General features: G+C 55.6%; 59 protein-coding genes and 1 tRNA gene (2 of these 60 only partly in view). 27 read left to right on the top strand and 33 right to left on the bottom strand.

From position 1 onward, the window contains the following. The 7 genes from AUQ41_RS12605 to rfaD all read right to left on the bottom strand — a co-directional run. Positions 1 to 189, bottom strand: partial view of a 50S ribosomal protein L25/general stress protein Ctc gene (locus tag AUQ41_RS12605; RefSeq protein WP_063088723.1) — the 5' end (the start) only. Its footprint begins 441 nt before the window's first position; only the first 189 of its 630 coding nucleotides appear in the window; its start codon is at positions 187 to 189; its stop codon lies beyond the left edge, outside the window. A gap of 123 nt (positions 190 to 312) precedes the next feature. Continuing rightward, a complete protein-coding gene (locus tag AUQ41_RS12600; protein WP_063088722.1) occupies positions 313 to 1245 on the bottom strand; it encodes a ribose-phosphate pyrophosphokinase in 933 nt (310 codons plus the stop codon). A 315-nt stretch (positions 1246 to 1560) separates the two neighbouring features. After that, complete coding sequence (locus AUQ41_RS12595) at positions 1561 to 2574, bottom strand: hypothetical protein (protein WP_063088721.1); 1014 nt, start codon at positions 2572 to 2574, stop codon at positions 1561 to 1563. Between the two features lie 129 nt (positions 2575 to 2703). Further along, entirely contained in the window at positions 2704 to 3534 is an 831-nt protein-coding gene (gene pgeF / locus AUQ41_RS12590) for a peptidoglycan editing factor PgeF (protein WP_083952673.1), read from the bottom strand. Between the two features lie 43 nt (positions 3535 to 3577). After that, the gene (locus AUQ41_RS12585) at positions 3578 to 4705 is read right to left on the bottom strand and encodes a class I SAM-dependent methyltransferase (RefSeq protein WP_063088720.1); all 1128 of its coding nucleotides are present in this window, start codon (positions 4703 to 4705) and stop codon (positions 3578 to 3580) included. 2 nt (positions 4706 to 4707) lie between these two features. Then, positions 4708 to 5541, bottom strand: coding sequence for a prolipoprotein diacylglyceryl transferase (gene lgt / locus AUQ41_RS12580; protein WP_198155635.1), 834 nt, complete (start codon positions 5539 to 5541; stop codon positions 4708 to 4710). Positions 5542 to 5651: 110 nt separating this feature from the next. Next, on the bottom strand, positions 5652 to 6638 hold the full coding sequence (gene rfaD, locus AUQ41_RS12575; protein WP_063088719.1) for an ADP-glyceromanno-heptose 6-epimerase: 987 nt from the start codon (positions 6636 to 6638) through the stop codon (positions 5652 to 5654). A gap of 210 nt (positions 6639 to 6848) precedes the next feature. Between rfaD and AUQ41_RS12570 the strand changes: the two genes are divergently transcribed. After that, the gene (locus AUQ41_RS12570) at positions 6849 to 7187 is read left to right on the top strand and encodes an accessory factor UbiK family protein (RefSeq protein ID WP_064779702.1); all 339 of its coding nucleotides are present in this window, start codon (positions 6849 to 6851) and stop codon (positions 7185 to 7187) included. A 246-nt stretch (positions 7188 to 7433) separates the two neighbouring features. Next, positions 7434 to 7940, top strand: a complete 507-nt coding sequence (locus AUQ41_RS12565; protein ID WP_120224348.1) for a YbjN domain-containing protein — start codon at positions 7434 to 7436, stop codon at positions 7938 to 7940. A 34-nt stretch (positions 7941 to 7974) separates the two neighbouring features. Here the strand turns inward: AUQ41_RS12565 and AUQ41_RS20725 are convergent, their stop codons facing one another. Further along, entirely contained in the window at positions 7975 to 8226 is a 252-nt protein-coding gene (locus AUQ41_RS20725; RefSeq protein ID WP_143588661.1) for a hypothetical protein, read from the bottom strand. 55 nt (positions 8227 to 8281) lie between these two features. Between AUQ41_RS20725 and proC the strand changes: the two genes are divergently transcribed. The 4 genes from proC (at position 8282) to AUQ41_RS12545 (ending at position 11043) form a co-directional block, all read left to right on the top strand. Further along, a complete protein-coding gene (proC, locus tag AUQ41_RS12560; protein ID WP_063088718.1) occupies positions 8282 to 9097 on the top strand; it encodes a pyrroline-5-carboxylate reductase in 816 nt (271 codons plus the stop codon). A 41-nt stretch (positions 9098 to 9138) separates the two neighbouring features. Beyond that, positions 9139 to 9855, top strand: a complete 717-nt coding sequence (locus tag AUQ41_RS12555) for a TetR family transcriptional regulator (RefSeq protein ID WP_063088717.1) — start codon at positions 9139 to 9141, stop codon at positions 9853 to 9855. Between the two features lie 197 nt (positions 9856 to 10052). Further along, complete coding sequence (locus tag AUQ41_RS12550) at positions 10053 to 10505, top strand: phasin family protein (RefSeq protein WP_063088716.1); 453 nt, start codon at positions 10053 to 10055, stop codon at positions 10503 to 10505. A 190-nt stretch (positions 10506 to 10695) separates the two neighbouring features. After that, positions 10696 to 11043, top strand: a complete 348-nt coding sequence (locus AUQ41_RS12545) for a tRNA-binding protein (protein ID WP_063088715.1) — start codon at positions 10696 to 10698, stop codon at positions 11041 to 11043. Between the two features lie 89 nt (positions 11044 to 11132). Here AUQ41_RS12545 and AUQ41_RS12540 read toward each other — a convergent pair whose 3' ends face one another. From AUQ41_RS12540 to AUQ41_RS12530, 3 genes are all read right to left on the bottom strand, one after another. Further along, complete coding sequence (locus AUQ41_RS12540; RefSeq protein ID WP_063088714.1) at positions 11133 to 12485, bottom strand: PAS domain S-box protein; 1353 nt, start codon at positions 12483 to 12485, stop codon at positions 11133 to 11135. A gap of 225 nt (positions 12486 to 12710) precedes the next feature. Beyond that, positions 12711 to 14201, bottom strand: a complete 1491-nt coding sequence (locus AUQ41_RS12535; RefSeq protein ID WP_063088713.1) for a PAS domain-containing methyl-accepting chemotaxis protein — start codon at positions 14199 to 14201, stop codon at positions 12711 to 12713. A gap of 224 nt (positions 14202 to 14425) precedes the next feature. Continuing rightward, entirely contained in the window at positions 14426 to 15202 is a 777-nt protein-coding gene (locus AUQ41_RS12530) for a ferredoxin--NADP reductase (protein ID WP_063088712.1), read from the bottom strand. 433 nt (positions 15203 to 15635) lie between these two features. Between AUQ41_RS12530 and AUQ41_RS12525 the strand changes: the two genes are divergently transcribed. Continuing rightward, on the top strand, positions 15636 to 16331 hold the full coding sequence (locus AUQ41_RS12525) for a nitroreductase family protein (protein ID WP_063088711.1): 696 nt from the start codon (positions 15636 to 15638) through the stop codon (positions 16329 to 16331). 70 nt (positions 16332 to 16401) lie between these two features. Here AUQ41_RS12525 and AUQ41_RS12520 read toward each other — a convergent pair whose 3' ends face one another. The 3 genes from AUQ41_RS12520 to AUQ41_RS12510 all read right to left on the bottom strand — a co-directional run bounded on the left by AUQ41_RS12520 (position 16402) and on the right by AUQ41_RS12510 (position 19130). Beyond that, the gene (locus tag AUQ41_RS12520) at positions 16402 to 17736 is read right to left on the bottom strand and encodes an ATP-binding protein (RefSeq protein WP_231959610.1); all 1335 of its coding nucleotides are present in this window, start codon (positions 17734 to 17736) and stop codon (positions 16402 to 16404) included. A 45-nt stretch (positions 17737 to 17781) separates the two neighbouring features. After that, the gene (locus tag AUQ41_RS12515) at positions 17782 to 18510 is read right to left on the bottom strand and encodes a response regulator (RefSeq protein WP_063088710.1); all 729 of its coding nucleotides are present in this window, start codon (positions 18508 to 18510) and stop codon (positions 17782 to 17784) included. A 104-nt stretch (positions 18511 to 18614) separates the two neighbouring features. Beyond that, positions 18615 to 19130, bottom strand: a complete 516-nt coding sequence (locus AUQ41_RS12510; protein WP_008889456.1) for a MarR family winged helix-turn-helix transcriptional regulator — start codon at positions 19128 to 19130, stop codon at positions 18615 to 18617. A gap of 113 nt (positions 19131 to 19243) precedes the next feature. Between AUQ41_RS12510 and AUQ41_RS12505 the strand changes: the two genes are divergently transcribed. From AUQ41_RS12505 to AUQ41_RS12495, 3 genes are all read left to right on the top strand, one after another. Further along, a complete protein-coding gene (locus AUQ41_RS12505; RefSeq protein ID WP_008889455.1) occupies positions 19244 to 20140 on the top strand; it encodes a branched-chain amino acid aminotransferase in 897 nt (298 codons plus the stop codon). Between the two features lie 183 nt (positions 20141 to 20323). Next, positions 20324 to 21277 carry a hypothetical protein gene (locus tag AUQ41_RS12500; RefSeq protein WP_143588662.1) on the top strand — a complete coding sequence of 318 codons (954 nt, stop codon included), beginning with the start codon at positions 20324 to 20326 and terminating at the stop codon, positions 21275 to 21277. A 293-nt stretch (positions 21278 to 21570) separates the two neighbouring features. Next, a complete protein-coding gene (locus AUQ41_RS12495) occupies positions 21571 to 22131 on the top strand; it encodes a DJ-1/PfpI/YhbO family deglycase/protease (RefSeq protein WP_063088708.1) in 561 nt (186 codons plus the stop codon). Between the two features lie 100 nt (positions 22132 to 22231). Here the strand turns inward: AUQ41_RS12495 and AUQ41_RS12490 are convergent, their stop codons facing one another. Both AUQ41_RS12490 and betC read right to left on the bottom strand, forming a co-directional pair. Further along, the gene (locus tag AUQ41_RS12490; RefSeq protein ID WP_063088707.1) at positions 22232 to 23881 is read right to left on the bottom strand and encodes a BCCT family transporter; all 1650 of its coding nucleotides are present in this window, start codon (positions 23879 to 23881) and stop codon (positions 22232 to 22234) included. A 225-nt stretch (positions 23882 to 24106) separates the two neighbouring features. Then, positions 24107 to 25621, bottom strand: coding sequence for a choline-sulfatase (gene betC, locus AUQ41_RS12485; protein ID WP_063088706.1), 1515 nt, complete (start codon positions 25619 to 25621; stop codon positions 24107 to 24109). Positions 25622 to 25868: 247 nt separating this feature from the next. Between betC and AUQ41_RS12480 the strand changes: the two genes are divergently transcribed. From AUQ41_RS12480 to speB, 3 genes are all read left to right on the top strand, one after another. Beyond that, positions 25869 to 26753 carry a LysR substrate-binding domain-containing protein gene (locus AUQ41_RS12480; protein ID WP_083952676.1) on the top strand — a complete coding sequence of 295 codons (885 nt, stop codon included), beginning with the start codon at positions 25869 to 25871 and terminating at the stop codon, positions 26751 to 26753. A gap of 124 nt (positions 26754 to 26877) precedes the next feature. Continuing rightward, entirely contained in the window at positions 26878 to 28101 is a 1224-nt protein-coding gene (locus AUQ41_RS12475; RefSeq protein ID WP_063088704.1) for a HEPN/Toprim-associated domain-containing protein, read from the top strand. A 54-nt stretch (positions 28102 to 28155) separates the two neighbouring features. After that, positions 28156 to 29106 (top strand): agmatinase, encoded by a 951-nt coding sequence (gene speB / locus AUQ41_RS12470; protein WP_063088703.1) that lies wholly within the window; start codon positions 28156 to 28158, stop codon positions 29104 to 29106. A gap of 63 nt (positions 29107 to 29169) precedes the next feature. Here speB and hemF read toward each other — a convergent pair whose 3' ends face one another. Together hemF and AUQ41_RS12460 are read right to left on the bottom strand one after the other, a co-directional pair. Continuing rightward, positions 29170 to 30048 (bottom strand): oxygen-dependent coproporphyrinogen oxidase, encoded by an 879-nt coding sequence (gene hemF, locus AUQ41_RS12465; protein ID WP_063088702.1) that lies wholly within the window; start codon positions 30046 to 30048, stop codon positions 29170 to 29172. Between the two features lie 62 nt (positions 30049 to 30110). Then, positions 30111 to 30590 carry a tRNA (cytidine(34)-2'-O)-methyltransferase gene (locus tag AUQ41_RS12460; RefSeq protein WP_063088701.1) on the bottom strand — a complete coding sequence of 160 codons (480 nt, stop codon included), beginning with the start codon at positions 30588 to 30590 and terminating at the stop codon, positions 30111 to 30113. Positions 30591 to 30982: 392 nt separating this feature from the next. Between AUQ41_RS12460 and petA the strand changes: the two genes are divergently transcribed. From petA to AUQ41_RS12445, 3 genes are read left to right on the top strand one after another with little or no spacing between them, the layout of a single operon-like run. Continuing rightward, a complete protein-coding gene (petA, locus tag AUQ41_RS12455) occupies positions 30983 to 31534 on the top strand; it encodes a ubiquinol-cytochrome c reductase iron-sulfur subunit (RefSeq protein WP_008889443.1) in 552 nt (183 codons plus the stop codon). Positions 31535 to 31545: 11 nt separating this feature from the next. Then, on the top strand, positions 31546 to 32814 hold the full coding sequence (locus tag AUQ41_RS12450) for a cytochrome b N-terminal domain-containing protein (RefSeq protein WP_063088700.1): 1269 nt from the start codon (positions 31546 to 31548) through the stop codon (positions 32812 to 32814). Next, positions 32807 to 33583: a cytochrome c1 gene (locus AUQ41_RS12445; protein WP_063088699.1), complete on the top strand. Its 777-nt coding sequence runs from the start codon at positions 32807 to 32809 to the stop codon at positions 33581 to 33583. Before AUQ41_RS12450 ends, AUQ41_RS12445 begins: the two co-directional genes overlap by 8 nt. Positions 33584 to 33682: 99 nt before the next feature. On the opposite strand, the gene AUQ41_RS12440 is transcribed toward AUQ41_RS12445, so the two are convergent. Together AUQ41_RS12440 and AUQ41_RS12435 are read right to left on the bottom strand one after the other, a co-directional pair. Then, complete coding sequence (locus AUQ41_RS12440) at positions 33683 to 34522, bottom strand: ABC transporter substrate-binding protein (RefSeq protein ID WP_063088698.1); 840 nt, start codon at positions 34520 to 34522, stop codon at positions 33683 to 33685. Between the two features lie 76 nt (positions 34523 to 34598). Next, a complete protein-coding gene (locus tag AUQ41_RS12435; RefSeq protein ID WP_063088697.1) occupies positions 34599 to 35429 on the bottom strand; it encodes a class I SAM-dependent methyltransferase in 831 nt (276 codons plus the stop codon). A 113-nt stretch (positions 35430 to 35542) separates the two neighbouring features. Here AUQ41_RS12435 and gloB point away from each other — a divergent pair, with 113 nt between their 5' ends. Next, complete coding sequence (gloB, locus tag AUQ41_RS12430) at positions 35543 to 36313, top strand: hydroxyacylglutathione hydrolase (protein WP_063088696.1); 771 nt, start codon at positions 35543 to 35545, stop codon at positions 36311 to 36313. A 12-nt stretch (positions 36314 to 36325) separates the two neighbouring features. Here gloB and AUQ41_RS12425 read toward each other — a convergent pair whose 3' ends face one another. After that, positions 36326 to 37573 (bottom strand): ROK family transcriptional regulator, encoded by a 1248-nt coding sequence (locus tag AUQ41_RS12425; RefSeq protein WP_008889437.1) that lies wholly within the window; start codon positions 37571 to 37573, stop codon positions 36326 to 36328. Between the two features lie 226 nt (positions 37574 to 37799). Between AUQ41_RS12425 and AUQ41_RS12420 the strand changes: the two genes are divergently transcribed. The 4 genes from AUQ41_RS12420 to AUQ41_RS12405 all read left to right on the top strand — a co-directional run bounded on the left by AUQ41_RS12420 (position 37800) and on the right by AUQ41_RS12405 (position 41539). After that, positions 37800 to 38828 carry a sugar ABC transporter substrate-binding protein gene (locus AUQ41_RS12420; RefSeq protein WP_063088695.1) on the top strand — a complete coding sequence of 343 codons (1029 nt, stop codon included), beginning with the start codon at positions 37800 to 37802 and terminating at the stop codon, positions 38826 to 38828. A gap of 173 nt (positions 38829 to 39001) precedes the next feature. Continuing rightward, positions 39002 to 40084, top strand: coding sequence for an ABC transporter permease (locus tag AUQ41_RS12415; protein ID WP_063088694.1), 1083 nt, complete (start codon positions 39002 to 39004; stop codon positions 40082 to 40084). Continuing rightward, the gene (locus AUQ41_RS12410) at positions 40081 to 40875 is read left to right on the top strand and encodes an ATP-binding cassette domain-containing protein (RefSeq protein ID WP_063088693.1); all 795 of its coding nucleotides are present in this window, start codon (positions 40081 to 40083) and stop codon (positions 40873 to 40875) included. The genes AUQ41_RS12415 and AUQ41_RS12410 overlap by 4 nt, the downstream gene beginning before the upstream one ends. Positions 40876 to 40909: 34 nt before the next feature. Next, the gene (locus AUQ41_RS12405; RefSeq protein ID WP_063088692.1) at positions 40910 to 41539 is read left to right on the top strand and encodes a nucleoside triphosphate hydrolase; all 630 of its coding nucleotides are present in this window, start codon (positions 40910 to 40912) and stop codon (positions 41537 to 41539) included. Between the two features lie 91 nt (positions 41540 to 41630). Here AUQ41_RS12405 and phbB read toward each other — a convergent pair whose 3' ends face one another. The 6 genes from phbB to AUQ41_RS12375 all read right to left on the bottom strand — a co-directional run bounded on the left by phbB (position 41631) and on the right by AUQ41_RS12375 (position 47185). Further along, the gene (gene phbB, locus AUQ41_RS12400; RefSeq protein WP_063088691.1) at positions 41631 to 42353 is read right to left on the bottom strand and encodes an acetoacetyl-CoA reductase; all 723 of its coding nucleotides are present in this window, start codon (positions 42351 to 42353) and stop codon (positions 41631 to 41633) included. Between the two features lie 247 nt (positions 42354 to 42600). Beyond that, entirely contained in the window at positions 42601 to 43773 is a 1173-nt protein-coding gene (locus AUQ41_RS12395; protein WP_063088690.1) for an acetyl-CoA C-acetyltransferase, read from the bottom strand. Between the two features lie 312 nt (positions 43774 to 44085). Then, positions 44086 to 44526 (bottom strand): DUF411 domain-containing protein, encoded by a 441-nt coding sequence (locus AUQ41_RS12390; protein WP_063088689.1) that lies wholly within the window; start codon positions 44524 to 44526, stop codon positions 44086 to 44088. A 41-nt stretch (positions 44527 to 44567) separates the two neighbouring features. Beyond that, complete coding sequence (locus tag AUQ41_RS12385) at positions 44568 to 46079, bottom strand: multicopper oxidase family protein (RefSeq protein ID WP_063088688.1); 1512 nt, start codon at positions 46077 to 46079, stop codon at positions 44568 to 44570. 131 nt (positions 46080 to 46210) lie between these two features. Then, entirely contained in the window at positions 46211 to 46441 is a 231-nt protein-coding gene (locus AUQ41_RS12380) for a hypothetical protein (RefSeq protein ID WP_143588663.1), read from the bottom strand. Between the two features lie 186 nt (positions 46442 to 46627). Next, positions 46628 to 47185, bottom strand: a complete 558-nt coding sequence (locus tag AUQ41_RS12375; RefSeq protein WP_232308385.1) for an Lrp/AsnC family transcriptional regulator — start codon at positions 47183 to 47185, stop codon at positions 46628 to 46630. A gap of 77 nt (positions 47186 to 47262) precedes the next feature. On the opposite strand from AUQ41_RS12375, the gene AUQ41_RS12370 reads away from it, so the two are divergent. Continuing rightward, positions 47263 to 48234, top strand: a complete 972-nt coding sequence (locus tag AUQ41_RS12370; protein WP_063088686.1) for a nucleoside recognition domain-containing protein — start codon at positions 47263 to 47265, stop codon at positions 48232 to 48234. 15 nt (positions 48235 to 48249) lie between these two features. Here the strand turns inward: AUQ41_RS12370 and AUQ41_RS12365 are convergent, their stop codons facing one another. Both AUQ41_RS12365 and AUQ41_RS12360 read right to left on the bottom strand, forming a co-directional pair. Beyond that, positions 48250 to 49437 carry an alpha/beta fold hydrolase gene (locus tag AUQ41_RS12365; protein WP_081579273.1) on the bottom strand — a complete coding sequence of 396 codons (1188 nt, stop codon included), beginning with the start codon at positions 49435 to 49437 and terminating at the stop codon, positions 48250 to 48252. Next, positions 49334 to 50158: a hypothetical protein gene (locus tag AUQ41_RS12360; RefSeq protein ID WP_063088685.1), complete on the bottom strand. Its 825-nt coding sequence runs from the start codon at positions 50156 to 50158 to the stop codon at positions 49334 to 49336. Before AUQ41_RS12360 ends, AUQ41_RS12365 begins: the two co-directional genes overlap by 104 nt. 339 nt (positions 50159 to 50497) lie before the next feature. Between AUQ41_RS12360 and phaR the strand changes: the two genes are divergently transcribed. From phaR to AUQ41_RS12345, 3 genes are all read left to right on the top strand, one after another. Continuing rightward, positions 50498 to 51115, top strand: a complete 618-nt coding sequence (gene phaR, locus AUQ41_RS12355) for a polyhydroxyalkanoate synthesis repressor PhaR (RefSeq protein WP_008889414.1) — start codon at positions 50498 to 50500, stop codon at positions 51113 to 51115. A 282-nt stretch (positions 51116 to 51397) separates the two neighbouring features. Then, a complete protein-coding gene (locus tag AUQ41_RS12350; protein ID WP_008889413.1) occupies positions 51398 to 51754 on the top strand; it encodes a hypothetical protein in 357 nt (118 codons plus the stop codon). Between the two features lie 168 nt (positions 51755 to 51922). Continuing rightward, complete coding sequence (locus AUQ41_RS12345) at positions 51923 to 52318, top strand: helix-turn-helix domain-containing protein (RefSeq protein WP_062956477.1); 396 nt, start codon at positions 51923 to 51925, stop codon at positions 52316 to 52318. Between the two features lie 147 nt (positions 52319 to 52465). On the opposite strand, the gene proB is transcribed toward AUQ41_RS12345, so the two are convergent. The 4 genes from proB to rplU form a co-directional block, all read right to left on the bottom strand. Beyond that, a complete protein-coding gene (gene proB, locus AUQ41_RS12340) occupies positions 52466 to 53590 on the bottom strand; it encodes a glutamate 5-kinase (protein WP_063088684.1) in 1125 nt (374 codons plus the stop codon). Then, the gene (gene obgE, locus AUQ41_RS12335) at positions 53587 to 54624 is read right to left on the bottom strand and encodes a GTPase ObgE (RefSeq protein ID WP_063088683.1); all 1038 of its coding nucleotides are present in this window, start codon (positions 54622 to 54624) and stop codon (positions 53587 to 53589) included. Before obgE ends, proB begins: the two co-directional genes overlap by 4 nt. A gap of 167 nt (positions 54625 to 54791) precedes the next feature. Beyond that, positions 54792 to 55052, bottom strand: coding sequence for a 50S ribosomal protein L27 (rpmA, locus tag AUQ41_RS12330; RefSeq protein ID WP_008889409.1), 261 nt, complete (start codon positions 55050 to 55052; stop codon positions 54792 to 54794). 35 nt (positions 55053 to 55087) lie between these two features. Then, entirely contained in the window at positions 55088 to 55399 is a 312-nt protein-coding gene (gene rplU / locus AUQ41_RS12325) for a 50S ribosomal protein L21 (protein ID WP_008889408.1), read from the bottom strand. A 315-nt stretch (positions 55400 to 55714) separates the two neighbouring features. On the opposite strand from rplU, the gene AUQ41_RS12320 reads away from it, so the two are divergent. Continuing rightward, a tRNA-Ser gene (locus AUQ41_RS12320) sits at positions 55715 to 55804 on the top strand. Between the two features lie 170 nt (positions 55805 to 55974). Further along, a protein-coding gene (locus AUQ41_RS12315; RefSeq protein ID WP_063088682.1) for a 3-deoxy-manno-octulosonate cytidylyltransferase crosses the window boundary here: on the top strand, positions 55975 to 56427 show its 5' portion. The gene runs 318 nt beyond the window's last position; only the first 453 of its 771 coding nucleotides appear in the window; it begins with the start codon at positions 55975 to 55977; its stop codon lies off the right edge, out of view.

The following is a 56427-nucleotide window of genomic DNA, read 5'->3' as shown; positions in this document are numbered from 1 at the left end:
CAGAACGTGGGAATAGAAGCCCGGCGCATGCAGAAGTTTCCAAAGCGGACGCGGGTCAACCTGGAACAGAACAGCTTCCTGTTTTGCACCATAGATAACACCAGGGACCATACCGGCACGACGCACGGCACGGGCGGCCCCCTTTCCGGCCCGTTCACGGATTTCCGCATTGATAACAGAATTTGCCATCGGAAAATCTCCTTGAACTAAAAGTAGTTTGTCCCCGCAGGTTGGTGAGAATCACCGCTGAAAGCCTGCGAAAACAAGTGCGGTGGCCTCCAGGGGTGCCACCGCAGCGAGGGCCTTATACCCTCAATCGAAAAGAACGGAAACAGATTTTTCTTCCGAAATGCGGCGGATGGCTTCTGCCATCAGCGGTGCAATCGGAAGCTGTCTGATTTTTCCACAATCACGCACCGCATCGGATGCCTTGATCGAGTCACTGGTCACAACTTCGGTCATCGGGGAGTTGGCAATACGCTCAACCGCCGGACCCGACAGAACACCATGCGAAACATAGGCCGCAACCGACGATGCACCGCGTTCTTTCAGCGCACCGGCTGCATTGCAAAGCGTGCCAGCAGAATCAACGATGTCATCGACCAGGATGCATGCCGCGTCCTTGACGTCACCAATGACGTTCATGACTTCGGAAACACCGGCCTGCGGACGACGTTTGTCGATGATGGCAAGTTCCGCATCCAGACGTTTTGCAACCGAACGCGCACGGGCCACACCGCCAACGTCCGGGCTGACGATGACCAGTTTCTGGCCGTCAAACTTGTTGCGGATGTCGCTGGTCAGAACCGGCGATGCAAACAGGTTATCAAGCGGAATATCAAAGAAGCCCTGAATCTGACCGGCATGGAGATCCATGGTCAGAACGCGGTCTGCACCGGCAACCGTGATCAGGTTGGCAACCAGTTTCGCCGAAATCGGGGTACGGGGGCCCGATTTACGGTCCTGACGGGCATAGCCGAAATACGGCATCACAGCCGTGATACGACGTGCCGAACCGCGGCGCAGCGCATCAAGCATCACCAGCAGTTCCATCAGGTTGTCGTTTGCGGGATAAGAGGTGCTCTGAATGACAAAAACGTCCTCACCGCGGACGTTTTCCTGTATTTCGCACCAGATTTCCTCATCAGAGAAACGCTTAACATCTGCACGGGTAAGCGGCAGATTAAGATGGTCAGCAATTGCCTCAGCCAACGGGCGGTTACTGTTACCAGCGAGGATCTTCATATCGGGGCCTCGGTTAATGGGTGCCGGGAAAGCGAATAACTAAATCTTTTGCGACTCCGACCCGAACAGATAGCCGTCCCTAGCCTTTTGTTGCCCTTGCCGCCCAACAGCCCGGAAACTGGGAATTTCCCGACCAATCAACGACGCCTTCACGACACTCAAAGACCAAATCCTGACACTTCTGCATACCGGCAGATCGCGGCGGCTTTATAACCAGCCGTTAACAGTCTGTAAATGGGCCCAATGCCGAATAACGACAAGGCAGTCATGCATGTCCGGCCCATCGGCCTCTGGCATCACCGATCACAACGGCAATCAACGCGCCAAAGCTGTCCTGTTATCGGGACGCAGTTGAAGCTTCTTGCTGGTTGCGATCTGTCCCAGAACACCTTCAAGGGTTTCGACCGCCGCCTGCGCAGCAAGGGACGCCACCGACCCCCATCTTTCATCAAGCTGGCCGCGCGGCACGACATTGTTCTGGTTCATCTGGCCCAGTTCCGTGCCATCGACTTCCATGATGATCCATTCAATCGATACACGATCCAGCGGTGTGGTGGTTTCTTCCCTAACCGGGCTGACATCAATGGTGGCAGACAGGATGACACTGTTTTCATCCATCTCGCGGTTATCCACCGTGATTCCGCGCGCCTTCAACAACGCGCCTGCGGACCGTGCCAGGGCTGTATTGCCATCGCCCGGCGCACCGGCAAAATCAATCAGGGCGACCTTCATAAGCGGCGCTGCCCGTAACGAAGACCGATCACCGGTAATCATGAAGGCAATCTGATCGGCGGGTTGGGCGACCAGCCCTTCATAGGTTTTTGCCACCGGGTCCTCGGCCTTGCCTTCAAGTTCGCGGACTTTATCAACCAACTCCTTCGGGATGGCGAGGTTGCTTTCCTCGGGCCCGATGGGTTGATCGGCAAACCACTGATCGGCGGCCAGTTCGCCGGTCGACCGGGTGGTATCAATCGCAAGCCCGTCCGGGCGCATCAGAACCCAGGTGATATCAAGATCGGCACCGGTATCACTCAGGCTGGCCTGAACATTCGGGCGCAGGATGTAATCGCCGCCCGTCTCAGATTCGCTATAGGCCGGAATATCACGCAGACGAAGGGCACGCGCCATCGCACGCGCCAGATGGGCAGATGCCCCTTCGGGCAGGTCTTCGGTATTTTCCACGCGCACAGTGCCGGTATCACGCAGTTCAAGCAATGCCGGATCCCCGGCCCGACCTGCCCCCTCGAACGGGCGCGGCAAATCGCCACAGGCCGCAAGCAACCCAGCCAGACCAATAAACAAAACAACAGAACGCAGGAAAGACTTCATAGGGGCACTTCTAAAACGGGATTTACGCCATCACATGATGACGCAACCAACCATGGTCGCGATGATCATAAAGAAAAAAAGCATTATCAGATGTGGCATGGCATATCCCCCGGGGTCCGCATAAGCACCCTACGCCTCTGTCAACATGATCGCCGAAAGCTGCCGACCGTAATCGGGCTCCTTGCGAAGCGTCGTGCGGCGATAGCTGTAAAAAAGATCTTCTTCGGCCAACGTATCGCGCGCCACAAGCTCGACCGAGGCAACCCCGGTGGCAATCGTCCGCCGCCGGACATATTCTGGCAAATCAAACATGAAATGCCCGTCGCGCGACGACGGATCAAACAGGTCTTCCTGGCCTTCCGGTCCGGCAAGGATGGTATCGCGAAACGTGCCATCAACCTCATAGGATTTGCGCGCAATGCACGGCCCAACAGCGGCGTGAATGTTTTCGCGCTTGGCCCCCAGTTTTTCCATCGCATCGACCGTGCTGGCCGACACCCCGCAATGCGACCCGCGCCAGCCGGAATGACAGGCCCCGATCACACCGGCCACCGGATCATGAAACAGAACCGGCGTGCAATCAGCAGTCAGGATACCCAACATGATGTTCGGGCGATCTGTGACCATCGCGTCGGCCTTTGGCGCCTCGTCGCGCGAAAGCGGCTTGTCCAGAACGGCCACATCAATGCCATGCACCTGATACACCGTCGTCAGACGATCCGGGCTGGTGTCAAACGCGGATGCGGCACGGGCCCGGTTTTCAGCGACGCGGTCTTTGTCGTCATCGGATCCGAAACCGACATTCAGCCCGCCGTGGATACCATCACTGACCCCGCCCTTGCGGCTCAGGAACCCGTGGCGCAGGCCGTCCTTGTCCGACAGGTTCCCGGCTTCAAACCAGGTCAGCCCGTTGGTGCTGCGTTCGATCCCGTTGGTAACCTGGCTGATCGGATGTGTCATGCTGGCCTGCTCCGTTCCCAAAACCGTTCCGGTCGCAATCAATTTAGCCCGCCACGCCACTGACGCAAGGCGGCGGGGTGGTATCGCAACCATACGCGATCAGAACTTTAAAAAGCGTTCCCATCTGATCGGCATCGATCAACCGCGACAACGCCTGATCAATTGCGGTTTTCTGGGCGTCATCGGCACTGGTTTTCAAATGCTCGGCCCGCTGTTCAATGCCCAGCATCCGCAAAAACGTCCCTTGGGTTAGAACCGCACCGGTACGCGCACCCGCCTCGTTCATCGCCCGCCCGATGGCGGCAAAATCAACATGCGCGGTCAGATCGGCATCGCCCGGATCGCTCAAAACCGGATGATATTCATGGCCCTTGAGCGCCTGGAAAGTATCGCCAAACGCGCTGCCGGGATGGCCGTAATCAATAAACAGCGCCCCGCCACCCGTCTCGTTCAGACGCCGGGCGATTTGATCGGCAATGGCAATTGCGGGCGCACAGCTTTCAAAGATATCACCCTTTTTTGCGGCCCCGCGCATGGTGACCGGGATCAGCGCATCCGTGATCGGCGTTTCAGCACCTCGGACAAAGCCAAGTTCGCCGGTTTTGGCATCAAGCCCGACCAAACGCTCGGCCCAGCCTTTCTCGCCGCGCTCGAACTGACGGATTGGCAGTGCGTCAAAGAACTCGTTGCCAATCACAATCGCCGGGACGTTGGCGCGGGTCGGAATGTCATCAAACGTTTCATGCCAAGTGGCGGGAATACCGTACGCCATGATCGATGTTTGTTGATGGGTGCGCAAAACCGGGCTGGTTTCAACAAACCGCACGGTCAGGGCATCGCCAATGCCCGGCACATAGCGCACGGCACGCAGCGCGTCCGACATCAATGTTCCACGACCCGGCCCCAATTCGATCAGATCGATTTTCGGCGGGCTGCCCATCTGTTGCCAGGTGACCGCCGCCCAAAGGCCGATCAGTTCGCCAAACATCTGACTGACTTCCGGTGCGGTGATGAAATCACCAGCGCGCCCGAACGGGTCCTGCTTGCGGTAATAGCCGTGCTCAGGATGGGCCAGTGCCTCGGTCATGAAATCGGCAATGGTGATCGGTCCCGATACATTGATCCGGCGTTTGATATGGGCCAAAAGCGGGCTGTCGGTCGCAGAAGTCATAATTACGCGTTTTCGGCTTCTTTGGGGTGAATGCGGGTTTCAATCGGTTTGGATTTCAACGCATAGATAATGCAACCAATCCCGGCCAGCACCATCGGGATCGACAGGACCTGCCCCATGGTAATGCCCCCAGCAAGGTAACCAAGCTGCGCATCAGGCTGGCGGAAGAATTCGACGATGATGCGCGAAATGCCATAGCCCGCGACAAACGTCCCGCCAAGGATCCCCGGACGATGGCGCACGAACGCCTTACGCGACAGGATAAACAGCACAACAAACAGGATCAGGCCTTCAAGGGCTGCTTCATAAAGCTGGCTTGGATGGCGCGGCTCCGGACCGCCATTGGGGAATACGAAGCCCCACGCAACGTCAGTGGTGCGGCCATACAATTCGCCATTGATGAAATTGGCGATTCGGCCAAAGAACAAACCAATCGGGGTCGCCACCGCGGCGGCATCCAGCACGGCAAGAATGGAAATATTGCGCTTTCTGGCAAACAGAATGATCGCAACAATTACGCCCATGAACCCGCCATGGAACGCCATTCCGCCCTGCCAGACCTTCAGGATATTGGCCGGGTTATCCAGATAATAATCCAGATTGTAAAACAGGATGTAACCCAACCGCCCGCCAAGGATCACGCCAAGTGTTGCCCAGAACAGCAAATCATCAACATCGCGTTTGCTCATGATGTTGGGCGTTTTGGTGCAGTAATAAACCACATATTTCCAACCCAGCAGCAGACCGGCAATATAAGCCAGCGCATACCAGCGAATGGCAATCGGGCCGATGGAAATCGCAATCGGGTCTATCGCCGGAAAGGCAAGGCTCAGCATCTGGAATACTCCGGATCAGCAGATTGGGTTTGATGATAAGACTGCTTTGAGGTCGCAAAGGAGTTGGGCAGCATCATGGCAAACCCCACCCCGAACCATGCAGGCGACACTCAGCGGAACGGATCCTCGGTCGCAAGATAATCCTGCACATAGGACCGCACGCCTTCTTCAAGCGATGTCATTTCCTTGCCATACCCCGCTTCGCGCAGCTTGGTCATATTGGCTTCGGTGAAATACTGGTACTTGTCGCGGATCGCCTCAGGCGTCGGCACGAACTTGATATCGGGCTCCTTGCCCATGGCGCTAAACACTGCCAGTGCCAGATCCTTGAAACTGCGCGCCTTGCCTGTGCCGATATTGAAAAGATCGCTGACCTGCGGGTTGTCATAAAGCCACATGATGATATCGACGACATCACCGACCCAGACGAAGTCACGCAACTGACCTCCATCTTCGTAATCGGGGTGATGCGATTTAAACAGGGTTGCGGTCTCGCCCTTTGAAAGCTTGTCAAACAGTTGCGACACCACGGACCGCATGCCGCCCTTATGGTATTCGTTCGGGCCATAGACGTTAAAGAACTTAAGCCCCGCCCATTGTTTGGGCCGGAAACCGTTCTGATCGAGAATACGGCGGAACCGGCGATCGGTGGCATGCTTGGACCAGCCATAGGCATTGAGCGGTGCCAGCTTTGCCAGATCGGCTTCATCAAAGCTGTCATCAAAGCCCTGCTTGCCATCGCCGTACGTTGCCGCCGACGATGCATAAATCAGGCGCGATGAGTGGCGCGAACACCATTCCCACAGCCAGGCCGTCAGTTTCAGGTTGTTGACGACGATCTTGTCGGCATCGGTTTCCGTGGTCGCGGAAATCGCGCCCATATGGAAAATCGCCTCGACATTGCCGGCATGCTCTTCAAGGAAATGCGGCAGTTCATCGGGATGAACAATGTCACGCAGGTTCCGCTTGGCGATGTTTTTCCATTTGATGCCATCGCGCAGGCGATCAACGACAACAATGTCGGTTTCGCCACGCTCTTCAAGGGCAGCAACAATATTGGAACCGATAAACCCGGCACCACCAGTGACGATAAGCATTACATTCTCCTGACGGGGCCGCCCTGCCCCGATGGGCCAAGGCGACTGATCACGTTTGTCGACACTTTATAAGACCGCCCCTGATCTGGAGCAAGAAAAGCCATGCAAAATAACGCTATCGTCACGTCCACTTCATGACGTGCGGCTTGCCCTGAGCCGATGATGCGCCATATTATGCCCAACAACAGTTTAAAAAAGCCGGAGACCACTATGCAGATCAACAACCGCATTCTCGATGACCTGACCCGTGTCACCAATTCCGCATTGGGCACCATGACCGGTGTCAAAGGCGAAGTAGATGCCATGATCCGCCAGCAGTTTGAAAAGATCCTGCTCAACATGGATCTGGTCACCCGCGAGGAATATGACGTCGTGCACGATGTTGCTGTGCGTGCCGCCGAACGCATCGATGCGCTCGAAGCCAAGATTGCCGATCTTGAAAAGCGTCTTGATGCTGCCGAGCCGGCCAAGAAACCGGCCGCCAAACGCAGCACCACCAAGGCTGCCCCAAAAGCCGCCCCCAAAACGGCGGCAAAAAAAGACGCCTGATCGGGGCAACTATCCCCATATAATTCCCATATATGCGAAATGACGCGGGCGTTTTATGCGCCTGCGCCAACATTTGCTGTCACAAGCAGGGCCGCTTGACGGTCGATCAGATGGACCGGGCAAACAGGCCGGGTGACAATGATCCGAATATTCATTGCTGTCCTGCGCGCAGCAGCGGTTGAAACAAAGCGTTCACCGGCATATAGTGCGCGCCCTTTCGCACATGCTTGAACAGGCTGGGTATTAATGAACGACCAAATGGAAGATATCGGCGACATCGGCGATGAAAACCCGCTGATCCTGGTCGAGGATATCGCCCGCACCAACCAGTGGCATCTGGAACGCCGCAGCTCGGATGAGATTGTGGTCGAAATTCCGGCCCACTGGTGCACCTATCTGGTCTATTTCACCTGGCGTGAAGATGCCGAGGCGCTTCATATCGCCTGCTGCTTTGATCTGTTCGTGCCCGAACCGCTGCGCCCGCGCATCTACGAACTGGTTGCGAAATGTAACGAACAACTCTGGATCGGGCATTTCGGTTTGTGGCTGGAAGAAAACATGCCGCTGTTCCGCCATACCCTGCTGTTTGGCGGCGATGTCCCGCCGATGGTCGAACAGTTTGAAGAACTGATCGATATCGCGCTTTCGGAATGCGAACGTTTCTTCCCGGCGTTTAACTTTGTCCTTGGCCAGGGGAAAACCCCGGACGAAGCCTTGATGCACGCGATGCTCGAACCTGCTGGTCAGGCCTGATCACATCAACCCATCCAACCTGCCAAGGACGGCCTCATCGCCGTCCTTTGTCTTTTTCGGCTGATTTTTTTTTGGTCTTTGCCGCCAGACGCCAACTCAACACAAATCCTGCAAACCAGCTTTCCCGGCCGCCTTTCACAACAGAAAATTCCGCAAAGCCGCCGCTGGCCCGCCATAACATCCTAATCAAGGCTAACAGCCTGCAAACACGGACTGTTTGCACGCCCCTCTTGCCCTCTGCGCTGACTTGACCCACCTTGAGAAGATCGCTACGGCATTGCATCATGTGCGTTGATCCCCCACGATCAACCAAACCCGATGGATAAAGCGGAGCAGAATTTATGAATACGCGTCTTTTGCTGGTTGGCTGTGGCAAGATGGGCAGTGCCATGCTGGAAGGCTGGCTGGCCCGCGGGCTTCAGGCATCGAACGTCTTTATCGTTGAACAGACCGAAACGGCTGAAAAGCTTGAAGCGCAATACGGCATCAATGGCGTTCCCGACATTGACCACATACGCGAAGACTTCATTCCGCAGGTTGTGCTGTTTGCCGTCAAGCCACAGGTCCTGCCCGATCTGATTGACGCCTATAAACCGCTGGTGCGCGCCGAAACGGTCTTTTTGTCCGTCGCAGCAGGCAAAACCATCGACTTCTTCACAAGCCACCTTGGCGAACATGCCCGCATCGTGCGCGCCATGCCCAACACACCGGCTGCCGTCTCGCGCGGTATGACCGTGATGTGCCCGACCGAAAATGTCAGCATCGCCCAACGGGATATGTGTCAGACCCTGCTTGAAGCCGTCGGCATGGTGTCCTGGATCGAGGATGAAAGCCTGATGGATGCCGTCACTGGCCTGTCGGGCAGCGGGCCTGCCTATATCTTCCATCTGGTCGAAGCCATGGCGCAGGCGGGCGAGGCCGCCGGCCTTCCGGCCGATCAGGCAATGACCCTTGCCCGTCAAACTGTGGTCGGTGCGGGCTTCCTGCTTGATGCCAGCGAAGAAAGTGCCGCAACGCTTCGCGAAAATGTCACAAGCCCCGGCGGTACGACGGCGGCCGCACTCAACGTTCTGATGGATCCGAAAACCGGCCTGCCCGATTTGATGACACGCGCGGTCGCCGCCGCCCGTGATCGGTCCAAGGAACTGGCGGGCTAACACCGCCCGTCACGCAAGACACCCAACCCAAGGAGAACGTCATGCCACCCAAAAAGGATATCCCCAATCTCCTGATCGATGCGGCCCTGAAAACGGCCGCAGAAAAGGACTGGCATGATGTCACCCTGATTGATATCGCCACCGAAGCCGGCGTTTCGGTTGCCGAATGTTACGACCATTGCAGCAGCAAGGGCGATCTTCTGCGTCGCTTTGTCAAACGCGTTGACCGCGAAGTCTTGGCCGACATCGACTCTGAGGATTTCAACGAACCCGGTCATGACCGCCTGATTGCGGTGATCATGGCACGGTTTGATATCCTCTCTGATTACCGCCCGGCACTGCGATCGATCATCAATGCCGGCGGGGACCTTGGCCCGGCCGACGGGCTGCGGGCATTCAAGACCCATTTTGGCGCCATGCGCTGGATGCTGGAGGCCGCCGGTTTTCAGACAGCCGGCCTGCATGGCAGCATGCGGGTTGCCGGCCTGACCGCCGTTTACGCCAAGACCTTCAAACACTGGCTTGATGATGACAGCACCGATTTTGGCCCGACCATGGCCTATCTTGATCGCGAACTTTCCAAGGCCGCCAATTGGGACCGTCAGGTTGAAAAGGGTCTTGGCAAAGCATCATCGATTTGTGGTAAAATCAGGAAGCGGTGCCGGAATTTTTCGATCAAAAAATCACCGTCTAAGGGTGACAACAGCCCTGCCGATGCACCATCAGATCAGGCGACGTCAACCACGGCCAATACCTAATTCCCTGATCTGAAACGCAAAAACCGGCTATACACTCAAGGTTATGATTTTGACATAAAACAATAACCTATAAGTTTTTGTGCAGTGCAAAATAATCCTTGACGACAGGCGATCATTCCGGCATATTGCAGTTGAATTTGTGCGGCGCACAATAGCGCCTCATTGCATATCTGTCGCAAACTAATGGAGTGCAAACCATGACCGCCGCAAAAAAGGCAACCAATCCGTTCTTTGATCTCGACTTCACCAAATACACTGCGGATTTCAAAGTTCCGGGTGTAGACGTGAACGAAATGATGGCTTTCCAGCGTAAAAACGTGGAAGCCCTCACCAAAGCCAACAAGGTGGCCTTCGACGGTTTCCAGGCTGTCGCTCAGCGCCAGAGCGAGATCTTCAAAACGCTGCTGGATAAAGTTCAGACCCAGGGCAAAGATTTCGCTGCTACTTCCGCTGACGACCCGATGGCTTCGGCTGCAAAACAGACCGAAGCTGCAAAAACGGCTTACGAAGAAGCCCTTGCAAATGCCAAGGAACTGTCAGGTCTGGTAACCAAGTCCCAGGAAGAAGCGCTTGCTCTTCTGCAGACTCGCTTTACCGAATCCCTTGACGAATTCAAAGCTGCTATCGAAAAGACCGCAGCTTCGAAATAACAGCTTTGGCTGTTAAATTCCCGTAATCTACTTGATGGCAGGGCCTTATGGTCCTGCCATTTTTCTTTTGTGGCCCCTGTCCCCAATCACGCGTTTTTGCTCAAACTCCGGAATTCATATCGGGTTGATGGTTTGGGCTTACCAGAAACATTCGATCTTACTAAGCTGACTCCAAATTAAGGAGACAGCCATGAGTACTGAAATCAGTTTTGATGATTTCCTGAAAGTCGATATCCGGGTCGGCACCGTGATCGACGCACAGGAATTTCCCGAGGCCCGCCGCCCAGCGTTGAAGCTCTGGGTCGATTTCGGGCCCGAGATCGGGACAAAGAAAACATCTGCCCAGATCACCAAACACTACACACCCGAAAAGCTGATCGGCCGTCAGGTCGCCGGTGTGGTCAATTTCCCCAAAAAGCAGGTCGGCCCCTTCATGTCGGAATTCCTCTGCCTTGGTTTTCCCGACGGGGATGACGACAAGGGGATTGTCCTGATCCGCCCGGATCAGGATGTGCCAAACGGGTCGCGCCTGTTTTAGAGCACGTCGCGTTAGGCACAAAAGAAAAGGACGGATATCGTCATTGCGATACCCGCCCTTTTCCCGCTCGTGTCACGCTCCCGGCAGGGTTAGCGTGCCAAAATTCCCGATGCTTCACGCGTTCGGCCAACGATCAGGGGAATGCCTTCTGATGCCTTGATCATGTCGTTGAACGAATGCTGGGATGCCTCAAGGGAAGTCTGTACGCCGCGCATCTCGCTGCTGACCTGATGGGTGATTTCAGCTTGCTGTGAAACAGCCAGCGACACCACCGCCACCCGACTGAGCATCGCCTTAAGATCCCCCCGGACAGCTGTCGAAACACGTGCGGTTTCACCGACGCATTTTTCCAAAACTTCGATCTGCTCAATAATGGCGGGATCATCGCGTGCGCAGTCGCGCAATACATCAAGTGCCTTTTCAATCGATGCAATCGCCCCGTCACTTTCGATTGCATGATCGAATGCGTGATCGGCAACCGATCGCAGCTCGGTCATGCGTTGGGCTGTTTCATCCACACTGCTGACAAGCCGTCCGGTAACCATCGCACTGACTTCCAGATGCGCATGCGCCTGACGCCATGACGCCGCAACATCCTCGTAAAGCTGGTCAAGCTTGCCAACGGTCTGATCAATTTCGTCGAAACCGGCTTCAAGTGTCGATTTCAAATTAGCCAGTGACGTGACCTGTTCGGTAATATCGCTAGCAAGTTTGACGATCTTGCACACTTTCCCGTCGGCCCCGTAAACCGGGCTATAGCTTGCTTCAAACCAGACCTCGCGACCGTCCTTGCCAAAACGCTTGAACTGGCAGGCCCTGTTTTTGCCCTTTGCCAGCGACCGCCAGAATGTACGGTACTCGGCACTCGCGGCATAATCGGGATCAACAAACATGCTGTGATGTTTGCCTGCCACTTCCGACAGGCTGTAACCCATGGCGACGAGGAAATTGTAATTGGCTGTGAGGATGTTGCCCTTGGTGTCGAACTCAATCACGGCCTGACTATGTTCAACCGCGTCCACTTTGCCTTGCAGGTCGGCCAAACTGTCATGACGCTTGGTAACATCAACGCCAAGCCGGACGATGCGGATTACCTTGCCATTGCGGCCTCTCACCGGACCGACAGTTTCTTCAACCCACTTGCGCTCCCCGGTCTTTGTGATCCACGGCAATATGACACTTTTGGATTTACCGGCCCGCAAATCAACCCAACACAGACCGTACTCGGCCGCCTCAACCACATCGTCCGACAAAAACATCGAATGATGTCGGCCGAGAACCTCTTCTTCGTCATATCCGGTCAATGCAAGGAAATTGTCATTTACACTGATGACATTGCCCGTCAGGTCCAGCTCCGCAACAGAAAACGATGCGTCAATCAAGCCGAAAACGTCATCGAACTCATCGGCGGTTTCAACAGTTATGGATGTCAGTGAATTCATGGACAACTCCGGCATATCGCAACTACGCTAAACGGGTTCATTTGATGTGCCGACTATCGCCCGGCCATGACCGATACGACATCCCCATTTGGGGAGGGTGAATATACTTATGTATATATTTTGGTATAAATTTCATAGCAATGCACACACAAACAAAAAGAGGCAGAATGCAAAAGCATCCTGCCTCTTCTGTTCAAAATGGTCTGAGCTTTGGTCTGGAAGCCCTTAGCGCGCAAGCACCAGTGCTGCCTCTCGGGTCCGCCCGACACTGCCCGATACGATCGAGGACGCATCGCGGATAAAGTTCACGCTGCTTGCGAACTGCTCAACAGAGTTCGCCATGCTCTGCATGTTGCTTGAAACCTGCTGGGTCACAGCGCTCTGTTCCTCGACGGCCGAGGAAATCGTGGTGACATTGTTCAGCACATCTTCAACTTCAGTCCGGATGGAACCCAGCACGCCAGCAACTTCGCCAGCAATGTTCTGGACACCTTCGATCTCGCCAGTAATCTGCTCGGTGGCCTTGGCAACCTGATTGGCCAGGTTTTTGACTTCATTGGCGACAACCGCAAAGCCTTTGCCTGCTTCGCCAGCACGGGCGGATTCAATCGTCGCGTTGAGTGCCAGCAAATTGATCTGCCCTGCGATACCCTGAATGACATCAATGATGCTGCTCATGGCGGTGACGACTTCGCTCATTTTCTCAGTTGATGCGCCTGCGGCAATGGATTTTTCAAACACCTGATCGGTTGATGCGCGTGCCTCTGCCATACTGCGAGAAATCTCGGCAATAGATGCAGCAAGCTCTTCAGCCGCCGCAGCAACTGTTTGCACATTCGAAGATGTTTCTTCACAGCTCGAATGCGCAACCGTGGAACGCTGTTCCAGCTCACCCAGGCTCTGGTCAATGTCGCCAAAGTTGCTGTCGATCATCTGCTTCAGGTCGGTCAGAAGTTTGACCTGTTCTGTGATGTCGCTGGCATATTTCACCACCTTGTACGGCACGCCGTCGGCATCAAAGATCGGGTTATAGGATGCCTCGATCCAGATTTCCTTGCCCCCCTTGGCAAATCGTTTGAATTGCTGCGAGGTAAAGTTGCCTTTGGCGAGTTCGCGCCAGAAATCGACGTAGTCACGGCTATTTGCATAATCAGGATCAACAAACATGCGATGGTGTTTACCGACAATTTCCGAAAGCTGATAGCCCATCACGGACAGGAAGTTGTCATTCGCATCAAGGATATTACCGTTCAGGTCAAACTCAATCACAGCCTGACTGCGATTAATCGCATTCACCTTGCCTTCGAAATCGGCCATGGTTTCCTGACGCTTGGTGATGTCCGAGGCAAATTTCACAATCTTGGTAACATTGCCCTTGCTGTCGCGCACCGGGTTATAGGTTGCCTCGATCCAGACACGTCCGCCGGTCTTGGTGATGCGCGGGAATGCGGCACTTTTGAAGAAACCCTTGCGCAAATCAGACCAAAAGGCGTCGTAATCCGGACTCTTGCGAATTTCCTCGGGCACGAACATTGCGTGATGCTTTCCGACGATCTCGGAAAGCTCATAACCCATAACATCAAGGAAATTCTTGTTCGCGCGCAGGATCTTGCCCTGCAGATCAAATTCAATGACCGCAAGTGATTGCTCAAGCGCATCCAAAGTCATGGCAGCACTCTGGGAACCGGAACGTTTGAAAATATTGAGAAAGCCCATTTTTGTCTCCATTGACACCGCACCAGGACATTGAACAAGTTTCCAAACCTGACGCTTCATGAGCTCAAATTACGCGACTGCGAAAATTCCAAACATCCCCATTTGGGGAGGCATATATACCTACGCATACAACCTGGTATAATTCCCGGATCTCATCCAAACAAAAAAGGCAGCACCCGACGGATGCTGCCTTCTGATCTCTCGGCCAAAATGTGGCTGGATGCTTATTTCTCGACGAACGCCTTTTCGATGACGAAGTGGCCCGGTTCGTTCATGTTGCCTTCCTTGCCACCCCACTCAAGAAGCATCTTGCGGGTATCGGCAATCATCTGCGGGTTGCCGCACAGCATGAAACGATCGTTTTCAAGTGTCGGCTTTTCCAGACCAAGGTCGTCATAAAGCTTGCCCGATTCCATCAGTTCGGTGATACGGCCCTGATGCTTGAACTCTTCGCGGGTGACGGTCGGATAATACAGAAGCTTGTTCTGAACATCTTCGCCGAAGAATTCGTTGTTCGGCAGTTCGCTGTGAATGAATTCCTGATAGGCCAGCTCGCGCACTTCGCGGCAACCATGCACCAGGATCACCTTCTCATAGCGCTCATAGGTCTCGTAATCGCGGATTACGCTCATGAACGGTGCGAGGCCCGTACCGGTCGACAGCAGCCACAGGTTCTTGCCCGGCAAAAGGTTGTCGTGGATCAGGGTTCCGGTCGGCTTGCGCCCGACCAGGATCTTGTCGCCAACCTTGATGTGCTGCAAACGTGATGTCAGCGGACCGTTCGGCACCTTGATCGAGAAGAATTCAAGTTCTTCATCATAATTCGCACTGACCATCGAATAGGCGCGCAAAAGCGGCTTGCCATCAACTTCGAGGCCGATCATGGCGAACTGACCATTGATGAATCGGAAGCCCGGATCACGGGTGGTCTTGAACGTGAAGAGTGTGTCAGTCCAGTGGTGGACATAGGTGACGGTTTCTTCGTTTAAATTGCTGGCCATAACGCTACATCAATCCGTTTCGTCTGTCTGAGTGTGGAACCGTGGCGGGAAACACGGAGTATATATCCCGGCACGCATTCCATGCCAAGTTGCCGCGATTTAACATCAATCAAGCGTATATCGCAAGCAAACAATCAAAATTTATTGTCATTTTGTGTGAATTACATAATTTTATGTATATTTAGTGTGAAATACCCTTTTGCGAACCACCCGCCCCTGAAACGAATTGGTCCCACGCCAACCAATCTCTGTGCGGTTTGATAAGCCCGCCTGCCGCTTGATGCAATGACACATCGCAATGAATGCGGGCGATGTTGGTGGGTAATGGCTCGTCTCTCACGTCTCTGTGTGCACCGGCGTTTGGCCTTGTCGCACAGATCAACGCTTCATAAGATCAGGCTTTACCCATAAACAAAAACAATCAGGAAGCGCCATGTCGTCGAAAAAGCCTCTGACCACAGACTTCATTCCAATTCCGCTGCCCGACTATCGCGAATATGACGTGGAAGAAATGCGCGCACGCGCCAAAGGTTTTTACGACGACATCAAAACCCGCCATACCGTGCGCGATTTCTCTGACCGCCCCGTGCCACGCGACATTATTGAAACCTGCATCCGTGCTGCGGGCACCGCACCAAACGGGGCAAACCATCAACCATGGCACTTCTCGGTGATTGGCGATCCGGCGATGAAACGCAAAATCCGTCTGGCGGCAGAGGAAGAAGAACGCGCTTTTTATGAAGGACGCGCTGGCGAAGAATGGCTCGATGCCCTCAAACCGCTGGGCACAGATGACGCCAAACCGTTTCTGGAAACGGCCCCGTGGCTGATCTGCATTTTTGGTGAACGCAAAAGCACATCAGCCGACGGCAAACTTCGCAAAAACTATTACGTGCCGGAATCCGTCTCGATCGCGACGGGCTTCCTGATTGCTGCCCTGCACCGCGCCGGCCTTGCCACCCTGACCCACACGCCAAACCCGATGAGCTTCCTGACCGATATCTGCGGCCGCCCGGATCACAACAAGCCATATATCCTGCTGGTCACCGGCTATCCGGCGGCGGATGCCACCATCCCGGCCCACGCCACCGAGAAAAAGGACCTCTCGGAAATCGCGACCTTCTTTTGATCACCCGCACCGCTCAAACAAAAAGCCCCGCCGTTCAATGGCGGGGCTTTTGCAATTTAATGTGTAGACCTTAATGCCCGATTGGCAGAACCAGCCGCACACGAAGCCCACCGCCCGGCGCATCTTCAAGCAAGACCTCGCCGCCGTGACCACGTGCGGAATCACGTGCGATGGTCATACCAAGCCCGACGCCGCCGGTCGCCTGATTGCGCGACTCTTCAAGACGGTAAAACGGCTTGAAGACCTCTTCACGTTTGTCGGCCGGAATGCCCGGTCCGTCATCGTCAAAGACAATCTCGTAATCCTGCCCCCGACGCCCGGCACGCACCGACAGGTTTGTCGCATACCGCCCGGCATTGGACATGATGTTTGCGATACAGCGCTTCATCGATTGCGGGCGCAGCTCCATCTCTAGGCTATCTTCAATATGAAGATCAATCTGCTGACCATCGCGCAACGCCTCGCCAACCTGATCGGTCAGAAGCTTGCCAATATCGGTCAGAACCGCCTTTTCACCCTCTTCGCCGCGCGCAAATGCCAGATAGGCATCGACCATGCGCTCCATGTCGATGACATCCTGTTTCAGGGCATCAACACCGGGCGAGCTTTGCTGCATGGCAAGTTCAAGCTTCATGCGGGTCAAGGGCGTGCGCAAATCATGCGACACCCCGGCAAGCAAGGCTGTTCGTTGCGACAAATGCCGCCCGATGCGATCACGCATCGACATAAACGATGTCGCCGCCATCCGCACCTCGGCCGCGCCTTCGGGCTTGAAGTTATCCACATCAACCCCGCGCCCGAACTGATCAGCCGCCTTTGCCAGACGTCGGATCGGACGCACCTGATTGCGCATGAAGATCACCGCCACCCCATACAGGATCAATGCCGATCCCGCGATCCACATAAAGAAGATATAGGTGGTCGAGTTATACAGGCGCTTGCGCGGGGCAATGATCGACATCACCCCGTCTTTCAACTGGACGCGGATTTCAAGTTTGCGGTCATCAAGGTCAAGATCAAAGAAGAACGGCCGCTGCAGGCGTTCATCCAGGGCGACATACAGTTCCTCGGACACCAAACCAAACGGCGGCTCAGTAATCTGACGCTCAAGGATCGCGTCACGCTCGAAAAACAGGTCGAGTTCCATGCGAGCGCGTGCCGTGTTCTGAATCCACTCGTAATGGTCCGGATCAGGATACTGGCCCAGATAGTCGATCACGAAAACCACATCACCGGCAAGCCCCCGACTTAGTTGGCGGGCAACCGTATCCCAGTGCCGTTCAAAGAAGATCAGCACCGTAACGATCTGCAACAGCAGCATCGGCGTCATCAGGATCAGAAGCGACCGGCCCAAAAGCCCCGTCGGCATCAATGACTTGATCCGTCCGTTCTGTTCGCTACCCACGCTGCTTATCCCTGTCCGTTTTCATGGTCGCTCATCTTGCGTTCCTCAATCCGTATACAGGACATAGCCCTGACCACGTACTGTCTGCAAGTATCTTGGTTGCTTGGGGTCTTCTTCGAATTTGCGCCTAAGGCGGGTAACCTGCACATCAATGCTGCGCGACGCGCTAGGATCAATGGCATTGCCGCTGATCATGCCCTGAAGTTGCTCGCGTGATGTAGTTTGACCGCGGCGTTTGACAAGCGCTGCCAGCAAGGCCTGCTCTGCCGTCGTCAGATAGATATGCTCATCGCCGCGTTGCAGGATCATGCGTGTCATATCAAACCGGAATGCGCCAAAGGATGCCGAATTGTCAGATGCGTCCGGCGATCCTGAGTTTTCCGGTTCGGGCAACTCGCCATAGCGACGCAGGATTGCCTCAATGCGAAGCACCAGTTCGCGCGGCTCAAACGGCTTGGCCAAATAGTCATCCACCCCTGCTTCAAGACCTGCGATACGGTCCTCGGTCTCGGACAGTGCGGTAAGCAGCAGGATCGGAACCTTTGATCCGCTTTCACGCAGGCTGCGCGCCAGATCAACGCCCTTTTCGCCGGGCATCAGAACGTCAAGAACGATCAGATCAAACTGCAATCCCGCAAGGCTGGCACGCGCAGTAGCAGCATCTCGTGCGGCAGATACGTTAAAGCCGTTCTCGCCCAGATAGCGGGTAAGAAGGTCACGCAAACGGTCATCATCATCGACCACAAGAACATGTGGCTGATCAGCACCGGTCATCGGATTTCCCTGGGTTCAGGATCGCTGGAGAACAATTTGGCTGCAAAGTCTTTCAAAAGCGTAAGCATGACGACGTCAAAATTATGACAGATCCGACACCCGCCTCATCCGGCACGGCGGCGCAGGCCACCGGGGCCATCATCCTCGAACCGTTTACGGTCCTTTTCATCCATCATGCCCATCATGACCTTGCGGAACCCCTCGACCGATTCTGCACCTGCCTCGCGATAGGCCGCCGCAATCAGGGCTCTTTGCTGTTCGGTCAGCTCGCGTTCAAGCGCCTCGCCCTTTTCAGTCAGGGTTAGCAAACGCTGACGGCGGTCCTGCACACCGGTCTTTTGTTCGATGAAACCTTCGCGCACCAATTGACCCAGCACGCGCGACAAGGACTGCTTGGTGATCTTGAGAATCGACAACAGGTCACTGACCGTAATTCCGGGGTTGCGGCTCACGAAATAGATGACCCGATGGTGGGCGCGACCAAAATTATATTGCGCAAGCATCTGGTCCGCGACTTCGGTGAAATCACGGTAGGCATAGAACAGCAATTCAATGCCTTGCCTAAGCTCTTCTTCCCGCAGGAAAAGAGGGTTGACCTTGCGTGTAGAGATATCTGCCATGCTTATCCGTTATGTCAGTTATATTGACACATTAATCTATGAATGTTACCCCGACCAGACAAATAAGGACATAAAGTTACGTCCAGGAACGTTCTTGAAATGGAATTTGGCAAATGACAGCTCCGACCTTTGATAACCGTGATGGTTATATCTGGTATAATGGTGAACTTAAACCATGGCGTGAAAGCACTTTGCATGTGCTGAGCCACGCTGTCCATTACGGGAGTGCGGTTTTTGAGGGCGAACGTTCCTATAACGGCAAGGTCTTCAAGCTGGCCGAGCATGGCGAACGCCTGATCAAGTCCGGCGAAATCCTGGACATGAAAATCCCCTATAGCGCCGCAGAACTCGATGATGCCGTCATCGAAACGCTGGCAGCAAACGACATTACCGATGGCTATATTCGTCGTATTGCCTGGCGCGGCAGTGAAATGATGGGCGTTTCGGCCCAGACCACGCGCATCAATGTCGCCATCGCCTGCTGGGAATGGCCAAGCTACTTCAAGCCCGAAGAACGCCTGAAAGGCATTCGTCTGGATCTGTCGAAATGGGCACGCCCGGCACCGAATACCGCACCGACCAATGCAAAGGCCGCAGGTCTTTACATGATCTGCACCCTGTCCAAGCACGAGGCAGAGCGCAAAGGCTATGCCGATGCCCTTATGCTCGACTACCGTGGTCAGGTTGCCGAGGCCACCGGTGCCAACGTGTTCTTTATCAAGGACGGTCAGATCCATACGCCGAAGCCTGATTGCTTCCTGGATGGCATTACCCGCCGTACCGTGATTGGCCTTGCCAAGGCGCGCGGCTATGAGGTGATTGAACGCGCGATCATGCCTGAGGAAATGGAAGGCTTTGAAGAATGCTTCCTGACCGGCACCGCGGCCGAGGTCACGCCGGTGGCGGAAATCGGGCAATATACCTTCACCCCGGGTCAGGTCTGCAAGACCATGATGGAAGACTATATGGCGCTGGTGCGCGGTGAAAATACGGCTGTCGCCGCTGAATGATTTTTTTGAATAATCAGATCGATTATTCACATTTTTTGAAAAACACCCCGGATGTTTCACACCGGGGTGTTTTTTATTGAATTTTGTCGCATGACAAAATTTTACCCGGCAAAGGATGTAATCGGGTGTGCGCGTCCTCACATTGTGGCAATCACCACCAAAATCATCGTGACCGGACACCGCATGAGCCCCCAGACTGGTGCCAACAGGCCAGCAGACACAACCAGAACCGGCATTCTCGTTGCCCTGATTGCTGCGCTTTGCACGTTTGCTGATTTTGGCAGCAACAGCGCAGACGCCACAGAAACCATCGACATCCGCTTTCCGGTGCGCGAAAGCGAGTTTGATACGGTTTTTTCCTGCCAGAATGACAGCAATCCGGACTGCCGGTCCTGCCTTGCCGATCGCCCCGACAGTGCGTCGCTGGTGATGTATTCCATCTTGCAGGAAGCGCTGAATGCCGGGGGGCTTGCCGCCCGGGTACAGATCGTGCCATCGCCCAATTCCGAACGCAGCCGCAAGATGGTCAGCGAAGGCTTTGCCGATATCAAATCGGACTGGGACTTTAATATCGATGCGGATCCTGAAGTCTTGAAATCACTGCCTATCCTGCGCCGGGGCGAGGTGGAGAAAGGTATTTACGTCAGTCAGGATACCTTCGTGCTCGGCAGTGATACACCTGTTTCCGATGTGCATCACATGAGTGCGGTGTCCATTCGCACCTGGCGACTGGATTGGGAAGTGCTTGAAAGTCTGGCCCCTGCAAGCCTGACCAGTGCCGCCACCAAGGAGCAGATCTATGCGCTGATCAATGCCGGTCGGGCCGACTTTACCTTGCTGGAATTTTCCAGCGGGCCCGGCATGGTGCGCAGCAGTGACGGGATACGGTTATACCCGATGCCCGGCGTCAAGGTGATCCTGCCCGCCAGCCAGCATTTCATGATTTCGCGTCATCTGCCGGATGCCGAAAAGATCGTTGCGGCGCTCAATACCGGGATCGACGCACTGCACGCCAACGGGTTCATTCATCAGTGCCTGACAAATAGCGGCATCATCAATGAACAGGTCCGCGATTGGCGCATCCTGAACCCGACAGAAGACCAGGTCGCGCACCATAAAACCGTCCCGTCAAACTGAGCTTCCCCCGCCCGGTAGCAAACACGCCGTATTCCTTAAAGTATGAGGATTAAAAGTCGCCTGTTTTTCAGACGGATTAGCGGGATTGCCGCCCGTTGCCCGGCCGCCAGACAGACCACTGAAAAGGCGGAATATAAATCCTCATACAATTAAAAAGTGCGTCAGAGGCAATTCGGTGTTTCACAGCACTTTTGCGCCCGTGCCACAAAATGATCACATTGAAATCCGGAACGAAAAAACATCGCAGCCGTTGGTAAGGTGTAATGCCCGACACCAATGAAAGGAGCGACATTATGCCTGCGATTGATACCGCAAAGATCTTGATTCTTGCCACCGATGGCTATGAACGGTCTGAACTGCGTGTTCCGCTTGAAAAATTGTCAAACCACGGGGCGGACGTCAAAATCGCATCGCCCAAATCTGATCCGATCAAAAGCTGGGATAAAAGCGATTGGGGCGACACGGTCGATGTCGATGTCGAAGTCAAAGATGTCGATATCAAAGACTATGACGCGCTGGTCATCCCCGGCGGGCAGATCAACCCGGACCTGCTGCGCAATGACGAAGCGTCTGTCAGTCTGGTGCGCGAGTTTGTCGCATCGGGCAAACCGGTTGCCGCCATTTGCCACGGCCCGTGGCTTCTGATCGAGGCCGGAGCACTGCGTGATCGCCACGCAACGTCATTTGCATCAATCAAGACCGATATGCTCAATGCCGGTGCGCTTTGGCGCGACGAGGCTGTGGTCTGCGAGGACGGCATTGTGACGTCGCGTTCGCCACAGGATCTTGATGCCTTTGTCAGCAAAATCGTCGAGGAAGTCAGCGAAGGCACGCACCACCAGCGTGCGGCATAACACCGACCAAGACGGTCTAAACACACTCAAAGCAACGGACGGATGGCACAGGCCATCCGTCCGTTTTGTGTTTGTATCTTACCTTACCAATTTGGCGTTGTTATTCAGCGTGCCGTGGTGCGGTGATCGACGGCCCCGGGTGAACATCGGGGAGTTCGGTTTCGTCGACATAGGCATTGGGCAGGTTGTGTTCTGCCTCGTGCTCGGTCTCGTACCATTGCTTGTAGCGATAGAGCACAAGTGAGTCGCGCCCAAGGCCACGCAGCAAGCCATACATCATCACGAGGATCACGGCGGCAAACGGGAAGCCTGCCACGACGGCCGCGGCTTGCAGGGCGGAAAGCCCGCCTGCGATCAGGAGTACCGCGGCAATCACGCCTTCGGTCGTGGCCCAGAACAGGCGCTGAATACGGGGCGGATCGGCATCACCACCGGCGGTCAGCATGTCGATGACAAACGACCCACTGTCAGACGAGGTCACAAACCAGATGACGATCATGACGATGACAACGGTGGTAACAAATTTGGTCAGCGGCATGAATTCAAGCAGCTTGAAGATCGCACTGCCGTAACTGGCCTTGGTGGCCTCGATCAAACCTGGATCACCAATCATTTCCATATGGATCGCAGCCCCGCCAAAGGCGGTAAACCAGAAGAACAGGATAACGACCGGAATGAACAACACGCCAAGGGTGAATTCACGCACCGTGCGGCCGCGCGAAATACGGGCGATAAAGATGCCGACAAACGGTGACCACGACACCCACCAGGCCCAATAGAAGATCGTCCAGCCAGCCTGCCAGTTGCTGTCGGTGTAGGCTTCGCTCCAGAAACTGATGACAACCAGATTGCTGATATAGTTGCCAACGTTTTCAACAAAGCTGTCGAAGACGAAAAGCGTCGGGCCGAAGATCAGCACAAAACCGAGCAACACAAAGCTGAGCTGAATGTTGAGGTTACTGATGCGTTTGATGCCGCCATCAAGACCTGCCATGACCGAAATGGTCGCAAACACGGTGATGATGGCAATCAATACGATCTGAACCGGCAGCGTATCGGGAATGCCAAACAGCGAATTCAGACCGGAACTGATTTGCATGACGCCAAGACCAAGGGTCGTGACAATGCCAAACATGGTGCCAAACACGGCCAGAATATCGACCACGTGGCCCCAGGTGCCATAAATCCGTTCGCCAATGATCGGATAAAGGGCGGAGCGGATCGAAAGCGGCAGGCCCTTGCGGTAATGGAAATAGGCCAGCGACAGGCCGACAATGCAATAAAGCGCCCAGCCATGGATGCCCCAATGCAGGAAAGAAATCATCATTGCCTGTTCGGCGGCCTCGATGGTTTCGGGTTCGGCCATGGGTGGTGCGAAATAGTGATAAAGCGGTTCGGCCACGCCCCAATAGAGCAATCCGATGCCGATACCGGCACTAAACAGCATCGCCGTCCATGAAAACAGACCATATTCGGGCTTGTCAGTCTGACGTCCCAAACGCACTCGCCCATATGGGCCGATGGCAAGATAAAGACTGACGATCACAGCCAGATTGGCAACGATGATCAGGAACCAGCCAAAATAGTTTGCGATGGCGGCCTGTGCGGCGGCAAACAGCGCGCCTGCGGTTTCCGTAAACACCGCCCCGAATATGATGAACCCGACGATCAGGATTGCCGAGACGGAAAAGACCGGCTTGCTGACCCGCGGGAAGGGCCCGAGTGGCCCCACCTTCATTTTGTCGTCCATGATTACCTCACTGTTTCGGGTACCCAACTTTTCGTTGTTTATGCCCCCCGATCAGCGCCGGGGGTCTCCCGGACGACAAACTGATCAAATATGCTGTCCGTACCCGAGCCGGACAGCAAGGCGGCTTTGATTAGGCACTTCAGGTCTTCCTTTCTTCAGCTCTTGCTACACAAGAGTTGAGGCAGCGCCGGCCCGCCGTCCCACATGGCTGGCCGCCGCTGCTTCTTACTCCCCTCGCGGGAAGCGCTGTTTGTCTTCGAGTTCGTTCAGATCCATGTGATTGCGCATGTAGCGTTCGGACGCCTTTTGCAGCGGCTGGTAATCCCACGGGAAGTAGGAGCCGTTGCGCAGCGCCTCATAGACGATCCAGCGACGTGCCTGACTTTCGCGGACAGCAGAATCAAATGCCTCCAGATTCCAGCGCGCGGCACGCTGAGCACGAAACGCTTCAAGCTGGTCGGCGCACGCCGGATCGGTTGCAAGGTTGGTGAGTTCCTTGGGATCGGCTTCAAGGTCAAACAGCTGTTCGGGATCAAGCGTGCAATAGGTGTATTTCCATTTGCCTTCGCGAATACAGACCAGCGGTGCATAGGACCCCTCGGCGGCATATTCCATCAGGACAGGCTCGGTGCGTGCCTTGCCCGCCAGCATGCCACACAGCGACATGCCATCGGTCCAAGGGGCTACTTCATCCATCGAAATCCCGGCAAGATCGGCCACGGTCGGGGTGACATCAAGGCTTGAAACCGGATCGGTATAAAGGCCTGGCGTGATGTTTGGCCCGGCCATCATCAGCGGCACACGCGCCGAGCCTTCAAAGAAGCTCATTTTGAACCACAGGCCGCGTTCGCCCAGCATATCGCCATGGTCAGAGACAAAGATGATGATGGTGTTATCAAGCTGACGGGTGGTTTCAAGCACCTCCATGATCTGCCCGACCTTGTCATCGATATAGGAGATGTTGGCGAAATAGGCCTGACGGGACCGTCTGACATCTTCCTTTTTGATGTCAAACGCAGTGTAGTCACTGGCCTTCATCAGACGCTGGGAATGCGGGTCCTGACCCTCGAAATCAAACGGTGCGACTTCGGGTTCGAGTTCCGGGCAATCTTCATACAGATCCCAGAATTTCTTGCGCGCGACATAGGGGTCATGCGGATGGGTGAAGCTGACCGTCAGGCACCACGGGCGTTCATCATGACCGCGCGACAGATCATAGATCTTATGCGTCGCGTTATAGGCAACCTCGTCATCATATTCCATCTGGTTGGAAATCTCGGCGACACCGGCACCGGTGACAGAGCCAAGGTTATGATACCACCAGTCAATCCGTTCGCCCGGTTTGCGATAATCCGGCGTCCAGCCGAAATCGGCCGGATAGATATCGGTGGTCAGGCGTTGTTCAAAACCATGCAACTGATCGGGGCCGACGAAATGCATCTTGCCCGACAGGCAGGTGTAATATCCTGCGCGGCGCAAGTGATGGGCATAGGTCGGAATGTCTGACGAGAATTCCGCGGCGTTGTCATAGACCCGTGTGCGATTGGGCAACTGACCGGCCATAAAGGATGCACGTCCCGGCGCACAAAGCGGGGAGCCCGTATAACAATTGCGGAAACGCGCCGAACGTTCAGCGAGCTTGCGCAAATGCGGCGTGTGAAGGAAATCCGCGGGACCATCGGGAAACAGGGTCCCATTTAACTGGTCGGCCATCAGGATCAGGATATTCGGGGACGTCATTTATTATGCACTCCTTCACAGGGTGCAATCCGCCGATCACCGAGATGGCAGCATTGACGACAAAAGCACCCCTGGGTCGTTTGTTTCGAGCCAGCGCAAGCCGTAGACCCTGCCCCTTTTCGGGTGCGTTTGATCGGGTGTTCTTGTTATTCCGCTTGACGCCAACTTCGTTAAGAACATTAAATCCATAAATCAACACTCAAAGAAACCCGGTGTTTTTTAATCACTTCCATAAAGAATTTTTATAATGCAAAGACCCCTCGACATTGGCTGGCTGAGAATTTTTGAAGCGGTCGGGCGGCTTGGCAGCCTGACACGGGCCGCCAATGAGCTGGGCTTGAGCCAGCCTGCCGTGACCTATCAGATCAAGCGGGTCGAGGATCAGCTGGGTGTGTCGCTGCTGCACCGGTCGCAAGGCGGCAGTCGATTGACCGATGCGGGTGAAATCCTGTTTGAGGCGGTGAAAACCAGTGTCGAGAGCATCGACAAGGCTGCGCGCGACACCCGGCGCACCACACAGGATCATGCGGTGCGGATCTTTACCGATTTCGGCTTTGCCGCCTTCTGGCTGATGCCACGCGTGACCGATTTCCGCCGCCTGCATCCCGAGGCCGAAGTCCATATCATCGCATCCCAGGGCCTTGATGATGCGATGGCGCGCGAAACCGATGCCGCCATGCTGTTCGGGGCGGCGGACGATTTCCCCGATACCGCACAGCTTCTGATCCCGGAAAGGGTGGTGCCGGTTTGTACGCCGGGCTTTCTTGAACGCTATGGTCCGTTTGACGATCCGGCCAAGTTCGCCCGTGCCCCGCTTTTGCATCTGGAAGTCGCTGGCAAGTCACGCTGGCTGACGTGGGAAAGCTGGCTTGCCGATCACGGGATTACCCGCAAACCGGCCCAGGGCGATCTTGGGCTTAATACCTATGGCTTTGTTATTCAGGCGGCCCTTGCCGAACAGGGGGTGGCACTTGGCTGGCGCGGATTGGTGGATCATCACCTTGAACAGGGAAGCCTCGTTGCCATCGGTCGCGAAGTGGCGCGCGCCGATCGCGGATACTGGGTGGTGCCGGGTGCATCTGTCAGCACTACCACCACCACGCTGCTTGATTGGCTGATCAACGAGACTTAGGTCGGCAACCGCGAACGCCGATTTATGAAATTGGTTTACTCACAGGCTATAAAACAAGAACCTTATTCTTGGCACGTAGAAGAGCAAAAATTTTTATCGTGCCACAAGTGGATGAGGTAAGCACGTGAGCGAAGAACACGACATCTATTTTGATAACGAGTACCAAAGCGACGTGTCCTATATGTGGGCCGCTGCCTGCGCTCTGCTTTTTGCAAACGATGACTTTTATCGAAGAAGAATCAAGGATGCCCATCCAATCGTTAGGAAGACAGTTCTTGGATGGTATGACGACGAGAATCAAGAAATAGCCTACCTCTTAGCACCTGCTGAGAAAGCAAGAAGTAGAATGCACATTCAAGGTTACACCGCTGATCGCTGCAAAGCGCTTTGGGAGCACGGTTTTCCTAAACATATCGCAACACTAAAGAACATGCGCGACCACCATGGAATCGATCTAGAGGAAACAATTTCCTCACAAGAAGATCTGACTTTCGAACAATGGCTGAGACGCGTCAACGATATGGAACTCAGCAAATTACTCCGATTTCCTGGCACCGAATTCGAATTGACTGATCCGTTTGCAAGCATGGCTGTGGAAATCGACGTACTGAAACCAAAGGAAGTTTGGATTGAACTCGGTTCGTACATTGATGAACTCGACCCCAAGTACACTCTCCACGAAAACCTACGCAAACTGGAAACCTTTCAGGACCCAGATCAAGAATTCATCCAGCCGACCGGAACAATCCTAATTCTTACTGAAGGAAAATCAGATACCCGGATACTATCTACAGCGATTCTAAAGATGTACCCAGAATACTCAGATCTGTATCAGTTCATTGATTTTGAGGAATTTAGCATTTCTGGAGGAGCCTCAATGCTCACCAGAATGGTCAAAACGTTTGCAAGCGTCAGAATGGACCAACCTGTTTTGGCGCTGTTTGATAATGACGCAGCAGGATTGGCAGAAAAACACCATTTGGACAGCATTGGAACACTACCATCAAACATAAAGACGATGGCACTTCCAGAGATTGAACTGGCCAAAAGCTATCCGACTATTGGCCCAGAAGGAAACCGGCACATGGATGTGAACGGTACGGCAAGCTCCATAGAACTCTTTCTAGGAAAAGAGGCACTAACCGACAAAAGTGGCGAACTTCATCCTATTCGTTGGACGGAATGGAACAAGCAAATTAAGCGCTATCAGGGCTCATTAGAATATAAGGATGCCGTTACAACACGATTTCTCTACCGCATGAATAGTTGTGGTGAACCGCCCCAGCTTCGAGCGGAATTTCCCGAACTGGACCAATTGCTAAACTGCATATTCCATGCTTTCCATTGATTCACCAGCAACCTTATGACGGTTCGCGCACACCACTTTCGACAGGGGATTTTCATGTCTGAGCATGGCTATAACAGCGGGCGGTTGAACCTGCCTTTCGTTGGCATTTCGACTTTTTCCAAAAGCCCCTATGTCGAAAACTGGGATGCGATTGATGCCGATGTGGCCATTCTTGGCGCGCCGTTTGATTTCGGCACCCAGTGGCGGTCGGGTGCGCGGTTTGGGCCGCGCGGCATTCGCGAGGCGTCGACACTTTTCGCCTTTGGCCATGCCGGGGCCTATGACCATGAAGATGACGTGACCTATCTTGAAGGGGTTCGGATGGTCGATATTGGCGATGCCGATATCATTCACACCGACACGATCAACAGCCACGCCAATATCGAGTTTGGCGTGCGCAAGATATTGGCCGCCGGTGCCCTGCCCGTGGTTCTGGGCGGCGATCATTCGATCAACATTCCCTGTATCAATGCCTTTTCCGATCAGGAGCCGGTGCATGTGGTGCAGTTTGACGCCCATCTCGATTTCGTTGATGAGCGCCACGGGGTGCGCAATGGCCATGGCAACCCGATGCGCCGCGCAATTGAAAAGCCGTGGGTATCAGGCATGACCCAACTTGGCATTCGCAATGTGTCCTCGACCGCCAAGGAGGGCTATGACTATGCCCGCGCGCAGGGATCAGACATCCTGTCTGTGCGGCAAGTGCGCAAGCTTGGTGTCGAGGGTGTGCTGGAACGCATTCCGGCCGGGAAACGGTACTACCTGACGATTGATATTGACGGGTTTGATCCGTCGATTGCGCCGGGCACCGGCACGCCAAGCCATGGCGGGTTCCTGTATTATGACGTGCTGGAAATCATCGCAGGCCTTGCCAAGCGCGGCGATATCGTTGGCATTGATCTGGTCGAAGTCGCGCCGGATTACGATCACACCGGGACAACAGCCATTCTGGCTGCCCAGATTTTGCTTAATACCATCGGGCGGATTTTTGCGGCGCGGAAGTAGTGGTTCGCCCGAAGAGCCTGCTGGGCGAGATCCCCGCCTTCGCTGGGATGACGGTGTAAGGCGTTACGGCCAGTTTGCTTCCGGCGGGAGGGACATCAGGATGGCTTCGGTGTTGCCGCCGGTCATCAGGCCAAAGCGCGTGCCGCGGTCATGGAGAAGGTTGAACTCGACATAGCGACCGCGCTTGATCAGCTGGGCGCGGCGTTCGTCATCGGTCCAGGTTTTGTTGTAGTGGCGTTTGACCAGTTCCGGATAGATATCGCGAAACGCCCGCCCGACATCCTGGGTGAACGCGAAATCGGCATCCCAGTCGGCATCCAGATAATCATAGAAAATCCCGCCAACCCCGCGTGGTTCGTTACGGTGTGGCAGCCAGAAATATTCATCGCACCACTTTTTGAAGCGGTCGTAATAGTCATCACCATGGGCATCGCAGGCAGATTTAAGCGCGCCATGGAAATCAGCGGTGTCTTTTTCCTGCGGGAAAACCGGCGTCAGATCGGCCCCACCGCCAAACCATGCCTTGGTGGTGACGATGTGGCGCGTGTTCATATGCACGGCCGGAACATGGGGCGAGCATGGATGGGCGACCAGTGAAATGCCCGCCGCCCAGAAGTTGGGGTTTTCATCGGCGCCGGGGATTTCCTTGCGGAATTTTTCGGAAAATTCGCCATGCACGAACGAGATATTGACCCCGACCTTTTCAAACACCCGGCCCTTCATGACCGACATCTCGCCGCCGCCCTCGTTTTCGCCGCGTTCCCATACGGTGCGTTCGAACCGCCCCGGGGCGCGATCGGAAAGCGGTCCTTCGTAGCTGTCCTCGAGCGCCTCGTAACTGGCGCAAATGTCATCACGCAATTGGCGGAACCAGTCCCGGGCGATCTGTTTGCGTTTGGCAATCACGGCATCGTCGACCTTGTGGTCGGTACTCGTCTTCATTGCCTGTTTTGCAGAACTCTTAGCGTCCGGCTTTGCGTCCGTCATTGCGTTACTCACTTGGTTCATTCACTCGGTCGGCTTGCAGGAAAGCCATCGGTTTGTCGGAGCGCCTCGCCCAATGTCATTGCGGTTGCCATGGCGACATTCAGCGAGCGCATGTGCGGCTTCATCGGAATGACGACGCGGGCATCGACATAATCATGGACGCTGTCGGGTACCCCTTTGCTTTCGGAGCCCAGCATCAGGATATCATCAGCGCGAAATTCAAAATCGCAATAGGGTTCGGCCCCCTTGGTCGTCAGCAACACCAGACGACCCGGCACCGTTCCGTCCTGGCGGGCCTCAACAAAGGCGCGCCAGTCGGCATGGCGTATATAATCGGCCTTTTCGAGATAATCCATCCCGGCGCGCTTAAGCGCACCGGACGTCAGAAGAAATCCGCACGGTTCGATGATATCGACCGGCAGACCAAAACAGGCCGCCATGCGCAGGATGGTGCCGGTGTTTTGCGGGATGTCGGGTTCGAATAAACAAATTCTCATGGCTTCTTTTAGAATCGTTGGTGAACAAATGTCGAATCAGTTCATCAGCGACATATAATTACCCGTTAACGCCGCTATTAGACTTTTTTGGAATATGAAGAACTAAAGCCACAAGTCCTTGGCGCACAAAGGGCGCGATACCCGCAATTACGCTATGTTTTACCGAATTGTGCAGCGCAAAACCCAATGATCTTGTTGAATGCAAACAATTTGCAACTCCAAGTTCTCCTTAACAAACCGAATTTTTGTTAGTATACGGACCGTCAAACAGGCCTAAGGGCTTTGAGCGGCAAGATTGTTTGATTTTCATCAATGGAATGTAAACATGAATGCCCTAAGTCTTGGTTTGGCATTCCGCATGCCTGTTTTGGGGGCAGAAAGAGGGATTAATTATGTCGCAAACGGTGCATTCCTCCGGCGAACACCAGCCGGACGAGAACCGCAGGGATTTCCTGACCTTGGCGACCACAGCAGTTGGCGCCGTTGGCGTTGGTTGCGCGTTGTTGCCGTTCGTGGACAGCATGAACCCGTCCAAGGACGTTCTCGCACTTGCCTCGGTTGAGGTTAATCTGGCCAACATCCCGGTTGGTCAGGCAATTAAGGTCATGTGGCGAGGCAAACCTGTCTTCATCCGCCATCGTACCGAACGCGAAATCAATGAGGCTGAAGACGTCGCATTGAACGAACTCGTCGATCCGCAGACCGACGATGCGCGTGTCGAAAAGAAAGAGTGGCTGGTCGTCGTCGGCGTCTGCACCCATCTGGGCTGCATTCCGATGGGCACAGCCACAGGCGAAACCCGTGGTGATTATGATGGCTGGTACTGCCCATGCCATGGCTCGCACTATGATACGTCGGGCCGTATCCGCCGCGGCCCCGCGCCGTTGAACCTTGTCGTTCCGGAATATGAATTCCTGACCGACACGTCGGTCCGGATCGGGTAAGGAGCAGGTTTATGAGCGCACCTCAGTGGAACAACAAAGTGGTCAAGTGGGTTGACGACCGTCTTCCGGTCATCTCCATGTTGCACCACTCTGCATACGAATATCCGACCCCGAAAAACCTGTCCTATATGTGGAACTTCGGTTCCCTGGCCGGTTTTGTTCTGGTGACGATGATCCTCACCGGTATTTTCCTGGTGATGAACTACACCCCCCATACCGATATGGCCTTTGAGTCGGTCGAGCGCATCATGCGTGATGTGAACTATGGCTGGCTGATCCGCTATATCCATATGAACGGCGCTTCGATGTTCTTCATCGTTGTGTTCATTCACATTTTCCGTGGCCTGTATTACGGGTCATACAAAGCACCGCGCGAGATGCTGTGGTGGATCGGTATCCTGATCCTGCTTGCGATGATGGCAACCGCGTTCATGGGCTATGTCCTGCCGTGGGGCCAGATGTCCTTCTGGGGTGCAACGGTTATTACCAACCTGTTCTCTGCCTTCCCGATCATCGGTGATCCGCTGGTGACCTGGCTGTGGGGTGGTTTCTCGGTTGATAACCCGACGCTGAACCGGTTCTTCTCGCTGCACTATCTGATGCCGTTCGTCATTCTGGGCCTTGTTGTCCTGCATGTCTGGGCACTGCATACCGTGCGCTCGAACAACCCGACCGGTGTTGAGATCAAGACCCCGGCGGATGCCATTCCGTTCCATCCGTACTACACGATCAAGGATCTGTACGGCATGGGCGTGTTCCTGATCTTCTTCTCGGTGTTTGTGTTCTTTGCACCTGACTTCCTGGGCCACCCGGATAACTACATCCCGGCGAACCCGCTGGTCACACCGCCGCACATCGTGCCGGAATGGTACTTCCTGCCGTTCTACGCGATCCTGCGGTCGATCGATTTCACCATCTTTGGCATTCCGGCAAAACTGCTTGGCGTGCTGGCGATGTTTGCCTCGATCGTGATCCTGTTCGTTATTCCGTGGCTTGATACCTCCAAGGTGCGCAGCTCGAAATTCCGTCCTGTTTACAAATGGTTCTTCTGGCTGTTTGTGATCGACACCTTCATCCTCGGCTATTGCGGGGCGAAGGCACCGGATGACTACTTCCTGGGTATTCCGGGTCTGAAAGTCATCGTGATGGGTCAGCTTTCGACGCTGTATTACTTCGCACACTTCCTTGTGGTTATGCCGTTGGTTGGAAAAATGGAACGAACCAAGCCGCTTCCTGCAAGCATCAGCGAATCTGTTTTGAAGGAGGGTGCAAATGCGTAAGTTCGCACTGACCGCAATTGCTGCCGCCTTCGCGGTAACCGCATTCACTGGTGGTGCAGCCAAGGCTGCCGGCGATCAGCCGGTGCCCGAGGCACAGGATTGGAGCTGGCAGGGTCTGTTTGGCACTTATGACCGTGCCCAGCTGCAGCGTGGCTTCCAGGTCTACAAGAACATCTGTGCCGGCTGTCACAGCCTGCGCTTCATTGCCTTCCGTAACCTTGAAGGCATTGGGTTCAACGAAGACCAGATCAAGGCGATTGCAGCCGAGTATGACATCGAAGACGGTCCGAATGACGATGGTGACATGTTCACCCGTCCGGGTCTTGCTTCGGATTACTTCCCGTCTCCGTTCCCCAACGAAAAGGCAGCTGCGGCTGCCAATGGCGGCGCCATTCCGCCGGACCTTTCGTTGATGAACAAGGCACGTGTGGGTGGCCCGGACTATGTGTTCGGCCTTCTGACCGGCTATGAGGAAGAAGCACCAGAGGGCTTCGACCTTGCGGATGGGAAGTATTACAACCACTACTTCCCGGGTCATCAGATCTCCATGGCACCGCCGCTTTATGATGAAGCGGTCGAGTACACGGATGGCACCCCGATGACCCTGGAACAGCATGCACGTGATGTGACCGCCTTCCTGAACTGGACGGCACAGCCGGAGCTTGAAGCCCGCAAGGCGCTTGGCATGAAAGTGATCCTGTTCCTGCTGGTTCTGACGGCAATGCTGTATGCGGTCAAACGCAAGATCTGGCGCGACGTCGAACACTAAGACGTCCTGATCTGCCCGATATTGAAACAGGCCACCGACATTCGGTGGCCTGTTTTTTTGTGCGCCGGTCAGACGCCCCGCAGGATATGGCGGGCGATATCAATAAGAGAAATAGGAAACAACCAGCCGGTCGATATCGCCGCTTGCGAGCATGTCACTGAGCACGCGATCAAGGGCGCCGGCAAACTGGTCGCGATAGGGCCATTTGCCCTCCGGGTCCGGGCCATAGGCAACATAGCCAAATTCGTACCCGATGATCGCGGCCTCGTCAAACAGACGCGCGACTGCCTTGTCGACGGCCAGTTCGCGCATCCCGGCCAGAATGGCCATGCGTTCATTGACATAACAATCGACACGACCGGCCATCAGGAAACGCAGGTTGCTGGCGGTGGTGTTGGCTTCTTCAAGGGTAATCTCCCCCGCCTCGACCATGTCAAAGAATTCCGGTCCGGCCAGACGATATCCGGCGTTGTTGGCAAAACGCGCCCCTTTGAAATCATCGGGGAAGCGCTTCAGATCGTTGCTTTGCGCGTAATCCTTGCTGCAGATTGCCACGACGGTTTCGCGCAGAATCGGGATGGAATAGCGTTCGATCCAGTCGCGATCCCCGCGCGCGTAAGGCGGAAAGAACCCCATGATCTTGCCATCCTTGAGCAGCTCCATCCCGCGGCGGAACGGCACATTGACAATATCGAGCTGATAGCCCGGCAGGCGATCAAATGCTTCCTGCAAGATGCGGACATAAATGCCTTCGGGGCTCACCCCATCGAGAAACGCGTATGGTGCGTTGCTGTCTTCGGCGTACAGCGTGATGGTGCGGGGCATGTTGCTGTCTTGCACCGGCTCTGCGACGGCGTGCAATGGCAGTAACAGCGCACCGCCAAACAGCGCGCGTCCGGTAAACCTGACTGTGTTTCGCAAAACAGATTTCAATGACATGACGTTATTATGCAGACAATCATGGCGTGCCTGTCAATTATCATCATGTAACAAAACCTGCCGTGATTTTGCAGACTTACTGGTCTGATGCCGAAGCCTGTGCTGGTTTGTCTTCGTCCGATGGGCTGTCTTGACGCTCATCGGTCTGGTCGTGCGACACACGGTGCTGTTGATTGCCATCGGCCGGGCGCAGTGGCGGGACCGTCACCGGGATATGGACCAGACGGCGTTTGCGCTGTGGCGTGCCGGAGCTGGCGTAAAGCTGCTTACCGGCTTCGACAATCGAGACACCGGCAAAGGCCTTGAACAGGCGCGATCCGATATTTTCAAATACCTGCGACCAGCGCAGCAAAAGGCGCATATTGGTCGGCGGCATGAAAAGGGCGCGGCTGTGCTGGATCGGCAGGAACATGTTTTCGCGCAGCAGGTTTTGCAGCTGTGAAACGCTATGAGGATGGCCATAGCCAAAGGGCGTTTTTTCCGACCATGACCAGAGCGAGCTTCGGTTCGGTGTCACCACGACAATCCGGCCATTAGGCGTCAGTACCCGCCAGCATTCGCGCATCAGGCGACGCATCGAGTCCGTATGTTCGACCAGATGCACGACCAGAATGCGATCCACCGAACTATCAGGCAGCGGCAACATGGTTTCTTCGGTCAGCGCCACTCGGTTGTCTTCGCCCGCAGGCCAATGAACGCAGCCCTGCTGGGCGGGCATGAAGGCCATGACACGCTCCGCCTCGCCAATAAACGGGCGCAAGTACGGCGTGGCATAGCCAAAACCAAGGACGCGCATGCCACGGACATCCGACCACATGACGCGCAAACGCCTGCGGATCAGACGCCGTGCGGCTTGTCCGATACTGCTGGCATAAAAACGGTGAAGATCAACGACATCCTGACGCATGCGATCAGCCTATCATTCCCGGTCCGGCACGGGAATGTTTTTGCGTGATTGTTTCAAGACACAACATCCTGATAGTCTTGCCCCAACATAGAAATTACATTTTGAGGTACGCCATGGCTGCCGGTGAAGTCATCGTCATTCCCTGTCTTTCAGACAATTACACCTATCTTGTGCGCTGCCACCGCAGCGAAGTCACCGCCATCATTGATCCGGGCGAAGCGGCCCCTGTGATTGCCGCCCTTGAAGAGCGTGACTGGAACCTTGATCTGGTGATCAACACCCATCACCACCATGACCATATCGGCGGCAATGCCGAATTGATCGAGAAATACGGTGCGAAATTGCTGGGCCCGACGGCCGAAACCGCGCGCATCCCCAACATGGATGAAACGTGCGGCGAGGGCGATCAGGTTCTGATCGGTGATCTGGAAGGACGGGTGTTTGATGTGCCGGGCCACACCAGCGGGCATATCGCGTTTTATTTCCCGGCCATCACCGCGCTGTTTTCCGGCGACAGCCTGTTTGCGCTGGGCTGCGGGCGTTTGTTTGAGGGCACGCCCGAACAGATGTGGCATTCCTTGCAGAAGTTTCGCAATCTTCCGCCCAGCACGCAGATCTATTGCGGCCATGAATATACCCAGGCCAATGCGAAATTCGCCAAAACGATTGAGCCCGACAACGCCATCCTGATCGCACGGTGCCAGGATATTGACGGGCTTCGCGCACGCAACCTGCCGACCATTCCATCGCGTCTGGATGTCGAGCTCGCAACCAATCCGTTCCTGCGCGCTGATGAGCCATCGGTTGCCGCGGCACTGGGGATGAGTGGCGAAAGCCCGGTTGCGATCTTTACCGAGATTCGCAAACGCAAAGACAATTTCTAAGTTGATGTTGGATCAGGCCATCTGTTTGAACAAAACGTTCTGATCCAGCAGATAGCGCGAGAACAAGGGCAGACTTGCCGCACCGATGGCGCGTGCGGCACTGCCGACCCGCCCCTGTTCGATGCGGGGGCGTTCGATGCCTTGCAGATCGAGCTCGGAAATCGCGGCGCGGGTTGCGGCCACCACCCGTTCGCAGACATCGGCCGGGAAGCCGCCATCGACAATGACGGCTTCGAAATCAATCACCGAGCAGACCGAGGTGATGGCAATCGCCAGACTGCGCGCGGTGTGTTCAATCCAGATATCAAGCGTCTTGCCAAGGCCATGCCAGTAATCGGGATCGCGCCACAGCATCGCCGGATCGCCGCCTTCGCGGGTCAGCATCTGTTCAAGCACAAAGATCGAGGCCTGATCGATCAACTGGCTGGGATGGCCGCTGCGTGAGGAGACCGGCATGGAGCCAAAGGCGCCGGCATTGCCCGTCCGCCCGGCATAAAGCGCCTGATTAAGCACAACCCCGCCGCCAATAAACGACCCGATAAAGAAATAGGCGAAATCGGAATAGTTCGGGCCAAGGCCAAAGACAAGCTCCGCCCCACAGGCGGCGGTCGCATCATTTTGCTGAAAAACCGGGAACGGCACGATGGCGGCAATGGCGTCGACCAGATCAACCTCGCGCCAGGCATTCATGTCTTCGACCGGGGCGCCGACCTCATCGACCCAGTTCCACAATTCAAACGGCGCCGCGATGCCGACCCCGGCAATGCGGTCAATCTGGTTGCGATCAAGACCGGTCAGGATGTCATCGACGGCACCACGAACGAACCGGCGAATGCCATCGGGGGTGGGGTATTTATACGCTTCGCGTTTTGTTGCCCGCACCGATCCGACGAAATCCATCAGGATCAATTCCGTGCTGCGTCGCCCGATCTTGAGCCCAAAGGAATAAACCCCGTCGGGATTGAGCGCCATCGGCACCTTTGGCTTGCCAACATTGCCGCGCACCGGTGTGCCGCGCATCAAAAGCCCATCCTTTTCAAGAGCGCGCATGATGACGGAAACGGTTTGGGCCGACAGCCCGGAAAGCCTTGCAATTTCGGCCTTTGAAAGGCCGGCGTTACGGCGCACGAGCGACAAGACAAGCCGTTCGTTATAAGCGCGCACACGCAACTGGTTTGCGCCCCCGCCCGGATGCAAGGGACGCGCGTTGCGATCATCCGCCCCGATATTGTCCGGGTTCGCAGAGATGCTGTCAGTCATATATTCCTCCCACTCGGGCATTAGGTAACCTGAGTACCGACCAGAGTGACAGGATTAATTAATAAATCAATCGGATTTATTAATTGACAGGATCGCCGGTTTGGTGTGTCGTAAGGCCATACAGATTGAAGACCCGCGACAAAAAATGCGCGTCACGATCTGTTGGAAAACAGCAAAATCAGGCCCAAATGGCCAAATATTCAGGTTCAGTCCTGGGAGGAAACAAATGAAGAAAGCACTTCTTGGCGCCGCCCTTGGTGCGCTTGCACTGGGTATGACTGCGGCCCCGAACGCCGCAAAAGCCGACGAAATCGGCGCCTGCCTGATCACCAAAACCGACATCAACCCGTTCTTTGTGAAAATGAAGGAAGGGGCATCTGCCAAGGCCGAAGAACTTGGCATTAACCTGTCGACCTATGCCGGCAAGATTGATGGCGACCATGAAACTCAGGTTCAGGCCATCGAGTCTTGCATCGCATCGGGTGCCAAGGGCATCCTTTTGACCGCATCCGACACCAAGGCGATTGTGCCGGTTGTCAAAAAGGCCCGCGATGCTGGCCTGATCGTGATTGCACTCGACACGCCGCTTGAGCCGATTGATGCCGCCGATGCGACCTTTGCCACAGATAACTTCAAGGCCGGTGAACTGATTGGTCAGTGGGCGGCAGCCAAGCTTGGTGACAAGGCGGCGGACGCCAAGATCGCCCTGCTTGACCTGACGCCGAGTGCGCCGTCGGTTGATGTGCTGCGCGATCAGGGCTTCCTGAAAGGTTTCGGGATCGACATCAAGGACCCCAACAAGATCGGGGACGAGGATGACGACCGGATCGTTGGCCATGACGTGACCAACGGCAACGAAGAAGGCGGCCGTACTGCGATGGAAAACCTGATGCAGCGCGATTCCGACATCAATGTTGTTTACACCATCAACGAACCGGCCGCTGCCGGTGCCTATGAGGCACTGAAATCGTTCGGCATGGAAGACGGTGTTCTGATCGTGTCGGTCGATGGTGGTTGCCCGGGTGTTGCCAACGTCAAGGATGGCGTGATTGGTGCAACCTCGCAGCAGTATCCGTTGCTGATGGCGTCCAAGGGGATCGAAGCGATCAAGGCATGGGCTGATAGCGGTGAAAAGCCGCAGAACAGCCAGGGCCTTAACTTCTATAACACGGGTGTGAACCTTGTGACCGATCAGCCGGTTGACGGCGTTCCGTCGATTGACGTTGCCGAGGGCATGGATCGCTGCTGGGGTTAATCCGGGGTTTATCCTGACCTGCTTCGAAGGAGGGCAGCATTATCCCCTGCCCTCCTTGTCCCACTTTGCTTTACACTTGGTATGTCATCCGAACCCGCCACAAGAGCCGGGCGGGAGACAGCGAACGGATCAGGGATGCCTGATCCTGGTTTCGACCAGGTCCGGAGGAAACGATGAGCGAGACACCCAAATCGTCGCGCCAGAAACAGGAATTCGAGCACGCGCTTGAATCCAGCGACCGCAACGTCGCGCAATTCGAACATAAACACCGCAGTCTTTTCGGCAACGTGCAGCATTTTTTGCACGGCAACCCGACCATGGTGCCGGTGATTGTTCTGATATTTTCGATCATCATTTTCGGCTTTGTCGCCGGCAGTAAATTCTTTTCGCCCTTTAACCTGTCGCTGATCATGCAGCAGGTATCGATCATCGGCATTCTGGCCGCGGCGCAAAGCCTTGTGATCCTGACCGCCGGTATCGATCTTTCGGTCGGTGCGATCATGGTTCTGATGTCGGTCATTATGGGCCAGCTTGCCGTCACCATCGGCATTCCAGCGCCGATTGCCATTATCATTGGCTGTATCGGCGGGATCTGTGCCGGGGGACTGAACGGGTTCCTGGTGACCCGGATCAAGTTGCCACCGTTTATCGTGACACTCGGCACCTGGAATATATTCTTTGCGCTCAACCTTTGGCTTTCAGGTGCACAGTCGATCCGAAGCCAGACACTTGATGAAATCGCCCCGCTTTTGAAATTCTTTGGCGAAAGCATCGCGCTTGGCGGGGCCAGGATTACCTATGGGTCGATCCTGATGCTGGTGATCTTTGCGGTGCTTTGGTACATCCTTAATCACACCAGTTGGGGGCGGCATGTTTATGCCATCGGCGATGACAAGGAAGCGGCCGAACTTTCGGGCATTCGCACCAACCGCACCCTGATCACGGTTTATTGCCTTGCCGGTTTGGTTTGCGCGATTGGCGCATGGGCATCGATCGGGCGTGTTGGATCGGTTTCGCCACAGAGTTTTCAGGAAGCCAACCTGCAATCGATTACGGCTGTTGTGATCGGGGGTATCTCGCTGTTTGGCGGGCGCGGATCGATCATTGGCCCGTTGATCGGGGCGTTGATTGTTGGCGTGTTTAATTCCGGCCTTCGCCTTGCGGGGGTGGATGTTCTTTGGCAGGTGTTTGCCATCGGCTGGCTGACCATTATTGCTGTCGCCATTGACCAGTGGATCAGAAAGGTGTCGTCATGAGCAACACTTCCCAATCTGTGCAACCTGTTCTCAAGGCACGCGGCATCGTCAAACGATATGGTCGTGTCACCGCCCTTAACTATGCCGATTTTGATCTTTATCCCGGCGAGGTTCTTGCCGTGATCGGCGATAACGGGGCGGGGAAATCATCGCTGATCAAGGCGCTTTCGGGGGCTGTCACCATTGATGAAGGCAGTATCGAGCTTGATGGCAAGCCGATCCAGTTCACATCGCCAATGGAAGCCCGCGAAGCCGGCATTGAAACGGTGTATCAGAACCTTGCGCTTTCCCCGGCCCTGTCGATTGCTGACAACATGTTCATGGGCCGTGAACTTCGCAAGAAGGGCTTTATGGGCAAGTATTTCGGGGCGCTGGACCATAAGGAAATGCAGCGTCTGGCGCGTGAAAAACTGACCGATCTTGGTCTGATGACCATTCAGAACATCAATCAGGCGGTTGAAACCCTTTCGGGTGGGCAGCGCCAGGGGGTTGCGGTTGCCCGTGCGGCGGCATTCGGATCGCGTGTGGTGATCATGGATGAACCGACCGCCGCATTAGGCGTTAAGGAAAGCCGTCGCGTGCTGGATCTAATTGCCGATGTGAAGGCGCGCGGCATGCCGATTGTGCTGATTTCGCATAACATGCCGCATGTGTTCGAGGTCGCCGATCGCATCCATGTCCATCGCTTGGGCAAACGTCTTTGCACCATCAAACCCGATGATTACAGCATGTCAGACGCGGTTGCCTTCATGACGGGGGCCAAAGAGCCACCGACAGAAGACGCCGCATAAAACACCGTACCCCGGATATGAGAAGCCCAGTTTCATGACACCTGATCTCGACGCGTTGGCAGACGCCATTCGCGCCAAGCACGCCGACAAGGGCCGCATTCTTGTGGCCATCGTCGGTGCACCAGCCTCGGGCAAGTCAACCTTGTCCGACCGGCTTTATCACCATCTGGGGGGTGATAAAGCCGGGGCTGCTGTGGTGCCGATGGACGGGTTTCATTTTGACAACGGCATTCTGGAAGACCGCGGCCTTCTGCCCCACAAAGGTGCGCCGGAGACATTTGATGTTGGCGGCCTCAAGCGCGCCTTGACGGCACTTCGCGACGCGCCAAACGAAGACGTTTACGTCCCGCTGTTTGACCGCACACTTGAAATATCGCGGGGTTCGGCCAGGATGATTACGCCTGATCACAAGATCATTCTGGTCGAGGGCAATTACCTGCTTCTCGATCAATCTCCGTGGAGCGAACTTCACGGCCTGTTTGATCTTTCGATCTATCTTGATGTGCCGGAAGACACACTGCGTAGCCGATTGATCGCACGTTGGCGCAGCTTTGGCTTTGACGACGCCACCGCCACGCACAAAGCCACCAGCAATGATCTTCCCAATGCGCAAACCGTGATACGCGGGACCGGAATTGCCGATATTCGCGTGCGCCCGTCCTGATCGATCACCGGACATCTCTAAAAGAAAACGCCCCGCATTCCTGCAGGGCGGTTTGCTTTAGCGGAGATGCCTCGCCCAATGGGCCAAAGCATCAGAACATATGCTGACCGCCATTGATCGACAGGCAGGAGCCGGTGATGAAGCCGGAATTCGGGCCGCAGAGATAGAGGATCGCCTGGGCGATCTCATCGGCTTCGCCCAGTCGTCCGACCGGGATTTTGGAAATGATGCCTTCAAGCACCTTTTCCGGAACGGCTGCCACCATGTCGGTATTGATATAGCCCGGTGCAATGGTGTTGACCGTAATGCCTTTACGCGCGACTTCCTGCGCGAGTGCCTTGGTAAAGCCGTGCACGCCTGCCTTGGCAGCGGAATAGTTGGTCTGACCCAACTGACCGGCCTGGCCGTTGATCGAGGAAATATTGACGACACGGCCAAAGCCGCGTGCACGCATGCCTTCAAGAACCGGTTTGGTCATGTAAAAGAGCGAGCTCAGGTTGGTGTCGATCACCGCGTTCCAGTGCTCGGTCTCCATCTTGTGCATGAAACCGTCGCGGGTGATGCCGGCATTGTTGATCAGAATATCAATCGGGCCGACTTCGGCTTCGACCTTGGCGATGCCAGCAGCACACGCATCGGCGTCGGCCACACTCCATTTATAGGTCGCAATGCCGGTTTCATCGGTGAAGGCCTTGGCGGCCTCGTCATTGCCGGCATAGTTCGCCACAACGGTGTAGCCCGCGTCCTTGAGTGACAGACTGATTGCCTTGCCGATCCCGCGTGTTCCACCGGTTACCAGTGCTGTTTTTGTCATGGTCGCCTCCCTAAACTTCGTTCATCAAACGTGTCATCATCGCGATTTCCGTAGCTTGCCCTTCTACGACTTGCGCAACTTTAATCCATAAATTGCGTTATATACGTAACTTTATTACTTCTCCATCCTCGAATTCTACAAAAGCGCTTAGTCTTTCGTCGCACTGCAGCAAATTCTGCATCAATGCAAACGGGGCATCCCCATCAAGAGGACGCCCCGCATTTGTTATTTTCCGGCAAAAGGTCGCTTAGCGTTCAACGCAAAGCGCAACCCCCATACCGCCACCAATGCAGAGCGTCGCCAGACCTTTTTTGGCATCGCGTTTCTGCATTTCGTGCAGCAATGTGGTGAACACACGGGCGCCGGATGCACCGATCGGATGGCCGAGCGCAATCGCACCGCCATTGACGTTGACCTTATCGGTATCCCAGCCCATGTCGCGGTTAACCGCAATAGCCTGGGCAGCGAACGCCTCGTTGGCTTCGATCAGGTCAAGGTCGGCGGCCGACCAACCGGCCTTTTCAAGCGCCTTTTTCGAAGCCGGGATCGGGCCGGAACCCATGATCGCCGGATCGACACCGGCCGTTGCCCAGCTTTTGATCGTCGCAAGCGGGGTCAGGCCACGCTTGGATGCCTCAGCCGCCGACATGACAACAAGGGCGGCCGCCCCGTCATTGATGCCCGATGCGTTACCAGCCGTCACCGTACCTTCCTTATCGAAAGCCGGGCGGAGCTTGGCCATGCCGTCGACGGTGGCACCGTGACGCGGATATTCATCGGCATCAAAGACGGTTTCGCCCTTGCGATGCGCGATGGTCACCGGGGCGATTTCATCATTGAAGAGACCGGCTTTCTGGGCGGCCTCGGCCTTGTTCTGGGAGGCGGCGGCGAATTCATCCTGCTCTTCGCGCGAGATGCCCCATTTCTTGGCAATGTTTTCAGCGGTGTTGCCCATGTGATAGCCGTTGAAGGCACACCACAGGCCGTCCTTGATCATGCTGTCGATGAATTTGACATCGCCCATTTTGTGCCCGGCGCGCAGATGCGCGACATGGGTTGAAAGCGACATGTTTTCCTGACCGCCAGCAACGACGATGTTGGCATCCCCGGTCATGATCTGCTGGGCAGCAAGGGCAACCGTGCGCAGGCCCGAACCGCAAACCTGATTGATCAGAAACGCGGTTGTACGATCAGAGATGCCCGCACCGATGGCGGCCTGGCGTGCCGGGTTCTGACCCTGGCCACCTGTCAGGACCTGACCAAGGATCACTTCGTCAACAGCATCGCCTTCGACGCCTGCGCGTTCGAGTGCAGCCTTGATGGCAATAGCACCCAGATCGTGCGCCGGTGTATTGGCCAGCGTGCCACTGAATGCGCCGATTGGTGTCCGTGCGGCACCCACAATTACGACGTCGGTCATGAGATCCTCCGATTAATCCTGATTACGTTTCCAAAGATCGGGCGAAGGTCGTTACGAGCCTTGCTCAGATCCAGCCTCAATCTTACCGCGCCGCAGCAAATTTCCAAGCGCTGATACCTACCACTTTCGGGTCAGTCCAATATCTACAACTTGCAAGCGAGGAGCATCAAAGGACTCCCAGCAGGCGATACATAGAGTGTGTGCCTATAGCGGCGAGATCGCAAGCCCTGTGCGCAACTTTAAGGGCAATGTCACGCATAATTTCGACTTATAAGGCCCGGTCCCATCGTCGGAGCCGGGCCTTACAGGCGGTTAGCGGACGTCGTAGATCTCGGCGGTGTTGTCGTTGATCTGATAGACTTCGAACGGAGCATTCTTGACCCCGCCCATACCGGGCGAGCCCATCGGCATGCCCGGCAGGGTATATGCCTTGGCATCCGGGCGTTCTGCCAAGATGCGGTCGATGGTTTCAAACGGGACATGCCCGGAAATGGCATAGCCTTCGATCATGGTCAGATGGCAGCCCTGCATTTCTTCGGGAATTCCCATCATGCGCGACATCTGAACAACCTGATCGCTTTCGATCACTTCGACTTCATAGTCCCGTGCGACAAGATAATCGGCATAGATCGCACAGCAGCCGCAATTGGGATCCTTGTAGACTTTTGCCTGCAAGGGATTGGCGTGGCTGTGGCCGGACAAACTCATCGTTGCGAGGCCGAGAGTAAGCATAAATGCAAAGAAACGTTTCATGGTTTTGATCCTGTCGTTTTTCGATTGCAGCTTTGGGGCGGTCAGGCGGTCCGGATGAAGCCGGACATGCCGCCGAATTTGTGTTCGAGAATGTGGCAATGAAGCATCCAGTCGCCGGGGTTGTCGGCAACAAAGGCGATTTCGGCCTGCTCTGCCGGGGCAAGAAGGACGGTATCCTGCCATTCCTGATACCGGGTTGGTTGCCCGTCGCGTGAAAGCACCCGGAAGGCATGACCATGCAGGTGGATCGGGTGATACCAGGCCGTGGCATTGGTGACGGTGACGACACAGCTTTCCCCTCGGCCGAGTGAAAACAGCGGGCCTAGCTCATCACGTTCGGGATCGCGGCCATTGACCATCCAGATGCCACCGCCGGTCATCATGCCCATCATCGATTGCGCCATACCGCGCACTTCACCAAGGAAGCCGGCATCAATCTTGCCGGTTTCGACAAGATGAGGCAGCACACCACCGCCCATCATGCCGCCGGTATAAAGCAACTGTTCACGTCGGGCATTTTGCAGATCAGGTTCGGGCAACGGGTTATCGGGCAAGGTCATGCTGGTTTGCGCAACGTCACCACGCACCGGATCCCCCGCAACCCGGAGGTTTGCCAACGGGTTTTCAAGCCCGTCATAGAAACGGTCGATCAGGGAAAACTGGCCACTCGCATCGGGCGGGACATCAACAATAAAATCAGCCCGCATGCCCGGTGCGAATAAAAAGACTGGCAGGTCCGGCACATGCGGTGTGACCGGATGACCATCAAGGGCAATCAGATGCGGTGCCAAGCCTGCAAAATCGATGGCAAAGACCCGCGCATTCGCGGTGTTGATCATGCGCACCCTGATCCGTTCGCCGGGGCGCACCGAAGTATCGGGATTTGCCACACCATTGATGGTGACAAGCCCACCCAGGCGTCCGGCATGACCGACATCGTGCCCGGCGTTAAACACCGGATCGATTTCGCCATTTTCCCCAAGACGCCAGTCATCGATCAGCCAGACAAATTCCCGATCAACGCTGAGCGGTTCGGCTTCCTCGACGATCAGGGCACCATAGAGGCCACGGGCAAGCTGGGTCGGTGAATTGATATGCGGATGATACCAATAGGTCCCGGCATCCCGGGCGTTAAAGCGGTAATCAAATGTGTCGCCCGGTGCGACCGGCTTTTGGGTCAGGCCCGGCACCCCATCCATGGCATTGGGAACACGCACCCCGTGCCAGTGGATGCTGCTGGGCTCAGCAAGCTGGTTTTCAAAGCGGACATGGACGTCTTCGCCCTGTTTGACGCGCAAAAGCGATCCCGGCACCGTGCCGTTAAATGCCCATACTGGTGTTGGCATGGCACCCCCGGGGATAAGGCGGGCCGTGGCGGGTGCGGCGGTCACTTGCTTAGCGCCCCCGGTCTCGGCGGCGCGGGCCATGCCGCGCCCGAAGCCCGGGATCATCCCGGGTAAAGTAGTGGACAGGGCCGCGGCGGTGACGCCACCGGCACCCAGCGTTTGCAAGAAACGGCGCCGTGACGGGCGCAAAGTGGAAAGGTTCTTCATGAGGATGACTTTCCTGACAGATGACAGTTTCCCGGCATTGCACATGCCGGAATGGTTGGCGCGCAGCACCTTCGCGAAGGCGCGCTCACTTGGCCGGTCTGTTGGGCAATGCCGATACAGACCGGGTCGGGTCAGGAAATAAGGCGCGGCGGGGCGATTTCCGGGCGTTGCGTAATGCCAGCAGCGCGATGGGCCACGGGCAGGATATGAAGCTGCTTGACCGAAAGGAGGTTTGCCAGCGGTTCCTTGCGCGCAATCACGGCCGGAACAGCGCAGATGATATCGCAGGCATCGGCCACCTGTGGCGACGCCGCGCAATCATCGCAATCAGCCATCATCTGTTCCATGGTTCCATGCGACATGCTGGCCCCAGCCATCGGCATTGCCGCGGCGGAGGCAGATATATGTGTCATGCCCGCGACCGAGGCGCTCAGCAAACACAGTGTCATGAAGATATGGAGCAGCTTGTTCATAAGCCAAAAACTATCGCGATCCGGTTGGCGCGTCCATGATCTTGATCATATCGACCACTGACATTCACGTTCGGGCTAGATCGCCGGTCCGAATTCATCCTTCAGCGTTTCGGTGATGATATAGGTGCGATACCAGACGATGTTGTCGTCGGCATCAAACAGCGTTTCGCAAAGGGCGGTATATTCGGCCATGTCGCGCATTTGCAAAATCATCACCCCGGTGACTTCGCCGGTGACGACATGGCATTGGCGTACGGCATCAAGTTTGCGGACCTTGCGGATAAAATCCTGCCGGAACTGATTGCCGTGACGATGAAATTCAAGATTGATCACCGCCCCCAGCGGACGTCCGACCTGTGCCGGGTCAATCAATGCGACGGTTTTGCGGATCACCCCTGATTGGCGCAGCTTGGCCACGCGCCGCAAACAGGCTGACGGCGACAAGCCGATCCGGTCAGCCAGTTCGGCATTGGGGATATCGGCGTTTTCCTGCAACTGGCGCAGGATTTTGGTATCGATCTGATCCAGTTCGGGCATATCACGCAACTCCACCGCGCCAATCAGCTTAACAACGCTTTCATATTGCACGAAGATGCGCAAATACGCTGCACAAAAATCAGAAACCCGTGGCATGATCGCGGCCTTGAACGACCTTACATGCGCACACCACCACCATTAAAACCCTCAATACCTAACCGGATTGCCGCCCCATGCATCGCTATGCCTTTGATCTGATCAACCGCAGCCAGAAACTGTTCATCACCCTGATCAAGGTGATGTTGCCCGTGATGGTGATTGTCCGCATTGCCGAGGAATTCGGGGCGGTTGAACTGGTATCCAATTGGCTGGCACCGGTGATGGCGCTGATCGGTTTGCCGCCGGAGGCCGGGCTGATCTGGGCGACCTGCGTTTTGGTCAGCATGTATGGTGCGGTCGGCGCCTTTGTCGGGCTGGCAGCGCACCTTGATATGACCGCGGCACAGCTGAGTGCACTGTGTGCCATGATGCTGTTTGCCCACGGCCTGCCGGTCGAACAGGCGATTGTCAAACGGGCCGGGGCAAGTTTTTGGGCGACCACCGCCCTTCGCGTTGGTGCCGCGATCGGATATGCCGCACTGGTGACCTGGGTGAGTGACCTGACAGGCTGGCTGTCCGAACCGGTTGATTTTTCATGGATGGCGGGGAGTGAAACCACGACTGCCGCCAGTGGACTGGCCGGTTGGATCGACTGGTCACTACAAATGGTCAAATCGCTTCTGGTGACCTTTGGCGTGATTGTCGGCTTGCTGATCCTGCTTGATCTGCTTGAGAAAACCGGGGTCACGGCCCGCATCACACAGGCGATGATGCCGGTCTTGCGTATATCGGGCATTTCGCGCGACGTGGCACCGGTGACCACCATTGGTGTGTTGCTGGGCATTACCTATGGCGGGGCGCTGATCATTGATGAGGCACGAAAGAACAACTATCCACCAAGGACGCTGTTTCTGTCGCTCAGCTGGTTGTCCCTGTCGCATTCCCTGATCGAGGATACGGCGATCATGTTGGCGCTTGGTGCCGATATCTGGGTTGTCCTTGTCGGGCGTGTGATCCTGACCCTGATCATCATCGCCCTTCTGGCGCGCCTGACCCTGCGCTGGGCGCCGGAGCGCGCCCAACTTGCCACCGAAAATGCCGATTAAAAGCGGGCTTTCGGATTAGCCCGCAAGCCAGTCGACCACCGGCTTCCATGTGGATTTTTCCGCACGTGATCCGACCATCATGCCGATATGCCCGGCAGAGGGATGAAGTTCGGTGCGGAGATCTTCGGGGCAGGCATCAAAGAGCGCCTGCGCGCTTTCGGGCGGGACGATGCGGTCATTTTCCGGGATCACGGCCAGCACCGGACAGGACAAATCCGCAGGGTTGATATCAATGCCGTCAATCTGCCACTGGCCCTTGGCCGGGCGGTTTTCAACATACCAGCCAATCAGGCAATCAACCGCGACCCGGCGCGGCAAAGGCACACCATCATTCAGCCAATCTTCGAGGGCGACAAAATCCTGTGCCTTGGTTGAATCCATTGCCATGGCCTGAAAACGCCGGAATTTCTCGCCCATCATGAAGGGATCGAGGCTGGCAAACAGGCTTTGCAGCACATCGACCGGAAGCGTGTCATGGATCGCCAGCATTTGCGGCAAAGAGGGCGCAAAGGCCGCAGCAATGCGTGACTGGGTGGGACCCGCGGCCATGAAGTCCCACGGGGTTGCCAGCAGGACAAGCTTTGACACCTGTGCCGGATCGAGAAGTGTCGCCGCAAGGGCAACAACCCCGCCCATGCAATAGCCCACCACCGGCACCGGCCCGCCATTGATATCGGCGACGTCCTGAAGGATGGTGACCAGACGGCCAGCGACATAATCATCCAGGCCAAAATTGGCTTCATCCATGCCGGGATAGCCCCACTCGACCAGAAGCGGGCGATAGCCGCATTTGGCGAGATAGCGCGCAAAGCTTCGCTTTTCATTGAGATCAAGAATATAGCCGCGATTGACCAGCGACGGCACAAGCAGGACGACTTCGCCGGTTTTCGCCGCCTTGTTGTCAGAAGTCGCGCCATAGTCATACACCCGCGTCGATCCCTCTTCCCAGACGGTCGGGATATCTTTTCGGTCCTGATCGCGCGGGCGGCGATAGGGATGGCGTTGATAGGCCCGCACCCCGTCATGGAACCCGGCATGGCGATCAAAGGCGACCCGATCAAGCGCCTGTGCGACATCATCGGGGTGATAGGCCTCAAGCTCAGCCAGAAGACTTTCCGCCTGATCCTTCAGTTCCGGCTTCCAGGGCAGCAATTGTTTCAGAAAGATCGGCAATGCGGCGCGCGAGCTGAGCCAGCTCGTCATCTCGACTGCCAGATGCATCGGAAGCGGTCTTGGCCCCGCCCGCCTCTGATTTTCGCGTTTTGGCGGAAGCGGTTTTTGTTTTGGCGGACTGATCATTCTTCCCCTGCCCCTTTGCAGCATTTTTTGCAGCACGTTTGGTTTTGGAAGTCTTGTTGGCTTCATCGGCGGCGGATGTCTGCGCGCTGTCTTTATCGGATGTCTGTTCATCCGCATCACCAGCAGCACTATCAGCAGTATCTGCGGCATCCGGTTTAGCTTTTGCCGTGTTTGGTTTGGGCGTCATCCCGGCCATACCGGCCATCGCCGACATATCGGGCGCAAACGGCATGCCCGCAAACGGGGATGCCGGTAGTTCGCGTGCGGCCTTGGCCATCTGATCCATCATCGCCTGCAACGGATTGGCGGCTGCCATGGCATCGCCCATCGGGTTATTGATTGGATTTCCGGGCCCGGCGGCAGGGTGTTGGCCCATCGCCATTTGACCGATCAGCTTGCCCCACGCTTCAAAGCCTTCGCCCATACGGGTGGTATCTGCACCAAGGGATGCGTAAAGACGCCCGATAGCACTGGCGGCATGGGCGCCATCAGCCGTTGCGGCGACCTGTTGGCGCCAGAGTTCAAGAAACTGCCGGGCAAGTTGGTCTAGCCGTTCGTCATCGGCGTCTGATGACGAAGACCCTGTGGTTTGTGATTGGTCGGGGTCGTTCGTAGCCTTGGCCATCGGCGATACCCTTATTGTTCCCAGTATTGTCCAGATGCGACGCACATCTGTTGGCGACCACTATAGGAGGTTGAGGGTCGCGGGAAAACGAATTCCCGTGCTGTGGCGCAACAAACGGTATCCAAAGTTGTTTTTCGCACTGCACTTCGCGTTGAATACTGGACACATTGGAAAATTCGCGGCACTCTCACAGTCTTCTGAGCGAATGCAAAATCGAAAATGCTGCGCAACATCGTAAACGCAACAATGTGAATTGCCGGGGCGCAAAGCAGGTGGAACGACACCACCAGAAGGTTCGCCAGACATACGTCCGGGAAACAGGGAAGCAGGAAAGACGCCATGACCAACAAGAAATCAGATGATCAGGACCGCATCGTTATCAAGAAATATGCAAACCGCCGCCTCTATAACACGGCGACCAGTTCCTATGTGACGCTTGATCACCTTTCGCAGATGGTCAAAGACAATACCGACTTTGTTGTCTATGACGCGAAATCGGGTGAAGACATCACCCGTCCGGTCCTTACCCAGATTATTGTCGAGGAAGAAAACAAGGGGCAGAACCTTCTGCCGATCAGCTTCCTGCGCCAATTGATCGGTTTTTATGGCGACAGCCTTCAGGGGCTGGTGCCGAGCTACCTTGAACAGGCAATGCGCGCCTTTGGCCATAATCAGGAACAGATGCGCGAATATATGCAGGGCACCATGCAGGGCATGTTCCCGTTTGGCCAGTTTGAGGAAATGAACAAACAGAACATCGCACTGTTTGAACAGACGATGAAGATGTTCTCGCCCTTCATGCAGGATGAAAACGGTGAGCCGACCGGCGAAGGCCCGAAAAAGCCGACAGCCCCCGGCGCTGCGAAATCAGATGCGTCGCTTGATGAGCTGAAAAGCCAGCTTGAAGCCATGCAGGCGCAGCTTAACAATCTTGCCGGTGGCAAATCCGGCAAATAAGGCCCCCGGCCCGCATCCCGGGCACTGAGATCAAAAAGGCGAAGCTGCCATAGCGCACTTCGCCTTTTTTCATGCCCGCATCAGATCGGGCGGCAAACAATGCCCGCAGCATGCCCAAGCCGTCCGGCACCAATCCTGCATAAATTTTTCGTTAACACTTTCAGAACGCCCGGCACCGCCGAAAGGCGGCAATTTTTGCCGGGTCAATGCCATGACCACGCACCAAAACCCACGGAGTCCCGAAATACACAGGCAACAATGACCCAATAAACCGAAAAACACATGACCGCGATCACTCCGATTTCCATGCTCCCGGCCCGCAGGACCGAAACTGCGAGCAGTGGAACCGATGGTCCTGCCGGGATCGGGATCGAGCAACTGACGCAATTTTCACCTGTTGAAAAAATTGCGCAGGGTGGTGGCGCGTGGCTGCAACCCCATGATCTTGTGGGCAGTGCAGCATTCTGGACCCAGCTTCTGGGTCAGATCCTACCTCAGGAAAACCTTTTGCAACCGCCGGTCATTCAGTCTGCGCATGCCAGCTATGCGCTTCATCACAAACCAGACAGCGTAGAAACGAACGTCTTTTTTTCGCCTTCTGCACTAGACAAAGACAGCTCGATTGACCTATATAGCTAGCTTCTGGCGGAAAGCTGTAATGATTATCTGACCAATGTTCAGGTACAGGTCATCAAAATCGCAGTGCCTGAAAGGTGCCGCGATGGGTGTGACATATCGGGAAAAACAACGAACCCGACAGCATCCGAAGTGGGGAATAATAACTGGCGGTTGATAACGGATTATAAAATGACTGAGAATGCTCAAAACGAAGAACCGAAACGCGCAAACCGCGCCACAGACACTGACCGTTATGTTGGTCAGCGCATCCGCGAACGTCGCATCATGCTGGGTCTTTCCCAGCAGCAAATGGCGGATCTGATTGGCGTTACCTATCAGCAGGCTCACAAATACGAGCGCGGCATTAACCGCATCTCTGCTGGTCGCCTTTATGAGATCTCCCAGGTCCTGGGCGTTCCGGTAAGCTATTTCTATGAAGGCCTGGAAGGCAATCAGGAAACCGAGCTCAATGCGCGTCAGCGTATGTGCCTGGAACTTGCGCGTAACTTCGCAAGCATCAAGCACGAGAAGCATCAGGAAGCACTGAGCCAGATGGCACGTGCCCTTGCCGATCAGGCTGCTTAAGTCCGCATATCCGGACCATAGTGCCACCGCAAAAAAGGCTGTCCTCTGTATTCCGGAGGCCAGCCTTTTTTATGACCGGTTCGCAGATGCAAAAAAAGGGACGCGAACGTCCCCTTTGGGTCTGCTGGAAGTGTGCGGGGTTTGCGCCTAGGCCTCGACCAGCACGAGATCATCGGAATGAATGATGGCGTTGCCGCGCGTAAAGCCTAGGGTGACTTCGATGTCGGCCGATGCATGGCCCATCAGAAGCCGGGTTTCTTCCGCGCCATAAGATGTGATGCCGCGCGCGATCTGCGCCCCGTCAGGCCCCAGTACCCGCACAGCATCGCCATGCTTGAACCGGCCATCGACGCCGGTTATTCCCGCCGCCAGAAGGTTTTTGCCAGCCGCCAGCGCCTTGGCCGCCCCGGCATCGACAATGATGGCTCCTGACGCCTTGAGCGAGGTTGCAATCCAGTGACGACGTGCGGCCAAAGGACTTTCGCTTGGCAGGAAGACGGTATTGGGGGCGCCTTCAAGCTGGGCTTTCAGCGGATGATAGATGGTGCCACGCGCAATGATCATGCGACACCCGGCCTTCATGGCGATTTCGGCGGCCTGAAGTTTGGTCACCATCCCGCCGGAGCTGTACATGGTCGGCGCGACACCGGCCATGTTGAAAATCTCTTGCGTCAGTTCGCGGACCTCGGGGATCAGTTCTGCATCCGGGTTCTTGCGCGGATCGGCGGTATAAAGACCATCGATGTCAGACAGCAGAACCAGCGTATCGGCCGAAATCATGTGCGCAACCTTGGCACCCAGACGATCATTATCGCCGAAGCGGATTTCCTCGGTCGCGACGGTATCGTTTTCATTGATCAGCGGAATGGCGCCACGGCCAAGCAGGGCATTCAGCGTCCCGCGGGCATTGAGGTAGCGACGACGGCCTTCCATGTCCTCAAGTGTGACCAGCACCTGTGCCATGGTCAGGCCATTGCGGCCAAGCGCCTCCTGCCAGACCTGTGACAGGCTGATTTGTCCGGTGGCGGCGGCGGCCTGCTTGTCGGCCAGACTGATCGTGCGGTGATCAAGCCCAAGCAATCGACGGCCAAGAGCAATCGCACCACTGGAGACCACAATCACCTCGACCCCGCGTTCACGCAGAAGGGCGATGTCATCGGCCAATGCTTCAAGCCAGGCGCGACGCAGCTTGCCGGTATTTTCATCGACCAGCAGGGCCGAGCCCACCTTGATGATCAGGCGCTTTGCATCCGCCAGGGCATTGCTTGTCACGGCTGGAAGCCCTCTTCTTCGCGGCCTTCCCGCGCACGGCGTTCACGCTCGCCTTCGATATAGGCGCGAATTTCGCGATGGATTTCCTTAAGCCCCTGCTGGGTCACGCCGGACACGATATAGACCTTTTTGCCGATGCCCTTTTCAAGGATCTGGCGCTGCTCCTCGACCATTTCGGGCAGGAGCTGATCGGCCTTCGACAGGACGACGATTTCGGGCTTTTCGACGAGTTCTTCGGCGTAGCCTTCAAGCTCTTCACGCACCGTCTTATAGGTCGCGACCGGATCTTCTTCGGCGCAATCAATCAGGTGGACCAGAACTTCGCAGCGTTCGATATGGCCAAGGAAACGAGTACCGATGCCCTTGCCTTCGGATGCGCCTTCGATCAGGCCGGGAATATCGGCCAGAACAAATTCATGATCATCAATGTTCACCACGCCCAACTGCGGATGCAGGGTGGTGAAGGGATAATCGGCAATTTTCGGACGTGCATGCGAGGATGCGGCAAGGAAGGTCGATTTACCGGCATTCGGCAGGCCGACAAGACCAGCATCGGCGATCAGCTTCAGGCGCAGCCACACCCACATTTCTTCTGCCGGCCAGCCTTCTTCGGCACGACGCGGTGCCTGGTTGGTCGAGGATTTGAAATGCGTGTTGCCACGACCACCATCGCCACCCCGGCACAGCATATAGGTCTGGCCCGGCTCGATCATATCGACAATCAGGGTTTCACGATCTTCGGCCAGAACCTGCGTTCCGACCGGGACCTTAATCGTGATGGATTTACCGGAACGGCCAGTACGCTGCCGGCCCATGCCATGCATGCCGACTTCGGCCTTGAAGTGCTGCTGATAGCGGAAATCGATCAGGGTGTTGAGGTTCTCGACCGCCTCGAGGATGATGTCGCCACCGCGGCCGCCATCGCCGCCGTCCGGCCCGCCATACTCGATATATTTTTCACGGCGGAAGCTGACCGAACCGGCACCGCCGCGGCCACTGCGCACATAAATCTTGGCTTCATCGAGAAACTTCATAACCGGTCCTTCGGGCGCACCCGTTTATCACTTTATATTGGCTCCCCGGTGCGCGAGGGACGCGCAGCGACGGGGTCCGAAATTCTATATCACATAAAACAAGGGAGGAATGATTGCTCATTCCTCCCTCGAAAATCTTGCTACGTATCGCGCAGCCGACGGGAGGCTTACGCCTCGGCCGGAACGACGGTTACGTAGGTACGACCCTTGAAGCCCGACTTGAACTGGACAGAACCGTTCACAGTCGCAAACAGGGTGTGGTCTTTGGCGAGGCCAACATTGTCACCGGCATGGAACTTGGTGCCACGCTGACGAACGAGAATGTTGCCTGCAACAACTGCCTGACCACCGAATTTTTTAACGCCGAGACGGCGACCTTCGGAGTCACGACCGTTGCGCGAACTACCACCAGCTTTCTTATGAGCCATGAAACTCTCCTAAAACTGCATCTCAACCTGATAGATCAGGCTTTGATGTCCTTGATGCGCAGAACAGTCAGGTTCTGGCGATGACCATTTTTACGACGGTAGTTATGCCGGCGCTTTTTCTTGAAAACGATCACCTTGTCGCCCTTGGCCTGCTCGAGAACTTCTGCGGTAACAGAAGCACCTTTGACCAACGGAGCACCAACCTTCGGCGCACCGTCGCCAGCAACCATGAGAACTTCTTCAAGTTTCACGGTGTCACCGGCCTGGGCAGCGATCTTTTCGACTTTGATAACGTCGTTGGCGGCAACTTTATACTGTTTGCCACCAGTTTTGATGATTGCGTACATCTAAAAGTTCCTGAAAAACATTCTGGAAACACAAACGCGCAGCTCGGTGCCGCTGCTAACAGATACCGAACCGCTGCGAAGAACGGGTGAATTACCGCTTTTGCCCCAAAGAGTCAACCACAGAGTGACCTTTTACGCCGCTTGGGCCGGCATGGCAAAGCCGCAGATTTGCGCGAACCCACACGCCTTTCGAACCGGGGCAAACAGCGCGGCCCAAAAGCCCGTACAAAAGAGTCCGTGAAATTTGAGATTTCCCTCTTGCAATCTGGCGCTCATCCCGGTAAACACCGCCTCGAACGCCAAGACCACACATGCGGAGAGGTGCCGGAGTGGTCGAACGGGGCGGTCTCGAAAACCGTTGTACTAGCAATAGTACCGTGGGTTCGAATCCCACCCTCTCCGCCATCCCCCCCCTACTACATTGAACTACCATTGGCATAAAACATCACATGATATTAGTGATGGCGAAATATGGACATCGCTCGCCTTGAACTCAACCCATCATATTGCATGAGGATTGCAACGACGCTATAAGCTTCGAGCAATTATCAACACTCTAATCAAGGACATGCAGCATGAAGGTCGTTGGATTTGTTCCTGCGCGAATGAACTCCTCACGCTTCCCAGGAAAACCGCTTGCCAGAATACTCGGCAGAACAATGATCGAGCATTGTTACCGGCGCACAGACATGTGCCCGCTGGTTGACGAGACCTATGTTGCGACTTGCGACCAAGAAATTGCCGACGAAGTGACCGCCTTTGGCGGCAAGTATGTAATGACGTCCGACAAACATGAGCGCGCTTCCGACAGGATTGCTGAAGCTATCCAGAGAGTAGAATGCGATATCGCTGTGCTTGTTCAAGGCGATGAACCGATGATCCTACCGGAAATGGTAACTGCAGCAGTCAAACCGATGCTAGCAGATCCATCAATCGCTTGTGTAAACCTTGCAAAGAAAATTGAAACAGAAGAAGAGTTCCTGAATCGAAACTGTATTAAAACCGTCATCGCACAAAATGGCGATGCA

The organism is Thalassospira sp. MCCC 1A02898 (assembly GCF_001618185.1).
Lineage (GTDB): Bacteria > Pseudomonadota > Alphaproteobacteria > Rhodospirillales > Thalassospiraceae > Thalassospira > Thalassospira tepidiphila.
The sequence above is the reverse complement of the archived record's forward strand: the minus strand, read 5'-3'. Positions and strand labels throughout refer to the sequence as shown.

Coding starts and splice junctions, on each gene's coding strand:
- AUQ41_RS12600 (WP_063088722.1), bottom strand. CDS start 1,245: ATGAAGATCCTCGCTGGTAACAGTAACCGCCCGTTGGCTGAGGCAATT.
- AUQ41_RS12595 (WP_063088721.1), bottom strand. CDS start 2,574: ATGAAGTCTTTCCTGCGTTCTGTTGTTTTGTTTATTGGTCTGGCTGGG.
- pgeF (WP_083952673.1), bottom strand. CDS start 3,534: ATGACACATCCGATCAGCCAGGTTACCAACGGGATCGAACGCAGCACC.
- AUQ41_RS12585 (WP_063088720.1), bottom strand. CDS start 4,705: ATGACTTCTGCGACCGACAGCCCGCTTTTGGCCCATATCAAACGCCGG.
- lgt (WP_198155635.1), bottom strand. CDS start 5,541: ATGCTGAGCCTTGCCTTTCCGGCGATAGACCCGATTGCGATTTCCATC.
- rfaD (WP_063088719.1), bottom strand. CDS start 6,638: ATGCTTATCGTCACTGGTGGTGCCGGGTTTATCGGTTCCAATATTGTT.
- AUQ41_RS12570 (WP_064779702.1), top strand. CDS start 6,849: ATGCAGATCAACAACCGCATTCTCGATGACCTGACCCGTGTCACCAAT.
- AUQ41_RS12565 (WP_120224348.1), top strand. CDS start 7,434: ATGAACGACCAAATGGAAGATATCGGCGACATCGGCGATGAAAACCCG.
- AUQ41_RS20725 (WP_143588661.1), bottom strand. CDS start 8,226: ATGATGCAATGCCGTAGCGATCTTCTCAAGGTGGGTCAAGTCAGCGCA.
- proC (WP_063088718.1), top strand. CDS start 8,282: ATGAATACGCGTCTTTTGCTGGTTGGCTGTGGCAAGATGGGCAGTGCC.
- AUQ41_RS12555 (WP_063088717.1), top strand. CDS start 9,139: ATGCCACCCAAAAAGGATATCCCCAATCTCCTGATCGATGCGGCCCTG.
- AUQ41_RS12550 (WP_063088716.1), top strand. CDS start 10,053: ATGACCGCCGCAAAAAAGGCAACCAATCCGTTCTTTGATCTCGACTTC.
- AUQ41_RS12545 (WP_063088715.1), top strand. CDS start 10,696: ATGAGTACTGAAATCAGTTTTGATGATTTCCTGAAAGTCGATATCCGG.
- AUQ41_RS12540 (WP_063088714.1), bottom strand. CDS start 12,485: ATGAATTCACTGACATCCATAACTGTTGAAACCGCCGATGAGTTCGAT.
- AUQ41_RS12535 (WP_063088713.1), bottom strand. CDS start 14,201: ATGGGCTTTCTCAATATTTTCAAACGTTCCGGTTCCCAGAGTGCTGCC.
- AUQ41_RS12530 (WP_063088712.1), bottom strand. CDS start 15,202: ATGGCCAGCAATTTAAACGAAGAAACCGTCACCTATGTCCACCACTGG.
- AUQ41_RS12525 (WP_063088711.1), top strand. CDS start 15,636: ATGTCGTCGAAAAAGCCTCTGACCACAGACTTCATTCCAATTCCGCTG.
- AUQ41_RS12515 (WP_063088710.1), bottom strand. CDS start 18,510: ATGACCGGTGCTGATCAGCCACATGTTCTTGTGGTCGATGATGATGAC.
- AUQ41_RS12510 (WP_008889456.1), bottom strand. CDS start 19,130: ATGGCAGATATCTCTACACGCAAGGTCAACCCTCTTTTCCTGCGGGAA.
- AUQ41_RS12505 (WP_008889455.1), top strand. CDS start 19,244: ATGACAGCTCCGACCTTTGATAACCGTGATGGTTATATCTGGTATAAT.
- AUQ41_RS12500 (WP_143588662.1), top strand. CDS start 20,324: ATGAGCCCCCAGACTGGTGCCAACAGGCCAGCAGACACAACCAGAACC.
- AUQ41_RS12495 (WP_063088708.1), top strand. CDS start 21,571: ATGCCTGCGATTGATACCGCAAAGATCTTGATTCTTGCCACCGATGGC.
- AUQ41_RS12490 (WP_063088707.1), bottom strand. CDS start 23,881: ATGGACGACAAAATGAAGGTGGGGCCACTCGGGCCCTTCCCGCGGGTC.
- betC (WP_063088706.1), bottom strand. CDS start 25,621: ATGACGTCCCCGAATATCCTGATCCTGATGGCCGACCAGTTAAATGGG.
- AUQ41_RS12480 (WP_083952676.1), top strand. CDS start 25,869: ATGCAAAGACCCCTCGACATTGGCTGGCTGAGAATTTTTGAAGCGGTC.
- speB (WP_063088703.1), top strand. CDS start 28,156: ATGTCTGAGCATGGCTATAACAGCGGGCGGTTGAACCTGCCTTTCGTT.
- hemF (WP_063088702.1), bottom strand. CDS start 30,048: ATGAAGACGAGTACCGACCACAAGGTCGACGATGCCGTGATTGCCAAA.
- AUQ41_RS12460 (WP_063088701.1), bottom strand. CDS start 30,590: ATGAGAATTTGTTTATTCGAACCCGACATCCCGCAAAACACCGGCACC.
- petA (WP_008889443.1), top strand. CDS start 30,983: ATGTCGCAAACGGTGCATTCCTCCGGCGAACACCAGCCGGACGAGAAC.
- AUQ41_RS12450 (WP_063088700.1), top strand. CDS start 31,546: ATGAGCGCACCTCAGTGGAACAACAAAGTGGTCAAGTGGGTTGACGAC.
- AUQ41_RS12445 (WP_063088699.1), top strand. CDS start 32,807: ATGCGTAAGTTCGCACTGACCGCAATTGCTGCCGCCTTCGCGGTAACC.
- AUQ41_RS12440 (WP_063088698.1), bottom strand. CDS start 34,522: ATGTCATTGAAATCTGTTTTGCGAAACACAGTCAGGTTTACCGGACGC.
- AUQ41_RS12435 (WP_063088697.1), bottom strand. CDS start 35,429: ATGCGTCAGGATGTCGTTGATCTTCACCGTTTTTATGCCAGCAGTATC.
- gloB (WP_063088696.1), top strand. CDS start 35,543: ATGGCTGCCGGTGAAGTCATCGTCATTCCCTGTCTTTCAGACAATTAC.
- AUQ41_RS12425 (WP_008889437.1), bottom strand. CDS start 37,573: ATGACTGACAGCATCTCTGCGAACCCGGACAATATCGGGGCGGATGAT.
- AUQ41_RS12420 (WP_063088695.1), top strand. CDS start 37,800: ATGAAGAAAGCACTTCTTGGCGCCGCCCTTGGTGCGCTTGCACTGGGT.
- AUQ41_RS12415 (WP_063088694.1), top strand. CDS start 39,002: ATGAGCGAGACACCCAAATCGTCGCGCCAGAAACAGGAATTCGAGCAC.
- AUQ41_RS12410 (WP_063088693.1), top strand. CDS start 40,081: ATGAGCAACACTTCCCAATCTGTGCAACCTGTTCTCAAGGCACGCGGC.
- AUQ41_RS12405 (WP_063088692.1), top strand. CDS start 40,910: ATGACACCTGATCTCGACGCGTTGGCAGACGCCATTCGCGCCAAGCAC.
- phbB (WP_063088691.1), bottom strand. CDS start 42,353: ATGACAAAAACAGCACTGGTAACCGGTGGAACACGCGGGATCGGCAAG.
- AUQ41_RS12395 (WP_063088690.1), bottom strand. CDS start 43,773: ATGACCGACGTCGTAATTGTGGGTGCCGCACGGACACCAATCGGCGCA.
- AUQ41_RS12390 (WP_063088689.1), bottom strand. CDS start 44,526: ATGAAACGTTTCTTTGCATTTATGCTTACTCTCGGCCTCGCAACGATG.
- AUQ41_RS12385 (WP_063088688.1), bottom strand. CDS start 46,079: ATGAAGAACCTTTCCACTTTGCGCCCGTCACGGCGCCGTTTCTTGCAA.
- AUQ41_RS12380 (WP_143588663.1), bottom strand. CDS start 46,441: ATGTCGCATGGAACCATGGAACAGATGATGGCTGATTGCGATGATTGC.
- AUQ41_RS12375 (WP_232308385.1), bottom strand. CDS start 47,185: ATGCCACGGGTTTCTGATTTTTGTGCAGCGTATTTGCGCATCTTCGTG.
- AUQ41_RS12370 (WP_063088686.1), top strand. CDS start 47,263: ATGCATCGCTATGCCTTTGATCTGATCAACCGCAGCCAGAAACTGTTC.
- AUQ41_RS12365 (WP_081579273.1), bottom strand. CDS start 49,437: ATGACGAGCTGGCTCAGCTCGCGCGCCGCATTGCCGATCTTTCTGAAA.
- AUQ41_RS12360 (WP_063088685.1), bottom strand. CDS start 50,158: ATGGCCAAGGCTACGAACGACCCCGACCAATCACAAACCACAGGGTCT.
- phaR (WP_008889414.1), top strand. CDS start 50,498: ATGACCAACAAGAAATCAGATGATCAGGACCGCATCGTTATCAAGAAA.
- AUQ41_RS12350 (WP_008889413.1), top strand. CDS start 51,398: ATGACCGCGATCACTCCGATTTCCATGCTCCCGGCCCGCAGGACCGAA.
- AUQ41_RS12345 (WP_062956477.1), top strand. CDS start 51,923: ATGACTGAGAATGCTCAAAACGAAGAACCGAAACGCGCAAACCGCGCC.
- obgE (WP_063088683.1), bottom strand. CDS start 54,624: ATGAAGTTTCTCGATGAAGCCAAGATTTATGTGCGCAGTGGCCGCGGC.
- rpmA (WP_008889409.1), bottom strand. CDS start 55,052: ATGGCTCATAAGAAAGCTGGTGGTAGTTCGCGCAACGGTCGTGACTCC.
- rplU (WP_008889408.1), bottom strand. CDS start 55,399: ATGTACGCAATCATCAAAACTGGTGGCAAACAGTATAAAGTTGCCGCC.